57 protein-coding genes and 1 tRNA gene (1 of these 58 cut by a window edge) are annotated in these 56,545 nt (G+C 73.1%); 13 read left to right on the top strand and 45 right to left on the bottom strand.

The annotated features are described in order from the left end of the window. Positions 1-1,277, bottom strand: partial view of a RecQ family ATP-dependent DNA helicase gene (locus CXY01_RS13125; protein ID WP_146927895.1) — the 5' portion only. 817 nt of this gene lie to the left of the window's left edge; the window shows 1,277 of its 2,094 coding nt (coding positions 1-1,277); the start codon lies at positions 1,275-1,277; the stop codon falls past the left edge of the window. A 77-nt stretch (positions 1,278-1,354) separates the two neighbouring features. After that, positions 1,355-1,436: transfer RNA gene (locus CXY01_RS13120), tRNA-Tyr, on the bottom strand. A gap of 150 nt (positions 1,437-1,586) precedes the next feature. Between CXY01_RS13120 and CXY01_RS13115 the strand changes: the two genes are divergently transcribed. Then, positions 1,587-2,093, top strand: a complete 507-nt coding sequence (locus CXY01_RS13115) for a YajQ family cyclic di-GMP-binding protein (protein WP_146927894.1) — start codon at positions 1,587-1,589, stop codon at positions 2,091-2,093. A 76-nt stretch (positions 2,094-2,169) separates the two neighbouring features. Here CXY01_RS13115 and htpX read toward each other — a convergent pair whose 3' ends face one another. Beyond that, positions 2,170-3,051 carry a zinc metalloprotease HtpX gene (gene htpX / locus CXY01_RS13110; protein ID WP_146927893.1) on the bottom strand — a complete coding sequence of 294 codons (882 nt, stop codon included), beginning with the start codon at positions 3,049-3,051 and terminating at the stop codon, positions 2,170-2,172. A 107-nt stretch (positions 3,052-3,158) separates the two neighbouring features. Between htpX and CXY01_RS13105 the strand changes: the two genes are divergently transcribed. From CXY01_RS13105 to CXY01_RS13095, 3 genes are read left to right on the top strand one after another with little or no spacing between them, the layout of a single operon-like run. Then, positions 3,159-3,998, top strand: a complete 840-nt coding sequence (locus CXY01_RS13105) for an ABC transporter substrate-binding protein (RefSeq protein WP_146927892.1) — start codon at positions 3,159-3,161, stop codon at positions 3,996-3,998. Between the two features lie 7 nt (positions 3,999-4,005). Continuing rightward, positions 4,006-4,872 carry an amino acid ABC transporter permease gene (locus CXY01_RS13100; protein WP_146927891.1) on the top strand — a complete coding sequence of 289 codons (867 nt, stop codon included), beginning with the start codon at positions 4,006-4,008 and terminating at the stop codon, positions 4,870-4,872. Further along, positions 4,869-5,654 (top strand): amino acid ABC transporter ATP-binding protein, encoded by a 786-nt coding sequence (locus CXY01_RS13095; protein WP_146927890.1) that lies wholly within the window; start codon positions 4,869-4,871, stop codon positions 5,652-5,654. Before CXY01_RS13100 ends, CXY01_RS13095 begins: the two co-directional genes overlap by 4 nt. 115 nt (positions 5,655-5,769) lie before the next feature. Here the strand turns inward: CXY01_RS13095 and CXY01_RS13090 are convergent, their stop codons facing one another. Both CXY01_RS13090 and CXY01_RS13085 read right to left on the bottom strand, forming a co-directional pair. Beyond that, positions 5,770-7,143 carry an FAD-dependent oxidoreductase gene (locus CXY01_RS13090; protein ID WP_146927889.1) on the bottom strand — a complete coding sequence of 458 codons (1,374 nt, stop codon included), beginning with the start codon at positions 7,141-7,143 and terminating at the stop codon, positions 5,770-5,772. Between the two features lie 274 nt (positions 7,144-7,417). Continuing rightward, positions 7,418-9,205 (bottom strand): carbohydrate-binding module family 20 domain-containing protein, encoded by a 1,788-nt coding sequence (locus tag CXY01_RS13085; RefSeq protein WP_246125327.1) that lies wholly within the window; start codon positions 9,203-9,205, stop codon positions 7,418-7,420. 302 nt (positions 9,206-9,507) lie between these two features. Between CXY01_RS13085 and rarD the strand changes: the two genes are divergently transcribed. Next, positions 9,508-10,464: an EamA family transporter RarD gene (gene rarD, locus CXY01_RS13080; RefSeq protein ID WP_146927888.1), complete on the top strand. Its 957-nt coding sequence runs from the start codon at positions 9,508-9,510 to the stop codon at positions 10,462-10,464. Here rarD and CXY01_RS13075 read toward each other — a convergent pair. The 23 genes from CXY01_RS13075 to CXY01_RS12965 all read right to left on the bottom strand — a co-directional run bounded on the left by CXY01_RS13075 (position 10,451) and on the right by CXY01_RS12965 (position 34,563). Continuing rightward, positions 10,451-11,170: a PP2C family protein-serine/threonine phosphatase gene (locus CXY01_RS13075; protein WP_246125325.1), complete on the bottom strand. Its 720-nt coding sequence runs from the start codon at positions 11,168-11,170 to the stop codon at positions 10,451-10,453. The genes rarD and CXY01_RS13075 overlap by 14 nt on opposite strands. 190 nt (positions 11,171-11,360) lie before the next feature. Next, positions 11,361-12,368: a polyprenyl synthetase family protein gene (locus CXY01_RS13070; protein WP_146927886.1), complete on the bottom strand. Its 1,008-nt coding sequence runs from the start codon at positions 12,366-12,368 to the stop codon at positions 11,361-11,363. A gap of 62 nt (positions 12,369-12,430) precedes the next feature. After that, complete coding sequence (nuoN, locus tag CXY01_RS13065) at positions 12,431-14,143, bottom strand: NADH-quinone oxidoreductase subunit NuoN (protein ID WP_146927885.1); 1,713 nt, start codon at positions 14,141-14,143, stop codon at positions 12,431-12,433. Beyond that, entirely contained in the window at positions 14,140-15,675 is a 1,536-nt protein-coding gene (locus tag CXY01_RS13060; protein ID WP_146927884.1) for an NADH-quinone oxidoreductase subunit M, read from the bottom strand. The genes nuoN and CXY01_RS13060 overlap by 4 nt, the downstream gene beginning before the upstream one ends. Positions 15,676-15,689: 14 nt before the next feature. Beyond that, the gene (gene nuoL, locus CXY01_RS13055) at positions 15,690-17,687 is read right to left on the bottom strand and encodes an NADH-quinone oxidoreductase subunit L (RefSeq protein ID WP_146927883.1); all 1,998 of its coding nucleotides are present in this window, start codon (positions 17,685-17,687) and stop codon (positions 15,690-15,692) included. Positions 17,688-17,695: 8 nt separating this feature from the next. Then, positions 17,696-17,995, bottom strand: a complete 300-nt coding sequence (gene nuoK, locus CXY01_RS13050) for an NADH-quinone oxidoreductase subunit NuoK (RefSeq protein WP_055912062.1) — start codon at positions 17,993-17,995, stop codon at positions 17,696-17,698. Next, complete coding sequence (locus tag CXY01_RS13045; RefSeq protein ID WP_146927882.1) at positions 17,992-18,924, bottom strand: NADH-quinone oxidoreductase subunit J; 933 nt, start codon at positions 18,922-18,924, stop codon at positions 17,992-17,994. The genes nuoK and CXY01_RS13045 overlap by 4 nt, the downstream gene beginning before the upstream one ends. Continuing rightward, positions 18,921-19,598: an NADH-quinone oxidoreductase subunit NuoI gene (gene nuoI, locus CXY01_RS13040; protein WP_246125366.1), complete on the bottom strand. Its 678-nt coding sequence runs from the start codon at positions 19,596-19,598 to the stop codon at positions 18,921-18,923. Before nuoI ends, CXY01_RS13045 begins: the two co-directional genes overlap by 4 nt. Positions 19,599-19,731: 133 nt before the next feature. Next, a complete protein-coding gene (gene nuoH, locus CXY01_RS13035; protein WP_146927880.1) occupies positions 19,732-21,078 on the bottom strand; it encodes an NADH-quinone oxidoreductase subunit NuoH in 1,347 nt (448 codons plus the stop codon). Then, positions 21,075-23,654, bottom strand: coding sequence for an NADH-quinone oxidoreductase subunit G (locus CXY01_RS13030; RefSeq protein WP_146927879.1), 2,580 nt, complete (start codon positions 23,652-23,654; stop codon positions 21,075-21,077). Before CXY01_RS13030 ends, nuoH begins: the two co-directional genes overlap by 4 nt. Next, positions 23,651-24,982, bottom strand: coding sequence for an NADH-quinone oxidoreductase subunit NuoF (nuoF, locus tag CXY01_RS13025; protein ID WP_146927878.1), 1,332 nt, complete (start codon positions 24,980-24,982; stop codon positions 23,651-23,653). Before nuoF ends, CXY01_RS13030 begins: the two co-directional genes overlap by 4 nt. Continuing rightward, complete coding sequence (gene nuoE / locus CXY01_RS13020) at positions 24,982-25,833, bottom strand: NADH-quinone oxidoreductase subunit NuoE (RefSeq protein WP_146927877.1); 852 nt, start codon at positions 25,831-25,833, stop codon at positions 24,982-24,984. The genes nuoF and nuoE overlap by 1 nt, the downstream gene beginning before the upstream one ends. After that, on the bottom strand, positions 25,830-27,179 hold the full coding sequence (locus CXY01_RS13015) for an NADH-quinone oxidoreductase subunit D (protein ID WP_146927876.1): 1,350 nt from the start codon (positions 27,177-27,179) through the stop codon (positions 25,830-25,832). Before CXY01_RS13015 ends, nuoE begins: the two co-directional genes overlap by 4 nt. Then, entirely contained in the window at positions 27,176-27,964 is a 789-nt protein-coding gene (locus CXY01_RS13010) for an NADH-quinone oxidoreductase subunit C (RefSeq protein WP_146927875.1), read from the bottom strand. The genes CXY01_RS13015 and CXY01_RS13010 overlap by 4 nt, the downstream gene beginning before the upstream one ends. Further along, a complete protein-coding gene (locus CXY01_RS13005) occupies positions 27,961-28,512 on the bottom strand; it encodes a NuoB/complex I 20 kDa subunit family protein (protein ID WP_146927874.1) in 552 nt (183 codons plus the stop codon). Before CXY01_RS13005 ends, CXY01_RS13010 begins: the two co-directional genes overlap by 4 nt. Before the next feature lie 36 nt (positions 28,513-28,548). After that, the gene (locus tag CXY01_RS13000; protein ID WP_146927873.1) at positions 28,549-28,911 is read right to left on the bottom strand and encodes an NADH-quinone oxidoreductase subunit A; all 363 of its coding nucleotides are present in this window, start codon (positions 28,909-28,911) and stop codon (positions 28,549-28,551) included. Between the two features lie 32 nt (positions 28,912-28,943). Then, the gene (locus CXY01_RS12995; protein ID WP_146928078.1) at positions 28,944-30,209 is read right to left on the bottom strand and encodes a geranylgeranyl reductase family protein; all 1,266 of its coding nucleotides are present in this window, start codon (positions 30,207-30,209) and stop codon (positions 28,944-28,946) included. A gap of 237 nt (positions 30,210-30,446) precedes the next feature. Next, on the bottom strand, positions 30,447-31,160 hold the full coding sequence (locus CXY01_RS12990; protein ID WP_146927872.1) for a hypothetical protein: 714 nt from the start codon (positions 31,158-31,160) through the stop codon (positions 30,447-30,449). After that, complete coding sequence (locus CXY01_RS12985) at positions 31,157-31,972, bottom strand: signal peptidase I (protein ID WP_146927871.1); 816 nt, start codon at positions 31,970-31,972, stop codon at positions 31,157-31,159. The genes CXY01_RS12990 and CXY01_RS12985 overlap by 4 nt, the downstream gene beginning before the upstream one ends. Then, positions 31,969-32,508: a hypothetical protein gene (locus tag CXY01_RS12980; protein WP_146927870.1), complete on the bottom strand. Its 540-nt coding sequence runs from the start codon at positions 32,506-32,508 to the stop codon at positions 31,969-31,971. The genes CXY01_RS12985 and CXY01_RS12980 overlap by 4 nt, the downstream gene beginning before the upstream one ends. A gap of 17 nt (positions 32,509-32,525) precedes the next feature. After that, on the bottom strand, positions 32,526-33,062 hold the full coding sequence (locus CXY01_RS12975; protein ID WP_146927869.1) for a hypothetical protein: 537 nt from the start codon (positions 33,060-33,062) through the stop codon (positions 32,526-32,528). A 28-nt stretch (positions 33,063-33,090) separates the two neighbouring features. Beyond that, positions 33,091-33,660, bottom strand: coding sequence for an alternate-type signal peptide domain-containing protein (locus tag CXY01_RS12970; RefSeq protein ID WP_186813403.1), 570 nt, complete (start codon positions 33,658-33,660; stop codon positions 33,091-33,093). A gap of 207 nt (positions 33,661-33,867) precedes the next feature. Next, complete coding sequence (locus tag CXY01_RS12965) at positions 33,868-34,563, bottom strand: demethylmenaquinone methyltransferase (protein ID WP_146927867.1); 696 nt, start codon at positions 34,561-34,563, stop codon at positions 33,868-33,870. A gap of 72 nt (positions 34,564-34,635) precedes the next feature. On the opposite strand from CXY01_RS12965, the gene CXY01_RS12960 reads away from it, so the two are divergent. Then, positions 34,636-35,988, top strand: coding sequence for an isochorismate synthase (locus CXY01_RS12960; RefSeq protein ID WP_146927866.1), 1,353 nt, complete (start codon positions 34,636-34,638; stop codon positions 35,986-35,988). A 175-nt stretch (positions 35,989-36,163) separates the two neighbouring features. On the opposite strand, the gene CXY01_RS12955 is transcribed toward CXY01_RS12960, so the two are convergent. The 5 genes from CXY01_RS12955 to CXY01_RS12935 form a co-directional block, all read right to left on the bottom strand. Then, positions 36,164-37,792, bottom strand: a complete 1,629-nt coding sequence (locus tag CXY01_RS12955) for a S1C family serine protease (protein ID WP_146927865.1) — start codon at positions 37,790-37,792, stop codon at positions 36,164-36,166. Positions 37,793-37,888: 96 nt separating this feature from the next. Then, positions 37,889-39,724, bottom strand: a complete 1,836-nt coding sequence (gene menD, locus CXY01_RS12950; protein WP_146927864.1) for a 2-succinyl-5-enolpyruvyl-6-hydroxy-3-cyclohexene-1-carboxylic-acid synthase — start codon at positions 39,722-39,724, stop codon at positions 37,889-37,891. Beyond that, on the bottom strand, positions 39,721-40,680 hold the full coding sequence (locus tag CXY01_RS12945) for an o-succinylbenzoate synthase (protein WP_146927863.1): 960 nt from the start codon (positions 40,678-40,680) through the stop codon (positions 39,721-39,723). The genes menD and CXY01_RS12945 overlap by 4 nt, the downstream gene beginning before the upstream one ends. 20 nt (positions 40,681-40,700) lie before the next feature. Beyond that, positions 40,701-41,258 carry a TetR/AcrR family transcriptional regulator gene (locus CXY01_RS12940; protein ID WP_146927862.1) on the bottom strand — a complete coding sequence of 186 codons (558 nt, stop codon included), beginning with the start codon at positions 41,256-41,258 and terminating at the stop codon, positions 40,701-40,703. 14 nt (positions 41,259-41,272) lie between these two features. Beyond that, positions 41,273-41,596 (bottom strand): DMT family transporter, encoded by a 324-nt coding sequence (locus tag CXY01_RS12935; RefSeq protein ID WP_146927861.1) that lies wholly within the window; start codon positions 41,594-41,596, stop codon positions 41,273-41,275. 105 nt (positions 41,597-41,701) lie between these two features. Here CXY01_RS12935 and CXY01_RS12930 point away from each other — a divergent pair, with 105 nt between their 5' ends. Further along, complete coding sequence (locus CXY01_RS12930; RefSeq protein ID WP_146927860.1) at positions 41,702-42,670, top strand: 1,4-dihydroxy-2-naphthoyl-CoA synthase; 969 nt, start codon at positions 41,702-41,704, stop codon at positions 42,668-42,670. On the opposite strand, the gene CXY01_RS20880 is transcribed toward CXY01_RS12930, so the two are convergent. The 3 genes from CXY01_RS20880 to CXY01_RS12920 all read right to left on the bottom strand — a co-directional run bounded on the left by CXY01_RS20880 (position 42,667) and on the right by CXY01_RS12920 (position 45,219). Next, positions 42,667-42,834 (bottom strand): hypothetical protein, encoded by a 168-nt coding sequence (locus CXY01_RS20880; RefSeq protein WP_186813402.1) that lies wholly within the window; start codon positions 42,832-42,834, stop codon positions 42,667-42,669. The genes CXY01_RS12930 and CXY01_RS20880 overlap by 4 nt on opposite strands. Before the next feature lie 128 nt (positions 42,835-42,962). Next, complete coding sequence (locus tag CXY01_RS12925) at positions 42,963-44,042, bottom strand: DUF3048 domain-containing protein (protein ID WP_146927859.1); 1,080 nt, start codon at positions 44,040-44,042, stop codon at positions 42,963-42,965. Between the two features lie 76 nt (positions 44,043-44,118). Next, positions 44,119-45,219 carry a DUF3048 domain-containing protein gene (locus tag CXY01_RS12920; protein ID WP_246125323.1) on the bottom strand — a complete coding sequence of 367 codons (1,101 nt, stop codon included), beginning with the start codon at positions 45,217-45,219 and terminating at the stop codon, positions 44,119-44,121. Between the two features lie 93 nt (positions 45,220-45,312). Between CXY01_RS12920 and menE the strand changes: the two genes are divergently transcribed. Both menE and CXY01_RS12910 read left to right on the top strand, forming a co-directional pair. Beyond that, complete coding sequence (gene menE / locus CXY01_RS12915) at positions 45,313-46,455, top strand: o-succinylbenzoate--CoA ligase (RefSeq protein ID WP_246125321.1); 1,143 nt, start codon at positions 45,313-45,315, stop codon at positions 46,453-46,455. Further along, positions 46,452-47,324, top strand: a complete 873-nt coding sequence (locus tag CXY01_RS12910; protein ID WP_146927857.1) for a 1,4-dihydroxy-2-naphthoate polyprenyltransferase — start codon at positions 46,452-46,454, stop codon at positions 47,322-47,324. The genes menE and CXY01_RS12910 overlap by 4 nt, the downstream gene beginning before the upstream one ends. On the opposite strand, the gene CXY01_RS12905 is transcribed toward CXY01_RS12910, so the two are convergent. Then, complete coding sequence (locus CXY01_RS12905; protein WP_146927856.1) at positions 47,321-47,608, bottom strand: DUF4229 domain-containing protein; 288 nt, start codon at positions 47,606-47,608, stop codon at positions 47,321-47,323. The two genes, CXY01_RS12910 and CXY01_RS12905, sit on opposite strands and share 4 nt — an antisense overlap. A gap of 57 nt (positions 47,609-47,665) precedes the next feature. Between CXY01_RS12905 and CXY01_RS12900 the strand changes: the two genes are divergently transcribed. Next, positions 47,666-47,983, top strand: coding sequence for a PLD nuclease N-terminal domain-containing protein (locus tag CXY01_RS12900; RefSeq protein ID WP_146927855.1), 318 nt, complete (start codon positions 47,666-47,668; stop codon positions 47,981-47,983). Between the two features lie 18 nt (positions 47,984-48,001). Here the strand turns inward: CXY01_RS12900 and ccsB are convergent, their stop codons facing one another. Genes ccsB through CXY01_RS12870 form a run of 6 tightly spaced genes read right to left on the bottom strand, consistent with a single transcriptional unit; the run spans position 48,002 to position 53,297 of the window. Next, the gene (gene ccsB, locus CXY01_RS12895; RefSeq protein WP_146927854.1) at positions 48,002-49,018 is read right to left on the bottom strand and encodes a c-type cytochrome biogenesis protein CcsB; all 1,017 of its coding nucleotides are present in this window, start codon (positions 49,016-49,018) and stop codon (positions 48,002-48,004) included. Then, positions 49,015-50,712 (bottom strand): cytochrome c biogenesis protein ResB, encoded by a 1,698-nt coding sequence (resB, locus tag CXY01_RS12890; RefSeq protein ID WP_146927853.1) that lies wholly within the window; start codon positions 50,710-50,712, stop codon positions 49,015-49,017. Before resB ends, ccsB begins: the two co-directional genes overlap by 4 nt. Beyond that, positions 50,709-51,512, bottom strand: coding sequence for a cytochrome c biogenesis CcdA family protein (locus CXY01_RS12885; protein WP_246125319.1), 804 nt, complete (start codon positions 51,510-51,512; stop codon positions 50,709-50,711). Before CXY01_RS12885 ends, resB begins: the two co-directional genes overlap by 4 nt. Further along, a complete protein-coding gene (locus CXY01_RS12880; RefSeq protein WP_246125317.1) occupies positions 51,509-52,096 on the bottom strand; it encodes a TlpA family protein disulfide reductase in 588 nt (195 codons plus the stop codon). The genes CXY01_RS12885 and CXY01_RS12880 overlap by 4 nt, the downstream gene beginning before the upstream one ends. A 1-nt stretch (position 52,097) precedes the next feature. Continuing rightward, the gene (locus CXY01_RS12875) at positions 52,098-52,754 is read right to left on the bottom strand and encodes a histidine phosphatase family protein (protein ID WP_146927851.1); all 657 of its coding nucleotides are present in this window, start codon (positions 52,752-52,754) and stop codon (positions 52,098-52,100) included. A 48-nt stretch (positions 52,755-52,802) separates the two neighbouring features. Beyond that, positions 52,803-53,297, bottom strand: coding sequence for a MarR family winged helix-turn-helix transcriptional regulator (locus CXY01_RS12870; protein WP_146927850.1), 495 nt, complete (start codon positions 53,295-53,297; stop codon positions 52,803-52,805). Positions 53,298-53,403: 106 nt separating this feature from the next. Here CXY01_RS12870 and CXY01_RS12865 point away from each other — a divergent pair, with 106 nt between their 5' ends. Beyond that, complete coding sequence (locus CXY01_RS12865) at positions 53,404-53,961, top strand: YceI family protein (protein ID WP_146927849.1); 558 nt, start codon at positions 53,404-53,406, stop codon at positions 53,959-53,961. A 57-nt stretch (positions 53,962-54,018) separates the two neighbouring features. On the opposite strand, the gene CXY01_RS12860 is transcribed toward CXY01_RS12865, so the two are convergent. Beyond that, positions 54,019-54,726: a redox-sensing transcriptional repressor Rex gene (locus CXY01_RS12860; RefSeq protein ID WP_146927848.1), complete on the bottom strand. Its 708-nt coding sequence runs from the start codon at positions 54,724-54,726 to the stop codon at positions 54,019-54,021. 59 nt (positions 54,727-54,785) lie between these two features. Then, positions 54,786-55,055, bottom strand: coding sequence for a glutaredoxin family protein (locus CXY01_RS12855; protein ID WP_146927847.1), 270 nt, complete (start codon positions 55,053-55,055; stop codon positions 54,786-54,788). Between the two features lie 101 nt (positions 55,056-55,156). Between CXY01_RS12855 and CXY01_RS12850 the strand changes: the two genes are divergently transcribed. Together CXY01_RS12850 and CXY01_RS12845 are read left to right on the top strand one after the other, a co-directional pair. Further along, positions 55,157-55,981, top strand: coding sequence for an HAD family hydrolase (locus CXY01_RS12850; protein WP_246125362.1), 825 nt, complete (start codon positions 55,157-55,159; stop codon positions 55,979-55,981). Beyond that, positions 55,978-56,499 (top strand): GNAT family N-acetyltransferase, encoded by a 522-nt coding sequence (locus CXY01_RS12845; RefSeq protein WP_146927845.1) that lies wholly within the window; start codon positions 55,978-55,980, stop codon positions 56,497-56,499. The genes CXY01_RS12850 and CXY01_RS12845 overlap by 4 nt, the downstream gene beginning before the upstream one ends. Positions 56,500-56,545: the final 46 nt, after the last annotated feature.

Here is a 56,545-nt window from a genome sequence, read left to right as displayed (position 1 = left end):
TGCCCGGTGGCCACCCAGCCGCCCTGCACCCGCCGCACGGCACCGTCGACGTCGAGCACCTTGAGCAGCAGCTCCAGCGGCGTGCGCCGGATGTCGACGCGGGCCTCGAGCGCGGGCGTCGACAGCGGCCGGTCCGACAGCTCGGCGATCACGCGCTGCGCCCGGTCCTCGTCGGGCATCGACGCCGTCGCGAAGTACTGCCAGATGTCCCGGTCCTCGGGCCCGGGCAGCAGCAGCACGTCGGCGCTGGCGGTCGCGCGGCCGGCGCGGCCGACCTGCTGGTAGTACGACACCGGCGACGAGGGCGCCCCCAGGTGCAGCACGAAGCCCAGGTCCGGCTTGTCGAAGCCCATGCCCAGCGCGCTCGTCGCGACCAGGGCCTTGACCCGGTTGGCCTTGAGCGCCGCCTCGGACTCCTCCCGCTCGGCGGGGTCCGTCTGGCCGGTGTACGCGCGCACGTCGTGCCCGGCCTCGCGCAGGAGCCGTGCGGTGTCCTGGGCGGCGGCCACCGTGAGCGTGTAGATGATGCCGGAGCCCGGCAGGTCCCCCAGGTGGCTGAGCAGCCAGCCCAGCCGCGCCCGGGCGGTCGGCAGCCGCAGCACCCCGAGCCGCAGCGACGCGCGGGCGAGCGGCCCGCGGATGGTCAGGACCTCCTCGGCGTCGCCCGTGCCCAGCTGCTCGGCGACGTCCGCCACGACGCGGCTGTTGGCGGTCGCCGTCGTCGCCAGCACCGGCACGCCCGCCGGCATCGACGCGATGAGGTCGCGCAGGCGCCGGTAGTCGGGACGGAAGTCATGGCCCCAGTCGCTGATGCAGTGCGCCTCGTCGACGACCAGCAGGCCGAGGCGCCGCACGAGCGCGGGCAGCTGGTTCTCCCGGAACGCGGGGTTGTTCAGGCGCTCCGGGGAGACCAGCAGCACGTCGACCTCGTCGGCACCCAGCCGCTCCAGCAGCTCGTCCCACTCGTGGGCGTTGGTCGAGTTGATCGCCACGGCACGGACCCCCGCGCGCTCGGCGGCGGCGACCTGGTCCCGCATCAGCGCCAGCAGCGGGGACACCAGCACGGTCGGCCCGGCGCCGCGCTGCCGCAGCAGCATCGTCGCGACGAAGTAGACCGCCGACTTGCCCCACCCGGTGCGCTGCACGACGAGCGCGCGGCGGTGGTCGTCGACGAGCGTCTCGATCGCCTCGAACTGGCCGTCGTGGAAGTCGGCGTCGGGGTTGCCGACGAGCAGGCGCAGCACGGCGAGTGCTGACTCACGGGTGGTCTCGGGCACGCGCCCACCCTGCCAGCCCTCGCCCACACCAACGACACGACCCCGGACCGCATCGGTCCGGGGTCGTGGTCACAACGTGGCGGGTGAGGGATTCGAACCCCCGTAGGCGTTGCCAGCTGATTTACAGTCAGCCCCCTTTGGCCACTCGGGTAACCCGCCGGGGATGCCCACCGTACGAGCAGTCGCCTCAGGGGCGAACGCGCGTGCAGCGTGCGGGTGGAAGGATAGCAAGACCCGGGCGGTGCTAGCGAAACAGGGCACGCCCCCGAGCGACCAGCCCGCGTCACCGCGGGCAGCAGGAGGAGAACCATGGCGAGCGAAGCATCGTTCGACGTCGTCAGCAAGGTCGACCGCCAGGAGGTGGACAACGCCCTCAACCAGGCCAGCAAGGAGATCGCGCAGCGGTACGACTTCAAGGGCGTGGGCGCGTCGATCGCGTGGAGCGGCGAGAAGATCCTCATGATCGCCAACTCGTCCGAGCGCGTCCTCGCGGTCCTCGACGTGTTCCAGACCAAGCTGATCCGGCGCGGCATCTCGCTGAAGTCGCTCGACACGGGCGGCGACGACGGTCCCGAGCCCAAGCCGTCCGGCAAGGAGTACCGCCTCGAGGCGCTCATCAAGGAGGGCCTGAGCAGCGAGACCGCCAAGAAGGTGGCCAAGATCATCCGCGACGAGGGGCCCAAGGGCATCAAGACCCAGATCCAGGGCGACGAGCTGCGCGTGACCGGCAAGAGCCGCGACGACCTGCAGAGCGTGATCGCGCTGCTCAAGGGCGCCGACGTCGACGCCGACCTGCAGTTCACCAACTACCGCTGACGCGGCACGGGGCAGCGGTCGTCACGACGCAGGCCGCTGCCTCCTGCCCCCGGTCGACGGAGCGGTGCGGTCGACCTCAGTAGCGCCGGATGCCGTCCTGGGGGCCGGCCTGTGCCTCCAGGCGCGCGATGCGGTCCGCCATCGGCGGGTGCGTCGAGAACAGCCGGGCCATGCCGGCGCCGCGGAACGGGTTCGCGATCATCAGGTGCGAGACGTCGACGAGCTCGCGGTTCTGCGGCAGCGGCCGGGCCCGGGTGCCCTGCTCCAGCTTGCGCAGCGCGGAGGCCAGCGCGAGCGGGTCGCCGGTGAGCCGGGCGCCGTCCTCGTCCGCATCGAACTCGCGGGTGCGCGTGATGGCGAGCTGCACCATCATCGCGGCGATCGGCGCGAGGAACGCCAGGAGCAGGCCGGCGAGGGGGTTGCCGCGGTCGCGGTCGCTCCCGCCGCCGAAGAACAGCGCGAACTGCGCGAGCGAGGTGATCACGCCGGCCACCGCCGCGGCCACCGACGACGTGAGGATGTCCCGGTTGTAGACGTGCATGAGCTCGTGCCCGAGGACGCCCCGGAGCTCGCGCTCGTCGAGGATCTGCAGGATGCCGTCGGTGCAGCAGACCGCGGCGTTCTTCGGGTTCCGGCCGGTGGCGAAGGCGTTGGGCGCGGCCGTCGGCGAGATGTAGAGGCGCGGCATCGGCTGGCGGGCCGCGGTGGAGAGCTCACGCACGATCCGGTACATCGCCGGCTGCTCGATCTCGCTGACCGGGCGGGCCTTCATGGCGCGGATCGCGATCTTGTCGGAGTTCCAGTAGCTGTACGCCGTCGCGACGAGGCCGATCACCGTGAACAGCAGGAGGAACTTGGGGGTGCCGCGGCCGAGCAGCCACCCGATGCCGAGGAGGACGGCCCACAGCACGCCGAACAGTGCTGCCGTCTTCACGCCGTTGAAGTGCCGGTGACCCATGGTTGCTCTCTCTCCTGACTCCTGTGCACCGGTGGAACGCTCGCCGAGGGGACGAGGTTCCCTCGTATCCTGTGCCCGACGCCCCCACGACACCCCCGGAGCACGCCGTGCGCACAGCCCGCTGGACCACTCTCGCCGCCGTCGCCGCCCTGGCGCTGGCGGCCTGTGCCCCCACCGACGACGCGGGCTCGTCCGACGACGCGACCGACGGCGCGCTGTCCACGGTGAAGGACGGGGTCCTGACCATCGCGACCTCCGACCCGGCCTACGAGCCGTGGGTCGTCGACAACGACCCGTCCAGCGGCAAGGGCTTCGAGTCGGCCGTCGCGTACGCGGTCGCGGACGAGCTGGGCTTCGACGAGGACCACGTCGAGTGGACCGTCGCCAGCTTCGACCAGATCATCGCGCCGGGCGCCAAGGACTTCGACGTCGCGATCAACCAGGTGTCGATCAGCGACGAGCGCAAGGCGAACCTCGACTTCTCGTCGCCGTACTACACGACCACCCAGGCCGTCGTGACGCTCGAGGGGTCGGCCGGCGCCGCGGCCACGACGCTCGCCGACCTGAAGGGCCTGAAGATCGGTGCGATGGTCGGCACGACGAGCCTCACCGCGGCCCAGGACACCATCGACCCGACCACCCCGGTGTCCCCGTTCAACGACAACGACCAGGTCAAGCAGGCCCTGACCGCCGGCCTCGTCGACGCGATCGTCGTCGACCTGCCCACCGCGCTCTACATCACGGCCGCGGAGCTCGACGGCGGCATCCTCCTGGGTCAGCTGCCGGACAGCGCCGGCGGCGACGAGTTCGGGCTGGTGCTCGACAAGGGCAGCGCCCTGACCGGACCGGTGACGGACGCCGTGGACGCCCTGCGCGAGGACGGCACGCTGGGCGACCTGGAGGCCGAGTGGCTCACCGACGCCGCAGGTGCACCGGTCCTGCAGTGAGCATCCTGTGAGCTGGACCCCCTCCGAGCGCCAGCAGGAGCGGGACGCCTACCGGCGCAGCCGTGCCCGCCGGTCCACCGCCGTCGCGGTCGTGTCGACCGTGGCGCTGGTCGCGGTCGCCGTCCTCGCGCTCACCTCCTCCCCCGGCTGGCCACGGGTCCGGGCCTCGTTCTTCGACTGGGAGGTCGCGCAGGAGTCGTTCCCCGCGATCCTCGAGGGCCTCTGGCTGAACATCCGGGTCATGGCCGTCAGCGCGGTCCTCATCGTCGTCGTCGCGATGGCCCTCGCCCTCGCGCGCACCCTGCGCGGCCCGGTGTTCTTCCCCGTCCGGGCGCTGGCCACCGGGTACGTCGACGTGTTCCGCGGGCTGCCCCTGATCCTGGTGCTGCTGCTCGTCGGGTTCGGGCTGCCGGGTCTGCGGCTGCAGGGGATCCCGACGTCCGCCGTGGCGCTGGGCACGCTCGCGCTCGTGCTGACGTACTCCGCGTACGTGGCCGAGGTGTTCCGCGCCGGCATCGAGTCGGTGCACCCGTCGCAGGTGGCCGCGGCGCGCTCGCTCGGGCTGACCAGGGCTCAGGCCATGCGCCACGTGGTGCTCCCCCAGGCCGTCCGTCGCGTGGTGCCGCCGCTGCTGAACGACCTCGTCGCCCTGTCCAAGGACTCCGGGCTCATCTCGATCCTCGGCGCCATCGACGCCGTCCGCGCCGCGCAGATCGAGACCGCCCGGTACGCCAACTTCACGCCCTACGTCGTCGCCGGGGTGCTCTTCGTGGCGCTGACCATCCCCCTGACCCGGTTCACCGACGTGCTGGCCCGGCGCTCGGGATGGGTCGGCGCGCAGAGCTCGCTGGCCGGCGGCGGGGCGCTGCGATGAGCCCGGGCCGGCTGCGGGACCCGGGCCTGCAGCACCCACCGACGCTCGACCCGCCGCTGCTGTCCGTGCGCGGGGTCCGCAAGGCCTTCGGCGACCACGTAGTGCTCGACGGCCTGTCGCTCGACGTCCGTTCCCACCAGGTCGTCGTGCTCATCGGCGCGTCCGGCTCGGGCAAGTCGACCCTGCTGCGCTGCATCGACCTGCTCGAGGACGTCGACGACGGCGTCATCGAGCTCGAGGGGCAGGACATCACCGACCCCCGGCTGGACGCCAACGCGGTCCGGGCCCGGATCGGCATGGTGTTCCAGGCGTACAACCTGTTCCCGCACCTGCGCGTGATCGACAACGTGACCCTGGCGCCCCGGCTGGTGCACGGGACGCCGCCCGAGCAGGCCCGTGCGGACGCGCTCGCGGTGCTGGAACGGGTCGGGCTGGCCGCGAAGGCCCAGGCCTTCCCCGACGAGCTGTCCGGCGGTCAGCAGCAGCGCGTCGCGATCGCCCGCGCGCTGGTCGCCAAGCCCGCCGTCATGCTCCTCGACGAGGTCACCAGCGCCCTGGACCCCGAGCTCGTCGGTGAGGTCCTCTCGCTGCTGACCGAGCTCAAGTCGACCGGCCTGACGATGGTCGTCGCCACCCACGAGATGGGCTTCGCGCGCGAGGTCGCCGACGAGGTGTGCTTCCTGCACGAGGGCCGGGTGCACGAGCGCGGCACGCCCGCGCAGGTGTTGGAGAACCCCCGCGAGGAGCGCACCCGCGAGTTCCTCCGCCGCATCACGGGCTGACCCCTCCACCCGGCCAGCAACGGCCGAGCGTGCGCGCCGGACCGCCTGCAGAGACAGCGACGTCCGAGGACGTGGTCGCCGGAGCGATCACGTCCTCGGACGTTGCGGAGAGCGGCTAGGAGCGGCCTAGCGAGATGGACACCATCTCGTCACGCGGGACGAGCTTCACGCGCTCGCGGCCGTGCGGCTGGCCCAGCGAGCGCTCGTACGCGTCCAGGAGCTCCCAGCCCTGCCACGTGATGACCTCGACGCCGCGCCCGTGCAGGAACTCCGTGACGGCCTCGGGCTCACGGTCGGTGGCGGTGTAGAACGCCTCGCCGGCCTCGGCCACGTCCTCGCCGAGGTGGCGGATGGTCTCGGACGCGTCCGACTTGGTGTGCCCGATGAGGCCGACGGGACCGCGCTTGATCCAGCCCGTGGCGTAGACGCCCGGCAGCTGGTCGCCGTCGACGTCGACCACGCGACCCTCGCGGTTCGGGATGACACCGGCGACGTCGTCGAACGGGATGTCCACCAGCGGCGAGCCGAAGTAGCCGACCGCGCGGTACACGGCTTGCACGGGCCAGTCGTGCGTCTGCCCGGTGCCGGTGACGTTGCCGTCGCCGTTCAGCGCGGTGCGCTCGGTGCGGACGCCGACCACGTGGCCGTCCTCGCCGAGGATCTCGACGGGCTTGTGCAGGAAGTGCAGGTGGATGCGCCGGCTCGCGGTGTTCTCCTCCGGCTCCTTCAGCGTCCAGTCGGTGAGGGTCTTGACCACCTGCTTGGTCTGGTTCGACGAGTGGATGGCCGCCATGGAGCCCTCGTCGAAGTCGAAGTCCTCGGGGTAGACGATGACGTCGACGTCGGGGACGTGCCCCAGCTCGCGCAGCTCGAGCGGCGAGAACTTGACCTGCGCCGGGCCGCGGCGCGCGAACAGGTGCACGTCCGTGACCGGTGAGGCCTTGAGGATGTCGTAGACGTTGGCGGGCACCTCGGTGGGCAGCAGGTCGTCGGCGTGCTTGGCCAGGATGCGGGCCACGTCCAGCGCGACGTTGCCGGCGCCGAGGACGGCGACGTGCTGGGCGTCCAGCGGCCACGTGCGGGGGACGTCCGGGTGGCCGTCGTACCAGGACACGAAGTCGGCCGCGCCGTAGGAGCCCTCCAGGTCGATGCCCGGAACCGGCAGCGCGGCGTCGCGGATGGAGCCCGTGGAGAAGATGACGGCGTCGTAGAACTGGCGCAGGTCGTCCAGCTTGAGGTCGGTGCCGTAGTCGACGTTGGCGAGCAGGCGGATGTCGCCGCGCTCCAGCACCTTCTGGAGGGCGACGATGATCTGCTTGATGCGCGGGTGGTCGGGCGCGACGCCGTAGCGGACGAGGCCGAACGGCGCGGGCAGGCGCTCGAAGAGGTCGATGCTGACGTCGAGGTCGGTCTTCGACAGGATGTCGGCGGCGTAGATGCCGGCCGGGCCTGCGCCGACGACGGCCACTCGCAGAGTCGGGGTGCTCACGGGACGCGGGTGCCTTCCGATCAGGGGAGCCCTGCGGGCTGGTGCATCGCGCCGGGTCCCGGCTCGGGCCAGGGACCACCGACGGCACCGTGCAGGACTGTGCTCGGAGCCAGTGTAGGACCGGCGGTGAGGCGAACCTTCCTTGCGCGCCAGCATCTGGACAGACGTGAGACGGCCGGGGGGTGGCGCCGCACACCTCCACGCGCTCGACGCCACCCCGGCCCACGGGGTCCTGGGCGCCGCCCCCGACGGAGGGGACGGCGCTCGGACCGGTCTAGCTGCGCCAGGTGTCGGTCAGGGTCAGCACCCCGCCGGCCGGCACCGTCGCGGTCCGGTTGGCCCCGGACTCCCAGGTCACCGAGCCGTTCGACTCCTTGCGCACGTACTTGTACTGGACGACGGTCCCGGCGGGCAGCGTGACGGCAGCCCGCCAGACCGGGTAGGTGGCCGACGACAGCGCGACGGCGCTCGCCGGGTTCCAGCTGCCCAGCTCGGCGCGGTCACCGACCACGTAGACGTTCTGGCCCCACGACGTCGTCGCGCTCACCCCGAACGAGACCTGCGAGGCGCCCGTCGGGGTCGGGGTCGGGGTCGGCGTGGGGGTCGGAGTGCTCGTGCCACCCGCGAGCTGGCCCACGTGCACGGCCACGGAGCCGTTGGCCGGGACGGTGAAGGTCGCCGACCCTCCCGAGGCGACGGTCACGGTCGTGCCCGAGCAGCCGCCGCTCGTCGTCGCGCCGCTGATGACGTCGCAGTACCGCCCGGCGGGCAGGGACGTCTGGAACGTGCGCTGCAGGGCCGAGCCGTTCCGGTTGATCGCGACGTACCCGAGCGACCCGCGCCCGTACGCCAGCCGGCCGCCGTCGCTCCAGACGTTCGTCAGGGGTGCGGTGCCGACCGCGTTGCGGAAGCCGACCATGTGCGCGGTCTCGTTCCAGCGGTGCGCGCACGTCCAGGTGCCCTGCCCGCAGACGGCTTCGTTCACCTTGCCGTTGCCCTGCTGCGGCGCCCCGGCGTCGTTGTTGCTGAAGGTGTACCCGGAGTAGACGGTCGGCCAGCCGTACGGGTAGCTCAGCGCGAACACGTTCGCCAGGCGGTAGTCCGAGCCGTTCTTGTAGCTGAGCGTCTCGCCGTTGCGCTCGGTGTCGTGGTTGTCGACGAACACCGCGGCCCGGTCGGTCGGCAGCAGCCAGGACTGGTCCTTGAGGCCGCCCAGCGACGACAGGTTCCCGCTCTGGAACACCGACTTGAGGTGGCGGGAGTAGTTGAACTCGTTGGAGTCGCCGGAGCCGAAGTACTCGGCGGGCTGGATGGGCTCGCCGCCGCCCGCGATCACCTCGTGCTCGATGTAGACGCTCTGGTCGGTGAGCTTGCCCCTGATGGCTTCGAGGTCTCCCGCGGCGATGTGCTTGGAGGCGTCGACCCGGAAGCCTCGGACGCCCAGCGAGATCAGGTCGTTGAGGTAGGCGGCGATCTCGGAGCGCACGTAGTCGCTGCCCGTGTCGAGGTCCTGCAGGCCGACCAGCCGGCAGTTCTGCACCTGGTAGCGGTCGTTGTAGCTGCTGATGTTGGTCTTGCAGGCGTGGAAGTCCTGCGGGCCGTAGCCGCCCTCGGGTCCGGGGTAGCGCTCCTCGGAGTAGGCGGTGCCCGCCCAGCCGGTGCCCGCACCGGTCTGGCCGGACATGTGGTTGACCACGACGTCCGTGATGACGGAGACGCCGGCCGCGCGGCACGTGTCGATCATCGCCTTGTACTCGGCGCGGGTGCCCAGCTTGGAGGCCACCTTGTAGCTGACGGGCTGGTAGGAGGTCCACCACTGGCCGGCGAGCACGACGTGCTCGTTGGGCGGGGACGTCTGGACGTAGCCGTACCCGGCAGGGCCCAGCTGCGTGGTGCACTCCTGCGCGATCGAGTTCCACGTCCACTGGAACAGGTTGGCGGCGGGCCGCATGGTCGCCGGGGCGGCCGTCGCGGGCTGGGCGGCCGTGAGCCCGGCCAGCGCCAGGACGGCGGCGAGCAGGGTGCCGAGCGCGGCTCGGCGGGGGCGGATCGGTGTCGACACGTAGGCACTCCTCGAGGTGGGGCCCGGCGTCGTCGTCGGGCCGCTCGCGGTCACCGCATCGTCGCGATGACCGGCCTGCATCCGCACGACGCGCACCGGGAGGTGCCGGCACGCGGCAACGCGGTGGGACCGGCGAACCGGGCCCGGGAGGAGGTGTGCCGACCGCCGGGATCGCCGGCGGAGGGCGCGCTGCACCGACGCCGCACGGCCCTGCAACAGACCGTGCAACGGCGGTGAAACTTGCTGCAACCGGACACTAGGGGAGGTCCCCCTGGTCGTCAACCGGGACCTAGGCTCGTCCCGTGCCCGACTCCCCCACCACCGCCCGCCCGGTCTCGGCACCCCTGGACCCGCTTGGTCTCGCGACGGGCGTCGGCGCGTACGTCCTGTGGGGCGTCCTGCCCCTGTACTTCCCCCTGCTGCAGCCGGCCGGCGCGGTCGAGATCATCGCGCACCGCGTCGTCTGGTCGCTGCTGTTCTGCCTCGTCCTGCTGGCGGCGACCCGGACGTGGGGCGCGTTCGTCACCGCGCTGCGCAACCGGCGCACCGTGACGGTCCTCGCGGTCGCTGCGGTGCTGCTCGCGATCAACTGGCTCGTCTTCGTGTTCGGCATCCTCACGGACCGCGTCGTCGACGCCGCCCTCGGGTACTACATCAACCCGCTGGTCACCGTCACGCTCGCCGTCGTCGTCCTGCGCGAGCGGCTGCGCCCCGTGCAGTGGGTGGCACTCGGGTTCGGCGCCGCCGCCGTCGTGGTCATCACCGCCGGCTACGGGCAGCTGCCCTGGATCGCCCTCGTGCTGGCCGTGACCTTCGGGTTCTACGGACTCATCAAGAACCGGGTCGGTCGGACGGTCGGAGCCGTCCCGGGACTCGCCGTCGAGACCCTCGTCCTGGCACCCGTGGCCCTCGGCTACCTGGTCTGGATGAGCGCCGTCGGTCAGGGCACGTTCGAGACCGAGGGTGCCGCGCACGCGCTGATCCTCGCCTCGTCCGGCATCGTGACCGCCATCCCGCTCCTGCTGTTCAACTCCGCCGCCCGCCGGCTGCCGCTGTCCATGCTCGGGCTGCTCCAGTACATCGCCCCGACGCTGCAGCTCCTCATCGGCGTCCTGGTCCTGCACGAGCAGATGCCCGCCGCGCGCTGGTGGGGCTTCGCGCTCGTGTGGACGGCCCTGGCCATCCTGACCGTCGACGGCGTCCGGACCAGCAGGGCGCAGCGGCTCAGCCGCCGCACCTCCGCGCTCAGCGCGGGCTGAGCGTCGCGTCGAGGACGATCGCCGTCACGTTGTCGTGCCCGCCGGCGGCGAGAGCGGCCGCGACAAGCCGGTCGGCCGCGGGCTGCGCCTCGTCCTGCGCGCGCAGCTCGGCCTGGATGCGCGCGTCGGACAGCTCGTCCGTCAACCCGTCCGAGCACACCAGCATGCGGTCCCCCGGGCTCACCGGCAGCAGCCAGACGTCCGGCTCCACGTCGGACGCCCCGCCGCCCAGCACGCGCGTCACCACGTTGCGGCGTGGGTGGTGCGGCGCGTCCGCCGCCGCGACCAGACCGCGCTCGACCAGCTCCGCCACCTCCGAGTGGTCCCGCGTGACCTGCTCGAGCACCCCACCGGCCATCCGGTAGGTCCGCGAGTCCCCGACGTTCAACACCAGCCAGCACGGCGTCTCGCCGTGCGACGTCACGACGACGCCCGTCACCGTGGTGCCCGGTCGGCGGCCGGTGGTCGACGGGAGGTCCCGCACCGCCGCGTGCGCCTTCCGGACGAACGACCGCACGTCCGCCGGGGTGGGCGTCCCAGCACCGAGCCCCCGTAGCGCGTCGATGGCCGTGCGGCTGGCGACCTCGCCCGCCTCGTGGCCGCCCATGCCGTCCGCGACGAGGTAGAGGCCGTCGTCGACCGAGACGCTGTCCTCGTTGCGCGCTCGCTGGGCCTTCTCCGTGGCGACGCCGACACGGAGGCTCACGCGGGAGTCGGTCATCGCGTGGGGCTCCGGTGCGTCATCGGCGTCCTTCGGGTGCGCCGGGCAGGGGCCGCCCGGCGTGAGTCGACGGTCAGCATAGCCAGTCCGCCGGTTCCGGGCGTGGTGGGCACCGGTGGGGACGAATCGTCGTCGGCAGCGCTCGGCGGACCTCTCCGCCGACCGGTCCGCGTGGTCAGGCGGCGCGGTCCACGAGCGCGTCGGCGAACGAGATCAGCGCGTCCTTCACCGGTCCCGCCGGGAGCGGGTCCAGCTCGCGCACGGCGGCCTGCGCGAGCGCGACGGCGCGTGCGCGCGTGTCAGCGACCACGGGGTGCACCCGCAGGGCCGCGACCGCGGCCGCCAGGTCGTCGTCGGCCGACAGGTCCCCGTCGAGCAGGGCGACCAGGCGGCGGTCCTCCTCCGACGAGCCGTCCTGCGCCGCGCGGGCGCGCAGGAGGAGCGCCGGCATCGTCGGCACCCGTTCGCGCAGGTCGGTGCCGGGGGTCTTGCCGGTCACGTCGCCGTCCGAGGTCAGGTCGATGACGTCGTCGGCCAGCTGGAACGCGACGCCGATCTTCTCCCCGAAGCCGGTCACCGTCGCGACGACGTCCGGCCGGCAGCCCGCGAACATCGCCCCGAACCGGGCCGACGTGGCGATCAGCGACGCCGTCTTGTCCGCCAGGACCTGCAGGTAGTGCTCCACCCGGTCGTCCTCCGGGCGAGGCCCGACCGTCTCGTGCAGCTGGCCCAGGCAGAGCCGCTCGAACGTGGCGGCCTGGATCCGGACCGCGTCGGGCCCCAGGCCCGCGACCGTCGCCGACGCACGGGCGAACAGCAGGTCGCCCGTGAGGATGGCGACGGAGTTGCCCCAGACCTCGTGGGCGGCGGGAGCACCGCGGCGCAGCGGCGCGGAGTCCATGACGTCGTCGTGGTACAGCGTGGCCAGGTGGGTCAGCTCGACGACGACGGCGGCGTCGACGACCTCCCGGCGGGACCCGTCCCCCAGCTCGGCCGCGAGCAGGGTGAGCAGCGGACGCAGCCGCTTGCCGCCCGCGTTGACCAGGTGCCGCGACGCGTCGTCGGCCAGCGGGTCCACGTTGGTCACGGCGTCGCGCAGCCGCTCCTCGACGAGTGCGAGACGGGCAGCCAGCCGGTCGGCCAGGTCAGGGTCGGCCAGCGGGAAGGCCGTCGACGAAGTCACGGCTAGAACCTATCCCGGCGCAGCGATCCTGCCGGACAGCACGACGGCACGGCGTCACAGCGTCATGCCAGGAACGTCGCCACGCTCGCGATGAGGTCGAGCACCGGCGACGGGAAGACGCCGAGGACGATCGTCACGAGGGCGCAGAACGCGATCGCGACCACGGCGAGCCCCTCGGTCCCGACCACGGTCGTCGTGACGGTCGAGCGCGTCTGCACGACCGGCTCGGCCTCGACGGCGACCGTCGAGTCCGCGCCCAGGGCGAAGCCCTCCGCCGACGGGGCCAGCGCCGTCACCGCGGTCCCGGTCTCCTCGGCGCCGGCAGGCTCCGTGAAGAACATCAGCACGATGATCCGCACGTAGAAGAACACCGCGACGGACGAGGCCAGCACGCCGATGAGGGCCAGCGGCCACGCGCCCCCCTCGACCGCGGCCGAGAAGACGGAGAACTTCCCCGCGAAGCCGGCGGTCAGCGGGATGCCCGCGAACGACAGCAGGAACAGCGCGAAGGTCAGTGCGAGCAGCGGGTGGGTCCGGCCCAGCCCCGCCCACTGGGACAGGTGCGTGGCCTCGCCCAGGATGGGGCTGTCACCCTCGGACCCGCCGGCCCCGCCGACCATCCCGGCACGCTCCCGCACGAGCCAGACGATGCCGAACGCCCCGACGGTCGCCGCGCCGTAGACCAGCAGGTAGAAGAGCACCGCGACGATGCCGGCCTCGTTCAGGGCGATGATGCCGGTGAGGATGAACCCGGCGTGCGCGATCGAGGAGTAGCCGAGGACGCGCTTCATGTCCGTCTGGACGAGCGCCGCGACCGTGCCGACGACCATCGTGAGGATGGCGACCGTCCACAGCAGCACGCCCAGGTCCCAGGCCAGACCCGGCAGCATCGTGTAGACGACGCGGAGCAGCGCGCCGAACGCGGCGACCTTGGTGCACGCCGCCATGAACCCGGTGATCGGGGTGGGGGCGCCCTGGTAGACGTCGGGCGTCCAGGTGTGGAACGGCACCGCGCCGACCTTGAACAGCAGTCCGGACAGGATGAGCACCGAGCCGACGAGCAGGAGGCTGTCCAGCCCACCCGGCACCTGCGTGGCCTCCGAGATCTCCGAGTACCGCAGCGAGCCCGAGTAGCCGTAGACCAGGGCGATGCCGAAGAGCAGCAGCGCGGAGGAGAACGCGCCGAGCAGGAAGTACTTCATCGACGCCTCCTGCGAGAGCAGGCGTCGGCGCCGGGCCATGCCGGTGAGCAGGTACAGCGGCAGCGAGAGGACCTCGAGCGCGACGAAGAGCGTCAGCAGGTCGCCCGTGGCCGGGAAGATCAGCATGCCGCCGGTGGCGAAGAGCACCAGCGGGTAGATCTCCGTCTGCTGCACCCCCTTCCGGCGCGCGGCCTCCTCGTAGTCCGAGCCGGGAACGGCGGCGGCGTTCGGCGCGAACGCGTCCTCGCCGGTCTCCGTGCGGTCGGCGATGATCAGCAGCGAGACCAGGGCCAGCAGCGCGATGGTGGCCTGCAGGACGAGCGTGGGGCCGTCGACGAGCAGCGAACCGCCGAGCACGACCGTGCCGCCGGTCTCCTCGACACCGCTCCACAGCAGCGCGACGGCGATGACGGCGCCGGCCAGCGCGGCGAGCGCGATGGCGAGCTGCACCGTGCGGCGGACGCGGGCCGGGACGAACGCCTCGACGAGCACGCCGACGACGGCGGCCAGCAGGACGATCACGACCGGGCTCAGCGCGGCCCAGTCGACCGTCGGTGCGACGAAGTCGGTCACTGGTCGCTCCCTTCCTCTGTGGCGGCGGTGGCGGGCACGTCCTGCACGCCGACCTGCTCGAGCGAGACGCTCGCCGGCGGGCGGACCAGGTCGAGCGCGGGGCCGGGGACGAACCCGAAGACGACCATCAGGCCGAGCAGCGGGGCGATCACCCACTTCTCGCGCGAGACCGCGTCGGGCATGCCGGCGAGCCCGTGCTTGTCCGGACCGGTGAACATGCGCTGGTAGGTCCACAGCACGTAGACGGCTGCGAGCACCACACCCAGGCTGGCGACGATCGACGCCGCGGGGTGCCGCGCGAACGTGCCGACGAGCACCAGGAACTCGCTGATGAACGTCGACAGGCCTGGCAGCGACAGGGCCGAGAGGCCGGCCACCAGGAACGTCCCCGCGAGCACCGGGACGATCTTCTGCAGCCCGCCGAAGTCGGCGATCTGCTGCGACCCCCGGCGGGCGACCAGGAACCCGGCGATGAGGAACAGCGCGGCGGTGGAGAGCCCGTGGTTGACCATGTAGAACGACGAGCCGGCGATGGACGTCGACGTGAACGCGAAGATGCCCAGCACGATGAACCCGAAGTGCGACACCGAGGTGTACGCGATGAGGCGCATGAGGTCCTTCTGCCCGATGGCGAGCAGCGCGCCGTACAGGATCGAGATGACGGCCAGCACGATGATCACCGGCGCCGCCCAGCGGGACGCGTCCGGGAACAGCGGCAGGCACAGCGTGAGCATCCCGAACGTGCCGACCTTGTCGAGCACGCCGACCAGCAGCGTCGAGGTGCCCGCGGGGGCCTGCTGCGCGGCGTCCGGCAGCCAGGTGTGCACCGGGAACATCGGCGCCTTGATGGCGAACGCCAGGAAGAACGCGCAGAACATGAGCTTCTCGGCCGTCGGGTCCAGTGTCAGGCCCGTGAGGTTCTCCGTGAGGAAGCCCTGCGGTCCGCCCGGCCCCTGCAGGTACAGGGCGATGACGGCGACCAGCATGATGAGGCCGCCGGTGAGCGAGTACAGCAGGAACTTCACGGCCGCGTACCGCCGCTGCGCCCCGCCGAACAGCCCGATCATGAAGTAGACCGGGATGAGCATGGCCTCGAACAGGACGTAGAAGAAGAACACGTCCCGCGCGGCGAACACGGCCACGATGAACGCCTCGAGCAGCAGCACGAGCGCGAGGTACCGGCGCAGCTGGTCGGTGGCCACCGTGAGGCTGCCCTGCTCGCGCCAGGCGGCCAGGACCACCAGGGGGACGATCAGCACCGACATGAGCACGAGGATCAGGCCGACACCGTCGACGCCGACCGCGTAGGACACCCCGAAGGCGGGGATCCAGCCGTGCACCTCGGACAGCTGGACGGCGCCCGAGTCGGCGACGTCGAACGCCGTGAGCGCCGCGACGCCCAGCGCCAGCTCGAGCAGGGAGACGCCGAGGGCGACGGCCCGGGCGCGTCCGGCGGGGACCACCCACAGCGCCACCGCACCCAGCAGGGGCAGGACGATGAGGGCGGTCAGCCAGGGGAAGGAGGACGACATCACTCAGTGCTCCTTCAGCTCTGCACGAGCAGGACGACGACGACGAGGACGACCAGACCGAGCAGCATCGAGGCGGCGTAGGACCGGACGTACCCGGTCTGCACGCGCCGCACCCATCCGCCCAGCAGGACCGTGGACAACCCGACACCGGTGACGGTGCCGTCGATCGCGGTCCGGTCGGCGTACACGAGCGACCGGGTCAGTGCCTGACCGGGCTCCACCAGGGCGATGTCGTTGACGGAGTCCTGGTAGAGGTCGACGCGGGCTGCGCGGGTGAGCGCGGTGCCGACGGGCGGCACGACGGGCACCTGCGAGATCGCGTACCGGCGCCACGCGAGGACCACGCCGGCGATCACGAGCGCCAGGGTCAGGACGGTGATCACCCAGACCGGCAGCACCGGCTCGTGGTGCTCCGGGTGGCCGAGCACGGGCGCCAGCCAGTCGACGAACCGGTCGCCGAGGGCGAGGAACGCACCGAGCCCGACCGAGCCCACGGCCAGCACGATCATGGGCCAGGTCATGAGCCTCGGGGACTCGTGGGGGTGCTGCGCCGAGCCGTCGCGCTTGGTGGACCAGCGGCGCTCGCCCTCGAAGGTCATGAAGAACAGCCGCGACATGTAGAACGCGGTGATCCCGGCGGCGAGCATCGTGATGGTGCCGAAGACCCAGGCGCGCCACGGCGCACCGTCGACCGGGACGAACGCGGCCTCGATGATCTTGTCCTTGCTCCAGAACCCGGAGAACGGCGGGATCCCGATGATCGCCAGCCAACCGGCCATGAACGTCAGCCACGTGATCGTCATGTACCGCGCCAGGCCTCCGAACCGGCGCATGTTCACCTGGTCGTCCATGCCGTGCATGACCGACCCCGCGCCGAGGAACATGCCGGCCTTGAAGAAGCCGTGCGTGATCAGGTGGAAGATCGCGAACGCGTACCCGACCGGGCCGAGCCCGGCGGCCAGGATCATGTAGCCGATCTGCGACATCGTCGAGGCGGCCAGCGCCTTCTTGATGTCGTCCTTCGCGCAGCCGACGATCGCCCCGAACAGCAGGGTGATCGCGCCGACGATGACGACGACCAGCTGGGCCGTCGGGGCGGCGTCGAACAGCGGCGCCGACCGGACGATCAGGTAGACGCCCGCCGTGACCATGGTCGCGGCGTGGATGAGTGCCGACACCGGCGTCGGGCCGGCCATCGCGTCGCCGAGCCAGGACTGCAGCGGGAACTGCGCCGACTTGCCGCACGCGGCGAGCAGGAGCATCAGGCCGATCGCCGTGAGCGTCCCCTGGCCGGCGCTGCCGTCCACGCCGCTCAGCACGGTCCCGAAGTCCACCGCCCCGAAGGTGGCGAACATGATGCCGAGCGCGATGATCAGACCCAGGTCGCCGATGCGGTTGGCGACGAACGCCTTCTTCGCCGCGACCGCGTACTCGGTGTTGTAGTTCCAGAACCCGATGAGCAGGTACGACGCCAGACCGACGCCCTCCCAGCCGACGAACAGCAGCAGGTAGCTGTCGGCCAGCACGAGGATGAGCATCGCCGCGACGAAGAGGTTCAGGTACGCGAAGAAGCGGCGGCGGTCCACGTCGTGGTCCATGTACGCCACGGCGTACACGTGGATGAGCGTGCCGACGAACGTCACCAGCAGGACGAACGTCATCGACAGCGGGTCCAGCCGCATCCCGGCGTCCAGCTGGAAGGCACCGGCGTCGATCCAGGTCCCGAGGGACACGTCGATGACGCGGGAGTCCTCGGGGCGCTGGAGCATCGTGACGAACACGATCGCGGCGACCACGAAGGAGGCCGCCGACGCCAGGACGCCGAGCCAGTGCCCCCACCGGTCGGAGCGGCGCCCGGCCAGCAGCAGCACGGCAGCGCTGAGCAGCGGCAGGCCGACGAGCAGCGGCGCGACGAGCAGGACACCGGCGCGCACGGTCTCGCTCGCGGGCGCGATCGTGTCCGCGCTCAGACCAGTGGGCAGGCTCGCCACCAGAGTTGTCAGGGTGTGCACGTCGCCCCTCAGCTCTTCAACAGGTTGATGTCGTCGACCGAGGCCGAGCGGCGGGTGCGGAAGATGGCCACGATGATCGCGAGCCCGACGACGACCTCGGCGGCCGCGACGACCATCACGAAGAACGCGAGCACCTGCCCCGTCAGGTCACCGTGGATCCGGGCGAACGTCACGAGCATGAGGTTCGTGGCGTTGAGCATGAGCTCGACCCCCATGAACACGATGATCGCGTTCCTGCGCAGCAGGACGGTCGTCGCGCCGATCGAGAAGAGGATCGTCGAGAGGACCAGGTAGTGGGTCAGGCTCACTTGCCGTCCTCCTGTCCGATGACGCCCGCGGGGCCGGTCGACGGACCGTCCTGGCCGGAGTCGCTCACTGCGGCACCGAGGTCGGGAGCGTTCACCGCGGCGCCCTCGGGCGCGGCCTTCGGCGGCGGGTTGCCCCGCACCTGCGACACCCCGGCGAGGACCCGCTGGGTCCGCGCCGCGAACTCCTCCGCGTCCGCCTCCTGCCCGCGGACGCGCAGCACGCGCGGCACGGAGCTCTCGAGCGGCTGGCCGTCCGGGCCGAGCGCCGGGACGTCCATCGCGTTGTGCCGGGCGTACACACCCGGCGCCGGCAGCGGCGTCAGGGTGGCACCGGCCGCGACGCGGGCGTCCGCACGCTCCTTCTGCCCGACGCGCGGGGTGAGGCGCTGGCGGTGCGTGAGCACCAGGGCCCCGAGCGCGGCCGTGACCAGCAGGGCGCCGACGACCTCGAAGGCGAACACGTACTGGCCGAAGATGATGTGCGCGACGCCGGTGGGGTTGTCGTCGACCGCGGCACCGGTCAGCCCGACGGGCGGGCCGTACGTGGCGCGACCGACCACGCCGACGAGGACCACCCCGAGCCCGATGCCGGCCAGCAGCCCGATCCAGCGCTGCCCGCGGATGGTCTCCACCAGGGAGTCCGAGCTGTCGACGCCGACCAGCATGAGGACGAAGAGGAACAGCATCATCACGGCGCCGGTGTAGACGACCACCTGCACGACCCCGAGGAACACCGCGTCCTGCGCGACGTAGAGGAACGCCAGCGAGATCATCACCACGATCACGGCGAGCGCGGCGTGCACGGCCTTCTTGGCGAACAGCAGCCCGAGCGCGGCGAGCACCATGACCGGGCCCAGCGTCCAGAACAGCACCGCCTCGGCGGTCGTCGTCTCCCCCGACTCGAGGAGGGCAGCGGGGAGCGCGCTCATCGAGCGCCCTGCTTGGTCGCGGCCGCCACGGTGCGCGCCATCTCCGCCGCTGTCTCGCCGGGCACGTTCGCCGCGTCGAGGCCGGCGCCGCCGGGCAGCGTCGGGTCGTCGGGGCGGTGCTCCTTGACCCACGCGACCTGCGCGGGCGTCGCACCCGTGACCTCGCCGCGGTAGTAGTCGGTGTCCGTCGTGCCCTCGACCATCGGGTGCGGCGCCTGCAGCATCCCGCTGCGCAGCGGGGCGAGCAGGTCCTGCTTCTCCCAGATCATCCCGGCACGCGTGGGACCGGCCAGCTCGTACTCGTTGGTCATGGTCAGCGCACGCGTCGGGCACGCTTCGATGCACAGGCCGCAGAAGATGCAGCGCAGGTAGTTGATCTGGTAGACGCTGCCGTACCGCTCCCCCGGCGAACGCTGGTTGTCCGGGGTGTTGTCCGCGCCCTCGACGTAGATCGCGTCCGCGGGGCACGCCCAGGCGCACAGCTCGCAGCCGATGCACTTCTCCAGGCCGTCGGCGTACCGGTTCAGCTGGTGACGCCCGTGGTACCGGGGCTTGGCCGGCACCTTCTCCGACGGGTACTGCTCGGTGACCGTCGGCCGGAACATGTTCGACAGCGTGACGCCGAACCCGCCGACGGGAGCGAGGAACTCCGAGACCGCTCCGCGCGGCTCGATGAGCGAGGTGTAGCCCTCCGGCTCGACCGCGCCGACCTCGCCCGTGCGGGGGCGCGGCGCGACGGCCTTGCCCTGTGCGGGCTTCTGGGCAGCGGGCTTCTGCGCAGTCGGCTTGCGGACGGGCTTGCGCTGGTCAGCCACCGTGCACCTCCTGGGTGACCTGGGGGGTCGTCGAGCTCTCGCCGTCCGCTGCCGCAGCGGCTGCCCGCTGCTTGCGCGGGGACGGCGGGAGCACCTGTCCGGGCAGCGGCGGCACGGGGTAGCCACCGGCGTAGGGGTCGTACTCCTGCGGACCGGGTGGTCGCTGGGGCGGGACGGGCTGCTTCTTCTCCGGGATCAGGAACGAGATGAGGAGCCCGACCACCACGATGCCGGCGAGCACGAACAGCACCGAGCGCAGCTCCAGGCCGGAGAACTGCCGCACGCCCTGCACGACGCCCACGGCGACCACCCAGACCAGGGCGGCCGGGATGAGCACCTTCCAGCCGATCTTCATGAACTGGTCGTACCGGAACCGCAGGACGGACCCGCGGATCCACACGAACACGAACATCAGCGTCCAGAGCTTGGCCAGGAACCACAGGACCGGCCACCAGCCCTCGTTGAACATGCCGTCGTTGATCGCGGAGATGGGCCACGGGGCCCGCCAGCCGCCGAGGAACAGCGTCGTGGCGACGGCGGAGACGTTGAGCATGTTGATGTACTCGGCGAGGAAGAACCACGCGAACTTCATCGACGAGTACTCGGTCATGTACCCGGACACCAGCTCGCCCTCGGCCTCCGGGAGGTCGAACGGCAGGCGGTTGGTCTCCCCGACCATCGAGATGATGTAGATGACGAACGCCGGCAGCAGGGGCAGGAACCACCACACCGCGGTCTGCGACGTGACGATCTGCGACGTCGACATCGAGCCGGCCAGGATGAAGACGCTGACGAGCGACAGGCCCATCGCCAGCTCGTAGGAGATGACCTGCGCGGTGGAGCGCACGGCGCCGAGCAGCGGGTACGTGGACCCGGACGACCAGCCGCCGAGCACGATGCCGTACACGCCGACCGACGCGCAGGCCAGGATGTAGAGGACCGCCACGGGGAAGTCCGTGAGCTGGACCGGGGTGTTCACGCCGAACATGCTGACGTTGGGCCCGAACGGGATGACCGCGAACGTCAGCAGCGCGCAGAACACCGCGATCATCGGCGCGACGATGTAGACCAGCTTGTCCGCGGCCTTGACCGTCATGTCCTCCTTGACCAGGAGCTTCATGGCGTCGGCGAGCGACTGGAGCAGCCCGAAGGGTCCGTGCACGTTCGGGCCGGGCCGCACCTGCATGCGGGCGACGACCTTGCGCTCGAACCAGATGGCGATGAGCACGCTCGTCAGCAGGAACACGACGATGGCCACGGCCTTGATCAGCCAGATCCACCAGGTGTCGTTGCTGAAGTCCGCGGTCACGGGAGCGACCGCCTCGGTGAGGATCCTCATGAGCGGGCCTCCACAGTGCGCGGACCGGGAGCGAGGCGCACGACGGCGCCCGCGTCGACGTGCAGGGCATCACGGACACCGGCGCCCGCGGCGTTCGTCGGCAACCAGACCACGTGGTCCGGCATCTCGGTGACGACGGCCGGCAGCGTCAGTGTCCCCGCGTCGGTGGAGACGCTCAGGCCGGCGCCGTCCTGCACCCCGACCGCCGCGGCGGTGCCGGCGGAGATGCGGGCGACGGGCCGCTTGGCCGTCCCGGCGAGGAACTGCTCGCCGGACTGCAGGCGGCCGCCGTCGAGCAGCAGGTGCCAGGTGGCCAGCACGGCCGACCCCGGAGCCACCACCGGCGGCTCGGAGGCCGGGACGTCCGGTGCGCCGACCCGGGCACCGTCCCAGCCGCCCAGCTGGTCGAGCTCGGCGTGCACGGCCTCCAGGGTCTGCAGGCCCAGCTCGACCCCGAGCGCGTCCGCGAGCCGGTCGAGCACCCGGTGGTCGGCCATCGCGTGGGAGGACAGGGCCTGCGGGAAGGGCCGCGGGCGACCCTCCCAGGTGACGAAGGTGCCCGACTTCTCCGTGGGCGGGGCGACGGGCAGGACGACGTCCGCCCGGTCCGTGACCTCGGACTGCCGGACCTCGAGCGAGACCAGGAACGGGACCCGGTCGAGCGCCTCCCGGGCGAGCGCCGGGTCGGGCAGGTCCGCGAGCTCGAGGCCGCCGACGACGAGGCCGCCGAGCAGGCCGGCGTGCGCGGCGGCGAGGATCTCGGAGGTCGAGCGGCCCGTCTCCGAGGGGACGTGGTCGATCCCCCAGGCCGCTGCCAGGTCGACGCGGGCGGCGGAGTCCGCCACCGGCCGACCGCCCGGCAGCAGCGACGGGAGCAGACCCGCCTCGACGGCCGAGCGCTCACCCACGCGGCGCGGGACCCAGGCGAGCCGGGCGCCGGTGCGCTGCGCGAGCCGCACGGCGGCCGAGAAGCCGCCGGGCACGCCCGCCAGACGCTCGCCGACGAGCACGAGCGCACCGGCGGAGCCGAGCAGCTCGGCCGTCGCAGCGAGCGAGGGGTCGGTGCCGATGCCGTCGAGGACCTCCGCCTCGGTCCCGGGCGCCGCGGGCAGCAGCGTGCCCGACAGCCGCTCGAGCCCGCGGCTCGCCAGCGCGGCGACCGACAGGACCCGGACCTTGCGGTGCACGACCGCGTCGCGCAGGCGCAGGAACGCGATGCCCGCCTCCTCCTCGGCCTCAAGGCCGACGAGGAGCACCGCGGGTGCCCGGTCGAGGTCCGCGAACGTGACGTCGAGCGTCCGGCCGGCGACGTGGTGACCGAGGAAGGCCTCCTCCTCCGCCGAGTGCGGACGGGCCCGGCCGTCGACGTCGTTGGTGCCGAGCGCGACCCGGGCGAACTTGCCGTAGGCGTAGGCGTCCTCGAGCGTGAGGCGACCCCCGGGCAGGACGGCGACGCCGACCGCGGTGTCCCGCGGGTCGTCCGGCTGCTGCGCGGCCTGCAGGCCCGCGGCCGCGACGTCGAGCGCCTCGACCCAGCTGGCCGGCTCGAGCTCACCGGCCGCGTTGCGGACCAGCGGCGTCGTGATCCGGTCCGGCGCGGACTGCCACGTGAACGCGAAGCGGTCCTTGTCGGTGATCCACTCCTGGTTGACCGTCGGGTCCTCCCCCGCCAGCCGGCGCAGCACGACGCCGCGGCGGTGGTCGATGCGGATGGCCGACCCCTGCGCGTCGTGCTCGGCGACGCCCGGCGTGGAGACCAGGTCGAACGGCCGCGACCGGAACCGGTACGCCGCGCTGGTCAGCGCGCCCACCGGGCAGATCTGGACGGTGTTGCCGGAGAAGTACGACGCGAACGGCCGGCCGGACGTGTCCTCGGCCGACGCGCCCAGCGGGGCGTCCCCGACGAAGCCGAGCACCGAGGTGTCGAACGTGCCGATCTGCTGGTTGGCGCCGCGCTTCTGCAGGTCGATGAACACGTCGCCCGCGATCTCCTCCGAGAACCGGGTGCAGCGCTGGCACAGGATGCAGCGCTCCCGGTCCAGCAGGATCTGCGTCGAGATGGCGATCGGCTTGGGGAACGTGCGCTTCACGTCGACGAACCGGGTGCTCGCGCGGCCGTTGCTCATCGCCTGGTTCTGCAGGGGGCACTCGCCGCCCTTGTCGCACACCGGGCAGTCGAGCGGGTGGTTGATCAGCAGCAGCTCCATGACGCCGTGCTGGGCCTTGTCGGCCTCGGGCGACGTGTGCTGCGTCTTGACCTGCATGCCCGGGGTGGCCTCGAGGGTGCAGCTGGCCTGCGGCTTCGGCATCTTGGCCAGCTTGCCGTCACGGCCGGGCGCCCAGACCTCGACCAGGCACTGGCGGCAGGCGCCGGCCGGGGCGAGCAGGGGGTGGTCGCAGAACCGCGGGATCTGGATGCCCAGCTGCTCGGCGGCGCGGATGACCAGGGTGCCCTTGGGCACCTCGGTCTCGATGCCGTCGACGGTGAAGCTGACCGTCTCGCCCGCCGGCTCCACCGGGGCGACCGGTGCGGCGGGGACCAGGGACGTCGTCGGCCCGGAGGACAGGATCGTCATGCGTGCACCCCAACGAGAGTGTGCTTCGGCGTGTAGGAGAACAAGCTGCTGTGCTCCGGGGGGAACAGGACGTCCGCCGGCGTGTGCGTCCCGGCGACGAACTCGTCGCGGAAGTACTGCACGGCCGACGTGATCGGGCTGGTGGCGCCGTCGCCGAGCGCGCAGAACGCCTTGCCGAGGATGTTGTCGCACAGGTCCAGCAGCAGGTCGATGTCGGCGAGCGTGCCCTGCCCCGCCTCGATCCGCTGCAGCACCTGCGTCAGCCAGTAGGTGCCCTCGCGGCACGGCGTGCACTTGCCGCAGGACTCGTGCTTGTAGAACTCGGTCCACCGCGTCACCGCGCGCACCACCGACGTGGTCTCGTCGAAGATCTGCAGCGCCCGCGTCCCCAGCATCGAGCCCGCCGCACCGACCGACTCGTAGTCGAGCGGGACGTCGAGGTGCTCGGCCGTGAAGATCGGCGTCGACGACCCCCCGGGCGTCCAGAACTTCAGCTGGTGACCCTCACGGATGCCACCGGCCATCTCCAGCAGCTCGCGCAGCGTGATGCCCAGGGGCGCCTCGTACTGGCCCGGCCGCGTGACGTGACCGGACAGCGAGAACAGCCCGTAGCCCGACGAGCGCTCCGTGCCCATGGACTTGAACCAGTCCGAGCCGCCCTGCACGATGCTCGGCACCGACGCGATCGACTCGACGTTGTTCACCACGGTCGGCCGCGCGTACAGCCCGGCGACCGCGGGGAACGGGGGCTTGAGCCGCGGCTGGCCGCGCAGCCCCTCGAGCGAGTCGAGCAGTGCCGTCTCCTCGCCGCAGATGTACGCGCCCGCACCCGAGTGCAGCGTGATCTCCAGGTCGAAGCCCGAGCCGAGGATGTCGGTGCCCAGGTAGCCGGCGGCGCGCGCCTCCTCGATGGCGTGCAGGAGGCGGCGGTACACGTGCAGGATCTCGCCGCGCACGTACAGGAAGGCGTGGTGGCAGCCGATCGCGTAGCTCGTGATGATCATGCCCTCGATGAGCAGCTGCGGGCTGGCCATCATCAGCGGGGTGTCCTTGCAGGTCCCCGGCTCGGACTCGTCCGCGTTGACGACGAGGTAGCGCGGTCCGCCGTCGGGTGCGGGCAGGAAGCCCCACTTCATCCCCGTCGGGAAGCCCGCTCCCCCGCGGCCGCGCAGGCCCGAGTCCTTGACCATCGTGACGACGTCGCCGGCCTGCATGCCGAGCGCGCGACGCAGGCCGCGGTAGCCACCGGCGTCCTCGTACGTCGCGAGCGACCACGAGCGGTCGGCGTCCCAGGTGTCCGTGAGGACCGGGGTGAGGGTCGTCGCCATCACGACTCCTTCGCGTCGTCGGTGGACTGCTTCTGCTGCTCCGCGGCCGGTGAGACGTCGGCCGGCGTCGTGGCCGGGCGCTCGGCGCTGGACTGCTCGTCGCCGACCCTGGGCTCGGTGGCTGCGGCGGGAGCGGCCGACGTCGTGCCCTGCGGGAACTCCGGTGCGGTCCAGCCCTCGGCGCGCGCCAGCTCGACACCGCGCAGCGTCGGCACACCGGCGCCGACGCCCTCGTCGGCCCGCCCGTCGCCGAAGCCGGCCAGCACGCGGGACATCTCGGTGAAGGTGCAGACGCTGCTCGCGCCGCGCGTCGGGACGACGGGCCTGCCGGCGGCCAGGTCGTCGGCCAGCTGCCGAGCGCTGTCGGGCGTCTGGTTGTCGAAGAACTCCCAGTTGACCATCACGACCGGCGCGTAGTCGCAGGCCGCGTTGCACTCGATCCGCTCGAGCGTGATCGCGCCGTCGTCGGTCGTCTCGTCGTGGCCGACGCCGAGGTGGTCGGACAGGTCCTCCCAGATGGCGTCGCCGCCCATGATCGCGCAGAGCGTGTTGGTGCAGACGCCGACCGTGTACGTGCCGTTCGGGTGCCTCTTGTACTGCGTGTAGAACGTCGCGACCGCGGAGACCTCGGCCGTGGACAGCCCCAGGTGGGCCGCGCAGAACGCGATCCCTCGCGGGCTGACGTAGCCGTCCTCGGACTGCACGAGGTGCAGCATCGGCAGCAGGGCCGAGCGCGCCTGCGGGTAGCGGGCGACGATCACGTCGGAGTCCGCGGTCAGCCGTGCGTGCGTCTCGGCGTCGTACGACGTGCTGTGCCGCTGGCCGGGGCCCCGGCCCGTCTCGATGCTCATCGGTCCACCCCTCCCAGCACCGGGTCGAGGGACGCGACGGCGACGACGACGTCGGCCACCTGCCCGCCCTCGCACATGATCGACGTGGCCTGCAGGTTGTTGAACGACGGGTCCCGGAAGTGCGCCCGGTACGGCCGCGTCCCCCCGTCGGAGACCAGGTGCACGCCCAGCTCGCCGCGCGGGTGCTCGACGGTCTGGAACACCTGGCCGGCCGGGACGCGGAAGCCCTCGGTGACCAGCTTGAAGTGGTGGATCAGGGCCTCCATCGAGGTGCCCATGATCTCGCGGATGTGGTCGAGGGAGTTGCCCATGCCGTCCGAGCCGATGGCCATCTGCGCAGGCCAGGCGACCTTCTTGTCCGCGACCATGACCGGGCCGGGGCCCATCTTCTGGAGGCGGTCCAGGGTCTGCTCGACGATCCTCATCGACTGGTAGCACTCCTCGACGCGCAGCACGAGGCGTCCCCAGGAGTCGGCCGTCTCGGCGGTCGGCACCTCGAAGTCGTACGTCTCGTAGCCGCAGTACGGGTTGGCCTTGCGGACGTCGTAGGGCAGGCCCGCCGAGCGGAGCACCGGTCCGGTGACGCCGAGCGCCATGCACCCCGACAGCCCCAGGTAGCCGACGTCCTTGAGGCGCAGGTGCAGGATCGGGTTGGCCATCATGAGGTCCTCGAGCTGCTTGAAGTAGCCCCGGACCAGCACCAGCGCCTCACGGATCGTGTCGATCGCGCCGGGCGGGATGTCCTGGGCGACGCCGCCCGGACGGATGTACGCGTGGTTCATGCGCAGGCCGGAGATCAGCTCGAAGATCTTGAGGATCTCCTCGCGGGCCGTGAAGCCCACGGTCATGATCGTCGTCGCGCCCAGCTCGTTCCCGCCCGTGGCCAGGCAGACCAGGTGCGAGGTGATCCGGTTGAGCTCCATCATCAGCACCCGGATGACCGTCGCCCGCTCGGGGACGTCGTCGGTGATGCCGAGCAGCTTCTCGACCGCGAGGCAGTACGCGGCCTCCTGGAACAGGGGCGCCACGTAGTCCATGCGCGTGCAGAAGGTCACGCCCTGGGTCCAGGTGCGGAACTCCATGTTCTTCTCGATGCCGGTGTGCAGGTAGCCGATGCCCGCGCGGGCCTCGGTCACCGTCTCGCCGTCGATCTCGAGCATGAGCCGGAGCACCCCGTGGGTCGACGGGTGCTGCGGGCCCATGTTGACGACGATGCGCTCCTCGCCGAGGCGGGCGGCCTCCTCGGCGATGTCCGACCAGTCGCCGCCGGACGCCTCGAACGACGGGACGCCCTCGGCGTCGGCGTCGACGACGTGGGCCGTGCTGTGAGGGGTCTGGGTGGTCATCGGTACGACCTCCGCTGGTCCGGGGGCGGGATGGTGGCGCCCTTGTACTCGACCGGGATACCGCCGAGGGGGTAGTCCTTGCGCTGCGGGTGGCCCGGCCAGTCGTCGGGCATCTCGATGCGTGCCAGGGCGGGGTGACCGTCGAAGATCATCCCGAAGAAGTCGTACGTCTCCCGCTCGTGCCAGTCGTTGGCCGGGTACACCGAGACGGTCGACGGCAGGTGGGGGTCCGAGTCCGGGACCGCGACCTCGAGCCGCAGCCGGCGCGAGTGGGTCACCGAGACCAGGTGGTACACGGCGTGCAGCTCACGGCCGGCGTCGTGCGGGTAGTGCACGCCCGACACCCCGAGGCTGAGCTCGAACCGCAGGTCCTGGTCGTCGCGCAGCACCTGCGCCACCTCGACCAGGTGCTCGCGCGCGACGTGCAGCGTGAGCTCCTCGCGGTCCACGACCACGGACTCGACCGCCGCCGCGTAGGTGGTGCCGGACTCGTCCAGCACGTCGACCAGGATGTCGACGACCTCGTCGAACCAGCCGCCGTACGGCCGCTCGCTGGGACCCGGCAGCGCGATCGCCGTGACGAGGCCGCCGTAGCCGGAGGTGTCGCCGGTGCCGCTGGCGCCGAACATGCCGCGGCGCACGTCGACGACCTCGATCTGCGCCCGGCCCTCGGCGGGCACGTTCTGCGAGCCCGCCTCGAGCGCCGCCTCGCTGGTGGGCTGCGCGGCCGTCGTCGCGTCACCCGGCTTGACCGCCTCGGCGGCGTCCGTCTTCTCGTCGGTCACTTCAGCAGCCCCGTCATCTGCGACGTCGGCGTCGCGGCCAGCGCGGCGGCCTCGGCAGCGGCAGCCGCGGCCTTGCGGTTGGCGCCCAGCGGCTCGTTCTCGATCTGCTCGTGCAGCGCCAGGATCGCGTTGATCAGCATCTCCGGACGCGGCGGGCAGCCAGGCAGGTAGATGTCGACCGGGACGATGTGGTCGACGCCCTGCACGATCGCGTAGTTGTTGAACATGCCGCCGGAGCTGGCGCAGACGCCCATCGACAGCACCCACTTGGGCTCGGACATCTGGTCGTAGACCTGCCGCACCACGGGGGCCATCTTCTGGCTCACCCGGCCGGCGACGATCATCAGGTCCGCCTGGCGCGGCGACGCGCGGAAGACCTCCATGCCGAACCGCGAGATGTCGAACCGGCTAGCGCCGGCCGCCATCATCTCGATCGCGCAGCAGGCCAGACCGAACGTGACCGGCCACAGCGACGCCTTGCGGAAGTACCCGACGAGGTCCTCGACCGTCGTCAGCAGGAACCCGGACGGTGCCTCTTCGATGCCCATCTCAGCTCTCCTTCGTCCACGCCAGGCTGGTGCTCGTCAGTCCCACTCGAACCCGCCGCGCTTCCACTCGTAGACGAACGGGACGGTGATCAGCACGAGGAACGCCATCATCGCGACGAGGCCGAAGAGGGCCAGGTCCGCGAAGCTCACGGCCCACGGGTAGAGGAACACCACCTCGATGTCGAAGATGATGAAGGTCATCGCGACCAGGTAGTACTTGATCGGGAACCGGCCGCCGCCTATGGCGTGCGGGGTGGGCTCGATGCCGCACTCGTACGCCTCGAGCTTGGCGCGGTTGTACCGCTTGGGTCCCAGGATCACGCTCGAGCCGACGCCGCCGAGGGCGAGGACGGCGGCGATGCCCATGAGGAAGAGCAGCGGGACGTACGGGTTGTCCATCGCGCGTCACTCCACTTCGTTGTGGTCGGGGGTCATGCTGCGGGGGCGATCCGGGCCAGGCCGGCGATGACCCTGTCCACCAGGTCGCCGCCCCTCGGCTCGTAGCAGTCGGACAGGAGCTTGAGCACGAACTTCATGACGAGCGGCCGTGGCAGCCCGTAGCGGGTGCACACCCGCATGACCTCCGGGTGCTCGATCAGCCGGACGAAGACCCGGCCGAGCGTGTAGTAGCCGCCCAGGTCGTCCTTCATGCGGCGCTCGTACGTGGCGAAGGCCCGCTCGCGTCCGGCGGCGGTGCCGCGCGCGAGCCCCTGCGAGATCGCGTCGGCGGCGACGCGTCCTGCCTGCAGGCCGTAGGCGATCCCCTCGCCGTTGAACGGGCTGATCATCCCCGCGGAGTCGCCCGCGAGCAGCAGGCCGTTGCCGTAGAGCGGTCCGCGGTTGAAGCCCATCGGCAGCGCGGCACCCTTGACGGGCCCGACCTGGTTGTCCGGCGTGAACTCCCACTCGTCCGGGACGTGGCGCATCCAGGTGGCGAACAGCTTCTTGTAGTCGACCTTCGTCGGCGCCGCCGTCGAGGCCACCGAGCCGAGCCCGACGTTCGCGGTCCCGTCGCCCAGGGAGAAGATCCAGCCGTACCCCGGCATGAGGTTGCCGTCGTCGTCGCGGAGCTCGAGGTGGCTCTCCATCCACGGGTCGTCGTGCCGCGGGGTCTGGAAGTAGGTGCGGACCGCGACCCCCATGGGGCGGTCCATCCGCTTCTCCAGCCCCATCCCCGTGGCGAGCCGCGCCGAGACCCCGTCGGCCGCGATGACCACCGGTGCGCGGTACGTGACGGTCTCGCCCTCGACCTTGGCCTGCACGCCGACCACCCGGCCCGAGCGCTCGTCGTGCACCGGTCCCGTGACGGTGGTGCGCTCCTGCAGCTTGGCGCCGGCCGCCCGTGCGTGCTCCGCGAGCGTGTGGTCCAGGGACATCCGCGACTTCGCGAGCCCGTACGACGGGTAGCTGGAGAGCTCCGGCCACGGGAGCTCGAGCCGGTGACCGCCCCCGATGACCCGCAGGCCCACGTTGCGGATCCAGCCGTCCTGCTCGCGGACGGGCAGCCCCATCCGCACCAGCTCGGCGACGGCGCGGGGGGTCAGACCGTCCCCGCAGACCTTGTCCCGGGGGAACTCGGACTTCTCGAGGAGCAGCACGTCCAGGCCCGCGGAGGCACAGTGAAAGGCGGCGGCAGACCCCGCTGGGCCTGCGCCCACGACGATGACGTCTGCGTCATCGTGCGTAGCTCCCACCACCACTGACCCCACTTGTGACGTTGTTCACGTACTGCTCCCGGCGAGTGTAACGAGCGCCACATGGGCTGTCTGCGAAGGCACTCCTAACCTCGCCGCAGCAGGTGCGGGACGTGGCGTGATCACCCGGTCGACCGCGAGCCGGTTCCGCCCGCGAAGGGCGGTCGCCGCCCATTGTTCACCCCGGACGCGCAGTCGGACAGTCGTCCACGCGGCGGTACGTAGGAGCACGCCGGGACGTCAGTCCTCGGACCGCCGCACGCGCCGGCGGGCGGCCAGCAGGAGGAACCCGCCTGCGACCGCGGAGAGGGCGAGCGCCAGCGCCCCGCCGACCTCCGAGCCCGTCCGCGCGAGACCGCCGCGCCACGGCCGCGCCCCGGTCGCGGGCGCCCCGCCCGGCTCCGGGCTCGGGCTCGCGCTCGGGCTCGCGCTCGGGGTCGCACTCGGGGTCGCACTCGGGGTCGCGCTCGGCGAGGGCTGCGGACCGACCGCCGTCTGGGTGAGGACGACGGCGTCGAGGACCGTCGCCGTGCTCATCCGGCTCGTGTTCGTGGACGCAGGGTCGAAGACCAGCACGAGGGGGATGCGGAGCGCCGCCCCGGGCGCCAGGTCGGGTCCCCACCACCGGGCTCCCCCCGCCGTGGGTGCACCGTCGATGGTCAGGGACAGGTCGCCGGCCAGCGTCCCGGGGACCGCGCCGAGCGCGTCGGCGACGTCCAGGGCGACCTGGGCGCGGTCGCCCGAGGCGTTGCGGACCCAGAGGTCGGAGCGCAGCACGTCGCCGGGGACGATCTGGCCGGCGTCGCCGAAGATGTCGTCGGCGAGGACGGTCGACCACGAGAGGCCGTCGAGGGAGAGCTGGAGCTCGTCAGCCGCAAACGCCGGCGCGCACATGCCGACCGCGAGCAGCGCGGCGACGCCGACGGACGCGACGACCCGTCCGACCGCGCTCACGGTCGTGCACCCGCCGAGCGTCTCGCCGTCGCGAGGCCGCCGAGCGCGAGTGCGGCGACCAGCACCGTGCACACCACCACGACGCCGGTGGTGATCCTGGGACCACGGCGGGCCGCGAGGGGCCGGGCGACGGGCGCGAGCACCACGGCGCTCGGCGGTGCGGGGGCGACCTCGGCCGCCTCCACGACGTCGCCCGGTGCCGGTACCGGCTCGGGCGCCTGCACGTCGGTGGCGGCAGCACTCCGGCGGCGGAACCGGTCTCGCACGCCGCTGCCCACGAGGAAGATCCCGTACAGGATGAGCGCGCCCGCGACCCCCTTGAGCAGCCAGCCGGGTCGGTTCGCCCCGACCCAGGTGTTCAGGTAGCCGAGGTACGGGACGTGGTAGACCACGACGCCGCGCACCTGCACCGCGAGGATCGGGTCGTCGTCGACGTTGTTGGCGTCGCCGCGGGTGACGAAGGTCCGCTCGCCCTCCGACGTGGTCCCCACGCCGACCACCCGGTGGGTCACCACCTCGGGCTCGTTGGAGCGGAGCTGGTAGGTGATGACGTCGCCGAGGGAGATGTCGTCGGGCGACTGCGGCCGGGTGACGACCAGGTCCCCCGGCGGCATGGTCGGACGCATGCTGCCGGTCAGGACGGTGTACGGCGTCGCGCCGAGCAGCAGGGGGATGACGATCAGCGCGAGCGCCACCACCACCACCACGAGGAGGGCCAGGCTGGACAGCACCGCACCCGCCCAGCGCGCGACGGAGCGCGGCGTGCGGGCGGCTGGCGTCGCCTCGGCGTCGCGCTCGGCGACCGCGGTCATGCCGGGCACCGCATGTTCAGCCAGAAGATCAGCGCCCGGACGGCCTGCGCCTTCACCGAGCCGCTCGCCGGTGACGTCCACACCGCGCCGCCGGGGAAGGTGACGGTCGCCGTCACGGTCACGGTGTGGGGCCGGGTGCTGTCACCGAAGTTCGATGGGTAGACCAGCATCGAGGTCGCGGTGCTCGGGGACGGCGTCAGCGTCCGGGTGGTGCCGGTGTCGGGCACGGCCGTCACCGTGTAGGTCACGGTCGACCCCGCGGGGACGACCGGGGGTGCCCAGGAGATGGTCGCCGGTGAGTTCGACCCGTCGGACGCGTCGGGGTCCGTCGTGACGCAGGTCGGCGTGCCCGGCCGGATGTCGATCGTGCCGGCCGTCGCGTTGACGGACCGCGCGTCGGTCCACCACGCCCATGCCGTCCCGGAGCCCACCATGACGAGCGCGAGGAGCACACCGAGGACGCCGGTCGCACGACGGACGGCACGACCGGCGGGCGCGGTCGCCCGGCCGTCGGCACGTTCGTCCAGCGAGCTCATCGGTCCGTCCTGTCGGGTCAGTTGGTGGAGCGGTTCTCGAGCGTGACCGGCACCGTCACGACCACGGCACCGCCCTGCACCGTGCCAGGGGCGTTCGCCGCGAGCTGTACCGCGACGCAGTGCTGCACGACCGACCCGAGGGCCTGGACCGCGCTCGCTGCGCCGAGGGTGAGGGGCGTCCCGCCGCAGGTGGTGCCCGAGAAGGTCCCCGCCGTGTACGGCGTGACGGTCAGCCGCGTGGCCAACGCCGTGCTCGCCGTCGTCGCGGCCCCGGACACGGCCACCGTGGGGGTGCCGACCGTGTAGACCCAGCGCCCGTTCGTCCCGGCGGTGCGTGCCACCTGGACGACGCCCACCCGGGTCTCGCCCGGGTACATCCCCGCGAGGTTCAGCGGCGTGGACCAGGTCACCGTGCCGGCGAACGTCCCGCCCGCCACCGAGCCGGCCGCCGCCGTCGTCGCGCGCGACCACGCGGCGTACGCCGTCGTGCTCCCCACCAGGAGGAGCACGACGGCGACGCACGCGACCAGCGCGGGACGCAGGCGGGACGGCATCAGCTCGGGCGACCGGGAGGCGTCGGGATCAGGTGGTGGGCTGCGTCTGCTTCAGCACGAGCGAGACGCCGTTGAGCGTCGCCGTGCTGTTCTGGCCCGTGTTGCCCGTGGTGGCCGGGTCGAAGATGACCGTCGTCACCACGCGGCCGGTCGCGTTGACCGTGCCGGTGCCGGGCGTGATCGTGAACGGGCTGCCCGAGCCGGTGACGGCCGGGTTGGCGTCCATCGTCGTGACCGACGAGGCGGTGAGGCCGGACCAGACGCCGGTGTTGGCCACCGAGGAGATGGTCAGCGTCGCCACCAGGCGGTTACCGCTCGCGGTGACCGTGACGGGCTGCGTGTAGATGACGCAGTCGCCGGGGACGAGCTTGCCGCCCGCGGGGAAGTCGACGGTGCTCGGGGTGCAGGTCGTCGCGTTGGTCGCGGTGCCCCACTTCGCCGTCGCGCCGGTGTTGCTCACCAGGTCGAACTGCCCGGAGGAGACCGAGCCGGGGGCCGCGGTGCTCGTGAGCTGCCACGCCGCCATCGTGCCGGCGCCGCCCAGCAGCAGTGCCACTCCGGCGCCCACTGCGATGGCGCCCTTCGTCGTCTTGCGCATGATCCATGCCTCCCGTAGCCGTTGCCGGCTACACCACCGGCAGTGGTGATCTTCGAGACTTGAACACGCGTCCATAAGGGGGGCCGAGGTGTCATCACCCCCTGACCCTCGTCACACGGGGGCTACCACCCTGGACAGATGAGGAGACCGCACCGCGAATCGCCCAAATCGCGTGGGACCGCTCCCACGAGGGCGAGCGCCCGCCCGTTAGGCCGAACGGGTGGCTCTGTGCAGCGCGACGATGCCGCCGGACAGGTTGCGGTAGGCGACGTGCTCCCAGCCGGCGTGCTTGATGCGCAGGCCGAGGGCGTGCTGGTCCGGCCACTCCCGGATGGACTCCGCCAGGTAGACGTAGGCCTCGGGCTCCTTGGAGACCGCGCGCGCGACGGGCGGCAGCGCCCGCATGAGGTAGTTCTGGTAGACCGCCCGGAACGGCGCGAAGGAGGGCCGGGAGAACTCGCAGACGACGAGCCGCCCGCCCGGCCTGGTCACGCGCAGCAGCTCGTCGAGGGCCGCGTCCACGTCCTTGACGTTGCGGAGCCCGAACGACATCGTCACCGCGTCGAACGACGCGTCGGCGAACGGCAGGTGCAGCGCGTCGCCCGCGACGAACGCGAGGTCGGGGCGGCGCCGCTTGCCGACGTCCAGCATCCCGACGGACAGGTCGCACGCGACCACCCGGACGCCGGAGTCCGCCATCGGCTCGGCCGACGTCCCGGTGCCGGCCGCGAGGTCGAGGACCGTCTCGCCGGGCTGGGCGTCGAGCGCCTTGAGCGTCGCCTTGCGCCACGCACGGTCCTGACCGAGCGAGATGACGTCGTTGGTCCGGTCGTAGCGGTGGGCCACGGCGTCGAACATGGCGGCGACGTCCTGGGGGTCCTTGTCGAGGGAGGCACGGGACATGTGTCCATCGTCGCAGGTCCGCAGGGCCTCTTCGACAGGGCGGAGCCGGTGGCGAGGCCTACGCTGGAACCGATGAGCACGCAGACCTCCGCCCCCGCGGACGCCGTCCCGCAGCCGCTCCTCGTCCGGACGGTCGCGCTCGACGGCCTGGGCGACGCCGGCGCACCGGACCCGCACGACCTCCTCGACCTGCTGCCGACGGAGCGTCCGCTCGCCTGGGTCCGTCGCGGTGACGGCCTGGTCGCCTGGGGCGAGACGCTGCGCGTGGAGGTCTCGGGCGCCGGCCGGTTCGCCGACGCCGAGCGGGCCTGGCAGGACGTGCTGGCCCGCGCGATCGTCCGCGACGAGGTGCAGCTGCCCGGCACCGGTCCGGTCGCGTTCGGCTCCTTCGCGTTCGACGACCGGTCCGCCGCGGGTGGCGTGATCGTCGTCCCCAAGGTCGTGGTGGGGCGCCGCGGCGGGCGGACCTGGCTCACGACCATCACCACGGGAGCCCGGCTGCACGCCGCCCCGGAGCTCGGGGACGTCGTCGGCCCCCGCGTGCCGCCCGTCGACCCGGGCACCGTCGTCTACGCCGACGGTGCCGTCAGCGCCGACGGCTGGAAAGAGGTCGTGGCCCGCGGCATCGCCGCGATCAGGGCCGGCGACGTGGACAAGGTGGTCCTCGCGCGCGACGTGCACGCCCGCGCCGAGCACCCCGTCGACGTGCGGTGGGCCCTGGAGCGGCTGGCGACCGAGTACCCGTCGTGCTGGACGTTCAGCGTCGACGGGCTGGTCGGCGCGACGCCCGAGCTGCTGGTGCGGTCCGAGAAGGGCCTGGTCACCTCGCGCGTGCTCGCGGGGACCATCCGGCGCACCGGCGACGACGCGGCCGACCTGGCCCGCGCGGCGATCCTCGCGCACTCCTCGAAGGACCTGGAGGAGCACGAGTACGCCGTGACGTCGGTGGCGCACGCGCTGGAGCCGTTCTGCTCGTCGACGAACGTGCCCGACGTCCCGTTCGTGCTGCACCTGCCCAACGTGCTGCACCTCGCGTCCGACGTGACGGGCGTGCTGCGCGCACCGGGCGGCGACGCCGGGCGGGCCGAGCACCCGTCCTCGCTCGCGCTGGCCGCCGCGCTGCACCCGACGGCGGCCGTCTGCGGCACCCCGACGGTCGCGGCGCGCGAGCTCATCCGGAGCATCGAGGGCATGGACCGCGCCCGGTACGCCGGGCCGGTCGGCTGGTTCGGGGCCGACGGCGACGGCGAGTGGGGCATCGCCCTGCGGTCCGCGGCGATCGACCCCGTGGACCCACGGCGCGTCCGGCTGTTCGCCGGGTGCGGCGTCGTCGCCGCGTCCGACCCGCCGGCCGAGCTGGCGGAGTCCGAGGCCAAGCTGGTCCCCATGCGGTACGCGCTCGGCCGGGACACCAGCCGCAGCTGACGTCCCGGCCGAGGCCGTGTCCCGGCCCGCAGGGGCGGCGGTCGGGACGGCGTGCGGTCCCGGTGGGACCGCGGGGCGCGGCTCGCGGTGCGAGCCGCTGGTGCAGCCGGCGGCCGGGGTCCGTGGGGGGACGGTGACCCGGCGGCCGCCGGCTGTCAGGGGGTGACGACCGGGCTCAGCCCTGGCCGCCCTGCTGCTGGAACCACTCCCACAGCTGCTCCGGGGTCATCCCGTCCGGGATGCCCGAGCCGCCCTGCTGGTCCTCGGGAGCCTGCTCGCCCTGCTGCTCCTGCGGAGCCTGCTGGACGTTCTCCGGCCGCACCGCGAGCGTGACGTCGACCTCGACGGTCTTGCCGTCGCGGACCACGGTCAGGGTGCTCTTCTCGCCGGACGCGAGCGACCGGACGTAGGCGGTGAGGGACTCGGCGCCGCCGACGGCCTTGCCGTCGATCGCGACGATCGCGTCCTTCGCCTGCAGCTTCGCCTTCGCGGCCGGCGACCCCTCGGTGATGTTCTCCACGACCGCGCCGCGGCGCGTGACGCCGTCGGCCGTCGCGGTGCCGTCGGACAGGCCGACGCCGAGGAACGCGTGCTCCGCCGTGCCGTCCTCGACCAGCTGAGAGGCGATGTTCTTTACCAGGTCGACCGGGATGGCGAAGCCGAGGCCGATGGAGCCCGACTCGCTGGACAGCGTGGCGATCGACGAGTTGATGCCGATGACCTTGCCCGTCGCGTCGAACAGCGGACCACCCGAGTTGCCCGGGTTGACCGCCGCGTCGATCTGGATCGCGTTGGTGACCGTGGCCTCGTTGCTGGCGTCGCCCGCGGTCGACACGGGGCGGTCGATCGCGGAGACGATGCCCGTGGTGACCGTGTTCGCCAGGCCGAGCGGGTTGCCGACGGCCATGACCGGCTGGCCGACGATGACCTTGGACGAGTCGCCCAGGGCCGACGGCTTGAGGTCGTCGGGGGCGTCCTTGAGCTTGATGACCGCGAGGTCCGTCGTCGGGTCGAGACCGACGACCGTCGCGTCGAACAGGCGGCCGTCCGTCAGGGTGACCTGGACGTCGCCGTCCGCGCCGGCGACGACGTGGTTGTTGGTGACGATGTGGCCCTCGTCGTCGATGATGACGCCCGAGCCCTGCGCACCGCCGCCGTTGCCGTCGCTCACCTGGATGGCGACGACCGACTGCTGGACCGCCTTGGCGACGGCCTCCCAGTTCGGGTCGTCCGACGTCGACTCCGCGACGGGCACGGTGTCGTTGCTCGTCTGGCCGATGGTGGCCAGCGACGCGGGCCGGTCGACCGAGCCGTCGCCGTCGGACAGCGCGTGGGTGAGGCCGGCGGTGGCGACCGCGGCGACGATCGCCGCCGCGGCGGCGGCGGAGGTCACCGGCAGCCACAGGTTGCGCCGACGCTGCGTCGGGACGCCGCCCTGCGGTGCGGGCGCGGGCTGGGCCGGGTACCCGACGGGCTGGCCGGCGTAGGCGGCGGCAGGCTGCTGCGCCGTGGCCGGGTCCTGGGCGGAGGCGCGCTGGGCGGCCTCCCACTGGGCGCGACGGACGGCCTCGAACTGGTCCATGTGCGCCTGCTGCTGAGCGGCGGCGGCACGCTGGGCGGCCTCGTACGCGGCACGCTGGTCGGCGGGCGCGGCGGGGTGCGGCGGCGTGAACGGGTTGGTCGGGTGCGCCGGCGTGGTCGGCAGCGGCTGCGTCGCGCCGAGGGGCGGCAGCGGCTGGGTGGGGTGCGTCTGGGGGTTCTGGTCGGCTGCGTCGTTCGCGCCGTTCTCAGGGGTGGTCGTCATCGGTGTGCCCTCCTTGGTCGAGGTACATCACACCGAACCGGGCTGGAACCAGGCTTCGCAGAACCTGGGAATTCGCTGCGAGTTTCGCGTGCGACCTCAGCCGGGCAGCGCGGCGGCGACCGCGGCCCCGACCTCCGCCGTGATGCGCTCGCCCAGCGCGCGACGGCCGAGGCGGTCCACTCGGACCTCGACGACGCTCAGCCCCGGTCCCGGGACCGCGAGCGCGGGCAGCAGGCCGTCGACGTCGCTGACCCGCGTGTGCCGGACGCCGTAGCCCGCGCACAGGGCTGCGAGGTCCGCGCCGTGCGGCGTGCCGAACACCCGCTCGAAGACGTCCGCCCGGTCGGGCTCCCCCGGTTCGAGCGTGGCGAAGATCGAGCCGCCGTCGTCGTTGGCCACCACCAGCTGCAGGTGCACCTGCGCCTCGAGCGGGCCGCGCAGCAGGCCGCCGACGTCGTGCAGGAACGTCAGGTCACCGAGCAGCGCGCGGACGCGGCGGTCCGGCATCCCGAGGGCCGCACCGACGGCGGTCGAGACCGTCCCGTCGATGCCGGCGAGACCGCGGTTCGCCAGCACCACCGGCGGGGCGTCCCAGCGCGCCACCAGGTCGAGGTCCCGCACCGGGTTCGAGGAGCCGACCACCAGCGCGTCGCCGACTCCGGTCACCTGGGCGACGACCCGGGCGAGCGCCGGGCCGGTGACCCGGGTGCCGCTGCGCGAGCGTCGGCCGGCGTCCAGCCCGTCGAGCACCTCGTCGATCGCGGCCCCCGCGGCCTTGTCGGCGGTCCGCCACGCGTCGAGCCACCCGGCGGGGGCGGGCATCCGGCCCTGCCGCATGCGCGCGGGCGGGTCGAGCAGGACGTCGGTCGCGTTGCGCGCGGCGTCGGGCCAGTCCCGGCCGCGGGGGGCGATCACGACGACCTCGACGTCCGGCCGGCCGAGCAGGCGCTGCACGGGCCGGGACAGGGTGGGACGCCCGAGGACGACGACGCGGCGCACCGCTCCGCCCAGCTGCGGGTGGTCGAGCAGCAGCCGGTACGCCGCGATGGCGTGCGTGCCGCCGCGTGCGCCGGACGACGGCTCCGCCAGCAGGGGCCACCCGTTGACCTCCGCCAGCCGGCGCGCGCCCGGGCCGGCCCCGTCCCCGGCGACCAGCACCGTGGCCACGCCGCCCCGCCGCGCCGGAGCCGCGGCGTCGACCGTCGGCAGCGCGCCCGTGGTGGCCGCGGGTGCGACGTGCCGCGCCTGCACCAGCGTGAGCCCGACCGTCGACGGCTCCGGCCACGGCGCACCGCTCGGCACGAGCGGCTCCCGGAACGCCAGGTCGAGGTGCACCGGGCCGGGGTCGCCGGTGCGGGCACCCGTCGCGGCGGCCACGGCGCGCGAGAGGGTGCGGCGCACGCCGCGGGCCTCGTCGGGCAGCCCGACGGGCGCGGGGACGTCGACCGTGAGCCGGACCGCGCCGGCGAAGATGCCGACCTGCTCCGTGGTCTGGTTGGCGCCCGTGCCACGCAGCTCGTGCGGGCGGTCGGCGGTGAGCAGGAGCAGGGGCAGCCCGCTGTGGTGGGCCTCGAGGACCGCTGGGTGCAGGTTGGCGACGGCGGTCCCCGACGTGGTGACCACCGCGACCGGTCGGAGGGCGCGCTGCTCGTCGCCGGGGCCGTGGGCGGACGCGCGCACCAGGCCCACGGCGAGGAACGCGGCCGCACGCTCGTCGACGCGCACGTGCAGGCGCAGGCGGGGCGCCCCGGCGGGGCGCTGGTCGTCGGGACGGGCGGCGTCCGCGAGCGCGTACGCGAGGGGTGCGCTGCGGGAGCCGGGAGCGAGCACGACGTCCTCGACGCCGAGCGCGGCCAGGGTCTGGACGAGCACCCGGGCTGCCGTCGTCGCCGGGTCGGGGTCGAGGGGCGGCGGCGTCACGCCCGCCATCATGCCCGAGCCTCCACGGCGGCGAGCCGGGCGGCCCAGCGGCCGGTGAGCTCCTGCGGTGCCCGGGCCGCTGCGAGCAGCTCCGGGTCGGGGTCCGGCCGTCGGACGTCGAGCGCTCCGTCGACGGGTCGGAACGGGTGGGTGACCAGGTCGGCGCGGAAGAGCTGTGCGGTGGCCAGGCCGCACGCGTACGGCAGCTCGGGCAGCGCGGCCGCGAGCGCCACCCCTGCCGCCAGGCCCACCGACGACTCGAGCGCCGAGGAGACGACGACCGGCAGCCCGATGCGCTCCGCCAGCTCCAGGCACGCGCGCACGCCGCCGAGGGGCTGGACCTTGAGCACCACGACGTCCGCGGCGTGCGCACGCGCGACGGCCAGGGGGTCCTCCGCCCGGCGGATCGACTCGTCGGCCGCGATGGGCACGTGCGTGCGCCGGCGCAGCGCCGCGAGGTCGTCCACGCCGGGGACCGGCTGCTCCGCGTACTCGAGCCCGCCCGCGGCCCGGTCGAGCGCGACCAGCCGGCTGACGGCGGTGTCGAGGTCCCACGCGGCGTTCGCGTCGACCCGGATGGCCCCGTCGGGTCCGAGCGCGTCGCGGACCGCTTCGAGGCGGGCGAGCTCGTCGGCGAGGGACTGCCCCGGCTCCGCCACCTTGACCTTCGCCGTCCGGCAGCCGCCCGAGTCGCGCACGATGCGGTGGGCCGTCGCGGCGTCGACGGCGGGGACCGTGACGTTGACGGGGACGTGCGTCCGCACCGGCGCCGGCCAGCCCTCGTCGGCGGCCTCCCGCGCGGCCCGCCACCACGCGAGCGACTCGGCGGCGTCGTAGTCCCAGAACGGGCTGAACTCGCCCCACCCGGCCGCTCCGCGCACCAGCAGCCCGTCGCGGACCGTCAGCCCGCGGAACCGGTTGCGGAGCGGCAGGGACCAGACGTGCAGGTCAGCGGGGTTGCGCGGCACCTCGCCAGCGTACGGCCGACTCAGCGGCCCCACGCGTCGACCAGCAGACGGCGGGCGGTCTCCCGCACCGGCCGGCGCTCCGTCAGGGCCGTGACGACCGCACCGTCGATGACGGCCGTGGTGACCGCGGCCGACGTGGGCGCGCCGACGCGCTGGACCAGGTCGGCCAGGACCGCGTCGACCACCCCGCGTCCCGCCGCGAACGCCGTGGCCAGCGCCGGCTGCCGGCCGGCACCCAGCAGGTGCTCGTAGTAGCTGCGCACCTGCGCGTCGTCCCCGGCGGGCAGCACCGCGTCCAGGAGCACGTGCGCGGCCGCGGACGGGTCCTGCTGGACCGTGACCGGTGGCGCCGCCGCGAGCACGGCGCGCGCGTGCTGCGCCCATCCCTGGGCGAGGGCGTCCCCCGCCGCCGCGGCCAGGTCGTCGAGGGAGGCGAAGTAGTACGTCGTCGCCGACAGCGACGCACCGGCCTCGGCGGCCACGCGGCGGTGCGTGAGCGCGCCGGGGCCGTCGCGCAGGGTGAGCGTGGCGGCGGCGTGCGCGAGCTCGTCCCGACGGCGCGCACCCTTCGCGCGCACCCCCCGCTCCCCCGTCAATGCGCGCTCGACGACAGGTTCAGCCCGACGACGCCCGCGATGATCAGGACGAGCGAGACGATCTTCAGCACCGAGACGGTCTCGTGGAAGAGGACGATCGCGAGGACGGCCGTCAGCGCCGCCCCGATGCCGACCCAGACGCCGTAGGCGACGCCCACGGGCAGCGTCTTGAGGGCCCAGGCGAGGCCGCCCATCGACGCGACGAGCAGCACGACGAACGACACGCTGGGCCACAGCCTGGTGAAGCCGTCGGACGCCTTGAGGCTCAAGGCCCAGCCGGCCTCGAGCATGCCGGACAGGATCAGGACCGCCCAGGCCATGGTGCACCTGCTTTCCCACGTGCGCGCCGGGTGGCAGACCCCGCCGTCCCGCACACGTTCTGGTACGAGCGTACCAGAACGGGCTCGCGTGGTTAGGCTTCCGCCGTGACCTCGCACCTGCCGGCCCCCGTCTCCGACACGTTCGACCCCACGCGCTGGCGCACGGTCGACGGCTTCGAGGACCTCACCGACCTGACGTACCACCGCGGGTTCGCCCGGCCGGACCCCGAGCAGGTGGCCGCCGGTGCCGGGGCCCGCGACCTGCCGGTGGTGCGCGTCGCGTTCGACCGGCCCGAGGTGCGCAACGCGTTCCGCCCGCACACCGTCGACGAGCTCTACCGGGTCCTCGACCACGCGCGCACCACCTCCGACGTCGGCACGGTGCTGCTCACCGGCAACGGCCCCAGCCCCAAGGACGGCGTCTGGGCGTTCTGCTCGGGCGGCGACCAGCGCATCCGCGGCCGGTCCGGGTACCAGTACGCGTCGGGCGACACCGCGCAGGACGTCGACCCGGCACGCGCAGGTCGCCTGCACATCCTCGAGGTCCAGCGGCTCATCCGGACGATGCCAAAGGTCGTCGTCGCGCTGGTCAACGGCTGGGCGGCCGGCGGGGGCCACTCCCTGCACGTCGTCGCCGACCTCAGCATCGCCAGCCGCGAGCACGCCCGCTTCATGCAGACCGACGCCAACGTGGGCTCGTTCGACGGCGGCTACGGCTCCGCCCTGCTCGCGCGGCAGGTGGGGCAGAAGCGGGCCCGCGAGATCTTCTTCCTGGCCCGCGAGTACTCGGCGGAGCAGGCGCTCGCGTGGGGCGCGGTCAACGACGTGGTCGACCACGCGCAGATCGAGGAGGCCGGGCTGGAGTACGCGCGGATCATCGCGACCAAGTCGCCGCAGGCCGTCCGCATGCTGAAGTTCGCGTTCAACCTGGCCGACGACGGGCTGGCCGGTCAGCAGGTCTTCGCCGGCGAGGCGACCCGGCTGGCGTACATGACCGACGAGGCCGTCGAGGGACGCGACGCGTTCCTGGAGCGCCGCGAGCCCGACTGGTCGGGCTTCCCGTACGCGTACTAGCTGCTGCTGGACAGGGCCCAGCCGGCGAGGTCGACGACCGAGCCGAGGATGCCGGCGGCGCCGACGAGCAGCGCGACCAGCACGACGGCGGAGGCGACGACGGCACCGAGGGACCGGACGTCGTGCTCGGCGGGTGCGGGGTGGTGGTGCGGGAGAGCTGTCATGCGTCCAGCGTCGCGCGCGCACCTCGTCCGGACATCGGCCTGCAGGCCGGTCCAGGTCGAGACCAGGGGTGACCAACCGGCCGACGAGATCATCCCCTGGTCGGACAACCGATCCGGGACGGGCCGGCTCAGCCGATGGTCAGGGACCCGCTCCCCGCGGGCACGAGCTCGACCCACGTGTTCCCCGGCGCCAGGTCCGCGGGCGTGCCGTCGGCCGTGAACAGCCGCATCGGCGCGCTCTCGGAGTCCTTCTGCCAGCGGACCGCGACGGTCTTGCCACCCGTCGCCACCACGCCGTCACCCGATCCGACCAGCGTGTAGGTGGGCACGGGGGCGCCGCCCTGGGCGCCGAAGCCGGTGTTCGGGTGCTCGGCGGTGATCGACACGACGTTGACCGCGGACAGCTGCGCACCGCTGCGGGCCGTCGCCGGCGTCGCACCCTCCGCGCGCAACCAGGTGCCGGACGCGGCGTCCCACGTCCACGTCGGGCTGGACGCCGGCGAGAGCCGGAACGCCAGCGTCGTCGCGGGCGTCCCGCCCACGACCGCCGCCGCCCGGTCCGCGCTGCGGGCGAACGTGAACTGCTCCCCCGGGGGCGCCTGGTGGTCGGCGTCCGCCAGCCCCCAGAACGTCTCCGGGGTCCCGTAGACGTTGTGCGGCGCAGCCCGGTCCCGCACCCGGTACATGCCCGGGGCGCCTGCGTCGTGGCTGATCATCTGGACGCCGCTCGCGGCGACGAGGTCGAGGATGCCCGGCTGGCCGCCCGAGAACGCCAGGAGACCGTGCATCGGCGCCAGGATCACGGGGTCCATCGGCCGCACCGACCGGATGGGCCCGACCTCGGCGGGGACCTGCGAGTGGAACACGGCGACGAACCGGGAGACGTCGAACTCGACGATGGTCTCCCAGACCACGTCCGCCTGGTCCAGACCCGTCTGCGGGCGGGCGACGGCGGTGTTCTCGATCTTCACCGCGAGCGACGGCCGCGCGGCGGGCTCGCCGGCCACGCCCGTCAGCGGCCAGGTCGGCGGGACGACGGGCGCCGGCGGCGCCGCCTTGTCCGGCGCGATCGACGGACCCTTGGTCACCGGGGCGGGCGGCTCCTGCGGCCCCTCCTGGGGGGACCCGCACCCGGCGACGGCCAGAGCCAGCCCGGCGAGCACCGCGGCGAGCGCGCTGCGGGTCCCTCGTCGTGTCGTCATCGTCATGGTGCTCCCCTGTCGTCCGCCTGGCACCGGACCAGGCTGTCATGCCACCGCTCCCACGCCGGGGAGCCTGGCCGAGTCAGCTGATGGTGACCGAGCCGGAGTCCACCGGGACCAGCTCGACCCACGTGGTGCCCGGCGCGAGCGTGAGGACGCCGCCGTCGGCGGTGGTGAGGGTCAGGACGCCGTCCGTCCCCGTCTTCGCCCACGTCCCCGTGACCGTCTTCCCGCCGCTCGACACCGTCGCCTCGCCCGAGCCCTCGAGCACGGTCTCGGGGACCGGGTTGCCCGCGGGGTCGGTGGTGCCCGAGCTGCGCACGAGCACCTTCAGGGTGACCACGTTCGTCGCGGCGATCCGGGCGCCGGAGCGCAGCATCGCCGGTGCGGACCCCTCGGCGCGGAGCCACGTCCCGCTCGCGGCGTCCCACGTCCACGTCGGCCTCGAGTAGCCCGACAGGTGCACGGCGACGGTCGACGACGGGCCGCCCGCGACGACGGCGCTGGCCCGCTCCGCGGACCTGGCCATGACGAACTGCGTGACCGGCGCGGCGGAGTGCTCGCCGTCGGCCTGGTCCCAGAACGTCTGCGGCGTGCCGTACACGTTGTGCGGCGCCTTGCCGACCCCGGACTTGCGGTAGAAGCCGCCGGCTCCGGCGTCCATGCTGATCGTCTGCAGGCCCGCGTTCTTCAGGTCCTGGACGAACCCCTGCTGGCCACCCGAGAACGCGATCAGCCCGTGCAGCGGCGCCGCGATCGCGGGGTCCATCGGACGGACGGACCGGATCGGGCCGACCTCGGCCGGCACCTGCGACTGGTAGACCGCGACGAACCGGCTGATCCCGCCCTCGACCACCTGCTCCCACACGACGTCGGCCTGGTCCAGGCCGGTCTGCGGGCGGGCCTCCCCGGAGTTCTCCACCTTGATCGCGAGCGCGGGTCGCACGGCGACGTCCGCGGCGGCGACGCCGGTGAGCGGCCAGCGCGGCGGCACCACCGGCGCGGGCGGGGCGACCTTGGCCGCCTCGATGGCGGGCGCCTGGGTCACCGGGGCGACCGGCGAGGAGTCGGTCGGCGACCCGCTGCACGCGCCGAGGACGAGGACGAGGACGGCACCGGTGGCCAGCGCGACGATCGCGGTGGATCGCCGACGGGCGCGCGGGACGGTGAGAACAGGCGACACGGTGCTCCTTCTGGTATGAACCGCGCGACACTCTACGGCGTGACGGTGTGCCCCCCGGGCCGGCACGCGCCGGGACGGACCTACGCTGAGCGGGTGATCCGACCCCTGCGTGACGTCCCCGCGCGGCCGGACCTCCTGCTCCCGGCGCTCGCGGCGGCGCTGACCGGTGCCGGACCGGCGGTCGCACCGGGGCCGGCCGGCCCGGTGCCCGGCGACGTGGGCGACGACGTCGCCGCGGTCGTGCGGACCTCGGGCTCCACGGGCGAGCCCCGCGGGGTGCTGCTCTCGGCCACCGCCCTGCGCGCGTCGGCGGCTGCGACGCACGACCGGCTCGGCGGTCCGGGGCACTGGCTCCTCGCGCTCCCCACCGACCACGTCGCCGGCCTGCAGGTGCTCGTCCGCTCGGTGCTGGCGGGCACCGCGCCCACCGTGGTCGCGCCCGGTCCGTTCCGGGCGGCGACGTTCGTCGCGGCGGTCGGCGCGATGCCCGCGGACGGCCCGCGCTACACCTCGCTGGTCCCCACGCAGCTCGTGCGGCTCCTCGCCGACGATGCCGCGACCGATGCGCTGCGCTCCTTCGGCTCGGTCCTGCTGGGCGGTGCGGCCAGCGCGCCGGACCTGCTCGCCCGCGCCCGCGACGCCGGCGTCGAGGTGGTGACCACGTACGGCATGACCGAGACGTGCGGCGGCTGCGTCTACGACGGGACGCCGCTGCACGGGGTCTCGGTCCGGCTCGACGACGAGGGGCGCATCCTGCTGGCCGGCCCCGTCCTCGCGGACGGGTACCTGGGCCGCCCGGACCTCGACGCGGACGCGTTCGTGCAGGTGGACGGGGTCCGGTACCTGCGGACCAGCGACCTCGGTTCGTGGTCCGACGGCGTGCTGCGGGTGCTCGGGCGCGCCGACGACGTCCTGCTCAGCGGGGGCGCCAACGTGCCGCCCGGACCCGTCGAGGCCGTCGTCGCCGCGCTGCCGGGCGTCGCCGAGGTCTGCGTCGTCGGCGTGCCGGACGCCGAGTGGGGGCAGGCCGTCGTGGCGGTCGTCGTCGGGCGTGCCGGTACCCCGGCGCCCACGCTGCACGAGGTCCGCGCCGCCGTCACCGACCGCCTAGGAGCCGCGCACGCCCCGCGCCACCTCGTGGTCACGGACTCGCTCCCCGTGCGCGGCCCGGGCAAGATCGACCGTCGGGCCGCCACGCAGCTCGCCACCCGTCACCTCGAGAGGAACCCCACGTGACGACTGCCAGCGACTGGGTGCAGGGTGCCCGACCGCGGACCCTGCCCGCCGCCGCCGCCCCCGTGCTGGTCGGCACCGGGGCGGCCGCCCAGCTGGGCGAGGCCCACCTCGGGCGCGCGGCGCTCGCACTCGGGGTCGCGCTCGCGCTGCAGGTGGGCGTCAACTACGCGAACGACTACTCCGACGGCATCCGCGGCACCGACGTCGACCGCGTCGGACCCCTGCGGCTGACCGCGTCGGGCACCGCCAGCCCGGGCACCGTCAAGGCCGCGGCGTTCGCCGCCTTCGGCGTCGCCGCCCTGCTCGGCGTGGCCCTGGTCGCCACGACCGGTCAGTGGTGGCTGCTCGCCGTCGGTGCGCTCGCCATCGTCGCGGCCTGGGGCTACACCGGCGGCAAGAACCCCTACGGGTACCGCGGGCTGGGCGAGGTCGGCGTGTTCCTGTTCTTCGGCCTCGTCGCCGTGCTCGGCACCACCTACACGCAGGCCGGCCGGCTGTCGTGGCCCGCGTGGGTCGGCGCGGTCTGCATCGGCATGCTCGCGTGCGCGCTGCTCATGGCCAACAACCTGCGCGACGTACCCACGGACGCGCTCGTCGGCAAGCGGACCCTGGCCGTCCGGCTGGGCGAACGGTGGTCCCGTCGCGCCTACGCCGTCCTGGTCGTCGGTCCGGTGCTGCTCGGCGGGATCGGCTGCGCCTTCGCGTCGCCGTGGACGTTGTTCGTCCTGCTGCTCCTGGCGCCGGCGGTGCTGCTCTCCGTCACCGTGCTGCTCGGCGCCCGAGGGCGGGCGCTGGTGCCGGTCCTGGCGGGGACCGGGCTGCTCGAGCTGGCGTTCGGGGTCCTGCTGGGGCTCGGGCTCGCCCTCTAGCTGTCGCGGGCGGCCTCGTCGGCCGCGTCCTCGACGTCCGCGTCCTCCTGCGCACGCCTGCCCAGCACCGTCCGGTCGCCGGCCGCCCGGCGCCGCTCCGCGCGCTCGGCCAGCTGCCGTGCGGCCGCGTCCCGCGGGCCGGCGAGCAGCACGTAGGACAGCCCCCAGGCGAGGAACGCGGCGGCGACGGCGACCAGCCAGGTGCGCAGCCCGGCCCACCAGAGCAGGCCGAGGCAGGCACCGAAGAGCGCGAGGCGCAGGACCGAGTAGACGACGAAAGGCACGGTCCCAGGGTAGGCGCTGGGGGCGTCACACCGATCCCGGGCGTCTAGTCTGACGAGGTGAGGAACCTGGCCGTCCTGCTGATCATCGGACTGACCGTCTACTGCGTGATCGACGTCATCCGGAGCACCACCCACGAGCGCCTCGGTGTGCACCCGGCGCTGTGGGTCCTGCTGATCGTCTTCGTGCCGCTCCTCGGTCCCCTCGCGTGGCTCGCGGTGCGCTGGTCGCGCCGGACCGCCGCCGGTCCGGACAGCCCCAGCGCGCCCCGCCGCGCGACCGGCCCCGACGACGACCCGGACTTCCTGTCCCGGCTCGACGACGACCGGCGACGGGCCGACCCGGGCGCCTCCGACGACGCACCGCCGGCGGCCTGAGCCCCGACCGAGCGGCGGTCAGATCCCCGAGTACGAGTGCTTGCCGGTGACCACGAGGTTGACGACCGTGAAGTTGGCGAGCACGACGGCGTAGCCGACGAACACGAAGTACGACGCCCGGCGCCCGCTCCAGCCGCGCGTGGTGCGTGCGTGCAGGTAGGCCGCGTAGACGACCCACGCGACGAACGTGCCGACCTCCTTGGGGTCCCAGCCCCAGTACCGCCCCCACGCGTGCTCGGCCCAGATCGCGCCGCCGATGAGCGTGAACGTCCAGAGCACGAAGGCGATGGCGTTCAGGCGGAAGGACAGGGCCTCGAGCTCGCGGGAGCCGGGCACCTGCTCGAGCCAGCCGAAGCGCGGTCCGCCCACCCAGCGCCGGAACCGGTCCGAGCGACCGGGGGTGCCGACGGTCACCGCGGGGCCGTCCACGAGCGCCTCCTCGCGGAAGCTGCGCAGGACCTGCAGCACCGCGGCGGCAAACGCGACCGTGAAGATGCCGGTGGCGATGATCGCGACGCCGACGTGCAGGATCAGCCAGTAGCTCTGCAGGGCGGGCTGCACCTGGTCGGCCTGGATGTAGAAGGCGTTGAGCGCGAGGACGAGGGCCAGCACGGAGATGCCCATGACGACGACGCCGACGAACGCGATGACGCGGCGGCGCTGCACGACGGCCAGCACGAGGACGGCGACGAACACGCCGACGATCGTGAACTCGTACATGTTGGCGGTGGGCCAGCGGCCCGCCGCGATGCCGCGCAGCACGATGCCGGCGAACAGCAGGACGAGCCCCAGCAGCGTGGTGGACCGGGCGATCCCCTCGGCGCGTGCCGACCGCCCGGGGGCGCTCTGGTCCTCGGAGCCGGCGACCGCGGTGGCGGGTCGCGTGCTGCCGGAACCGACGAGCGCGGCCTCGGGGACGCGCTTCTGCGCCCGCTCGGCGATGCGCGCCAGGTCGATGCTGTAGGCGACGAGCGCGATGGTGAACGCGGTCGCGGCGCCCCAGACGAGCAAGGTGCTCAGGTCACCGGTGGTCATGGCGAGGCCTCTCCTGAGGTGGGGCCGCGGGGAGCGACCGGGGGTCTGTCGGCAGAACGGGCGAGCACCTGGGCGAGCACCCGGTCGAGCTCGGGCTGCAGGCCGACGTCGTCGCCGCGGGCCAACCCGGCCGCGGTGACCACTGTACGACCGTCGTCACCCTCGGCGCCGGGGGCGAGGCGGAGCCAGAGCCGCCGGCGCGGCGCGAAGAGCGAGGTGGCCAGACCGGCGAACGCGAGCAGCGCGAACACGAGGACGAACGGCAGGGCGGGGTCGTGCCGCAGGTCGAGCGCGACGTACCGGGTCAGCTCGTTGAACGTCAAGGTGCCCATCCCCTCGGGCAGGTCGACGGTCTCGCCCGGCCGCACGACGAGAGTGACGGGCTTGTCGTCCTCGTCCATCAGCTGCGTCATCCGGGACTCGTCGAGCTCGTAGACGTTCTGCGGGACGCCGGTGTCGAGGCCGAGGTTGCCCTGCCAGACGGCGAGCACGAGGGCCGGGTCGTCGGGCTGCGGGTTCACGGAGGCGTAGGCGGGCCCGAACGACGTCTCGCGCACGTCCACGGTGGGCAGCAGGTAGCCGACGAGGCCGATCTGCTCCTGGTCGCCGGACACGTCGGGCACCTTGACGACGCCGCGCGAGGTGTAGACCTCGTCCTGCGGCAGGAACGGCGTGGGACCGGAGAACGCGACCTGGCCGGAGGCGTCGCGCACGGTGATGTCCGGCGCGTACCCGTTGCCCTGCAGGTAGACCTTGGCGCCGCCCGCGTCGAGGGGGTGGTTGACCTTGATGGTCTCCTCGACCGGCTCCTCGCCGGGGTTGGTCAGGGTGACGTGCGCGGTGAAGTCACGGGACTGCAGGGTCACCGGGTCGAAGCGGGACTCGAACTCGTCGAGCCGCAGCGTGAACGGCACGAGGCTCGACGGCGTGAACGCGGTGCCCTGCTCGAAGGTGTCGTAGTCCACCTGCGCGTTCGCGAACCCGCGCCCCTGCACGACGATCGCCTGGCCGCGGTAGTGCAGCACCTGGCCGGTGGCGACGGAGATGAGCAGCCCGACGAGGGCGAGGTGGAAGACGAGGTTGCCCGTCTCGCGCAGGTACCCGCGCTCCGCGGACACCGAGAGGGTGCCGTTACCCTCGTCGCGCGTGTCGACCCGGTACGTCGGGACGAACGGGAGCCAGCGCCAGCCGGCGCGCAGCACGGTGGTGGCGTGGTCCGCGACCTGCGACGGCGGCGCGTCGACCACGCCCGACCCCTGCGCGGGGAACCGCGTGAACCGGCGGGGAGCGCGCGGCGGTCGGCCGCGGACCCCTGCGAGGTGCACCTTGGTGCGCGGCAGGATGCAGCCGACCAGCGACACGAACAGCAGGATGTAGATCGCCGAGAACCAGACGGAGGAGTACACGTCGAAGAACCCGAGCCGGTCCAGCCACGGGCCCGTCGTCGGGTGGTCGGCGATGTAGGTGGCCACCTTGGCGGTGTCCTGCGCGCGCTGCGGCCAGACGGTCCCCGGCACGGCGGCGACGGCGAGCAGCATGAGCAGCAGCAGGGCGACCCGCATGCTGGTGAGCTGCCGCCAGGCCCAGCGGAGCCAGCCGACGAGCCCGAGCGTGGGCAGGGTGGGGGGCGCTGCCGGAGCCTCGGTCGGCTCCATGAAGACGTCGGAGAGGCCCTCGGGCCGGTGCACGCTCATACGACCGGCACGAACGGGTCGCCGCCGACGAGGACACCCTGCAGCCACGAGGACCAGGTCCCCCACACGCCCGTGACCAGCGCGATGCCGAGGATCACCAGCATCGCGCCGCCGAACCGCATGATCGCCAGTCGGTGCCGGCGCAGGAAGCCGAGCGCTCCGGCGCTGCGGTCGACGAAGAGCGCCACCAGGAGGAACGGCAGCCCGAGCCCGAGGCAGAACGCGACGGCCAGGAGGGCGCCGCGACCGGCCGAGCCGCCGTCGAGGGAGAGCGTGAGGATCGCGGCGAGCGTCGGGCCGATGCACGGCACCCAGCCCAGCCCGAAGGTGACACCCAGCAGGGGTGCACCCCACAGCCCGGCGCGGGGCGCCAGGTGCACGCGCTTCTCGTTCTGCAGGAACGGGATCAGGCCGAGGAAGCCCAGGCCGAGCACGATGACGACCACCCCGAGCACGCGCGTGATCGGGTCCTGGTACTCGACCAGCAGGCCGCCGAGGGAGCCCGCCAGGACCGCGAGCGCGACGAACACGGCGGTGAACCCGGCGACGAACAGGGCGACGCCGAGGAGGACGCGGCTGCGCGCGGGAGCGGTCCGGACGAGCGTGTCGCCCTCCGAGAAGACGGTCTGGGCAGACCCGGTCATCCCGCCGAGGTAGCCGACGTAGGCGGGCACGAGCGGCAGCACGCACGGCGACGCGAACGAGACGAGCCCGGCGATCAGCGCCACCGGGATCGCCAGGAGCAGCGACCCCGAGACGACGGTCTGGCCGAAGGCGTCGCCCGCGTCGGCGAGCATCATGACGGAGGCGTCTCGAGGAGCAGGTCGTCGACGATCGACCGGAGCGTCGAGGGGTCGGCGAGCCCGAGGATGCGCGCGGCGACCATCCCGGACCGGTCGAGCACGATCGTCGTCGGCACGGCGTTGACCGGGACGGTGCCCTGCAGGGCGGCGATCGCGGCGCCGTCGGTGTCCGCGAGGCTCGGGTAGGGCACCTCGAACTGGCGCTCGAAGGCCTGCGCGGTGCCGGCGTCGTCGGTCCGGTTGATGCCGAGCACCTGCACGCCGTCGTCCGCGTAGTCGGTGGACAGCGCGGCGAGGTCGGGGGCCTCGGCACGGCACGGAGGGCAGTTGGCGTACCAGGTGTTCAGCACGACGACCTCGCCGCGCCAGGCGGCCACGTCCTGCGCGGTGCCCGCGAAGTCGGTGCCGGACAGCTCGAGCGGGCCCGAGCGGTCGCCCGCGGCCCACGTCGTGGTGCTGCCGTCGCCGGACTGGTAGCCCTGGTCCTGCACGTCCTGCGGGGTCGTCGACGCGCTCTCGGGTGCGCAGCCGGCGAGGAGGAGGACGCCGAGCGAGGCGATTGCGAGGACGCGTCGGCGCACGTCAGGCCCCCGCAACCGTGGACGCGCCGGGCAGCAGCACCGCGGCGGGCTCGCTGTAGCCGACGCCGACCAGGGTGTCGCCGTCGTAGCGCAGGCTGGTCAGCGACGCGACCGAGCACTGCCGCTTGCGCGGGTCGTGCCACAGGTGCCGGTTCTCGAGCGCCAGGCGCGTGACCCAGACGGGCAGCTGGTGGCTGACCAGCACGGCCTCGTGCCCGCGGGCGAGCTCGCGCGCGGACTCGACGGCCGCGAGCATGCGGTCGACCTGCTCCTTGTACGCCTCGCCCCAGGACGGCCGGAACGGGTTGCGCAGGTACGGCCAGTGCTCGGGGTGGCGCAGCGAGCCGTCGCCGACCCCGAACGTCTTGCCCTCGAAGTGGTTCCCCGCCTCGATGATCCGCTCGTCGGTGCGGACCTCCAGGTCGAACGCCGCCGCGATGGGCGCGGCGGTCTCCTGCGCGCGCTGCAGCGGCGAGGCGATCACGGCGACGACGTCGCGACGCGCGCCGGCCCCCGACCCGGCCAGGTGGTCCGCCACCATGTGCGCCATGGCCAGACCACGCTCCGAGAGCCGGTAGCCGGGCAGCCGTCCGTAGAGCACGGCGTCGGGGTTGTGCACCTCGCCGTGCCGCATCAGGTGGATCGTGGTCGCGACCATGGGCTCAGTCTCGCAAACACTCCTGTGCGCCACGGACACGGGAGCGGGTCACTCGACGTGACACGCGCCACCCGTGAGGTGCTGGCGGACGGTCTCCATGGCGTCGCCGAGCGCGGCGAACTGCTCGGGCGTGAGCACGTCGACCAGGTGGTCGCGCACGGACTGAACATGGCTGGGGGCGGCGGCCACGAGGACCTGCCAGCCCTTCTCGGTCATGGTGCAGTTCACGCCGCGGGCGTCCTCGACGCAGGGCAGCCGGGCGACGAGGCCCTGCTCCTCCATGCGGCGGATGGTGTGCGTGAGCCGGCTGCGGGAGTGCGCCAGGTTGTCGGCCAGCTGGGCCATCCGCAGCGTGCGGTCGGGTGCCTCGGAGAGCCGGACGAGGACCTCGTACTCGTGCGTGGACAGCCCGGTCTGCTGCTCCAGCTCGTGCTCGAGCGCGGCGAACAGGCGTGCCGCCCCGCCGCGGAAGGAGCGCCAGTGGACCTGCTGCTCGGCGGTCAGCCATTCCACCGTCTGCACGGCGGGTGTGTCAGTGGTCACAGCGTGGCCTCCGTCCTTCGGTCAGGGGTTGCGGGTCTGCGTCGAGTGTAGTACAACTTTGAACTAACAGTTTGGTTGACAGTTCAACAACCACGGAGGACAGACCATGAGCACCGCCACCGCCACGCTTCCCACCGGACTCACCACGGGCACCTGGGCCATCGACGCCTCGCACACCGAGGCGGCCTTCACCGTCCGGCACGCCGGCATCTCCAAGGTCCGCGGCACCATCGGCGTCACCGAGGGCGTCGTCACGGTCGGCGAGGACCTGGCGAGCACGTCCGTCTCCGTCACGCTGGACCCGGCCGCCGTCAGCACCGGTGACGCCAACCGCGACGGCCACCTCAAGAGCGGCGACTTCTTCGACGTCGAGACGTTCGGCCAGTGGACGTTCGTCTCCACCGAGATCCGCGAGGCGGGCAAGGACTACGTCATCGCCGGCGACCTCACCATCCACGGCGTCACGCAGCGCGTCGAGCTCGAGACCGAGTTCAACGGCACCGCGGTCGACCCGTTCGGCAACCAGCGCGCGGGCTTCGAGTCCACCGTGACGATCTCCCGCAAGGACTTCGGGCTCACCTGGAACGCGGCCCTCGAGGCCGGCGGCGTCCTGGTGTCCGACAAGGTCGTCATCGCGCTCGACGTCTCGATCATCAAGGGCTGACACCGCCCTCCGCACGACGACGGCCGGGTCCCTCGCGGACCCGGCCGTTCGCATGCCTCAGGCGCCGGTGCCGGTACGCCGGCGGTCGTGGAACGCGAGGATCTGCAGCTCGGAGGCCACGTCCACCGCCCGCAGGTCGACGTGCGCAGGGACCCGCAGCGCGCGCGGCGCGAACGTGAGGATGCCGACCACACCCGCCGCGACGAGCTCGTCGCACACGTCCTGCGCGACGGCCGCGGGCGTCGCGATGATGCCGATGGTCGCGTCGGCCCCGCTGACCACGTCGTGCAACGAGGCCGGCGGCTGCACCATGAGCCCCCCGACGGTGGTCCCCACCAGCGCGGGGTCGGCGTCGACCAGGCCGACGACCGCGAACCCGCGCTCGGCGAACACGGAGTAGCTGGCCAGCGCGTGCCCGAGGTTGCCGATGCCGACGATGACGACCCGCCGCTGCGTCGTCAGGCCCAGCACCACCGAGATCTGCTCCGACAGGTGCAGGACGTCGTACCCCACCCCGCGCCGGCCGTACGAGCCGAGGAACGACAGGTCCTTGCGCAGCTGCGCCGAGGTGACGCCCGCACCCGCGGCGAGCTCCTCCGACGACGTGGTGACCACCCCGTCGGCCGTCAGCCCGTTCAGCACCCGCAGGTACCCCGGCAGGCGCGCGACGGTGGCGGTGGGGACGTCGCGCGCGCCGGCCCGCCCGGTCGCACCCGGCTCCGTCGCCCTGGCGTGCGTCCGCGGTACCCCTCGCTGCGTGTCCACATCGACCCCCACCGTGACCGACGGGCACCGAGCAGGCCCGGGCGCCCGTGCCCTGCTGGTCAGGCTAGGGGGCGGGGACCGGCCGCGGTAAGGGTTCGGCGCAGCCTGTTCGGGTCGATCCGCCAGTAGCCCTGCTGCACCCCGTCGACCTCGACGACGGGGACCAGCTCGCCCAGCTCCGCGACGAGGTCCCGGCCGTCGGCGGTCCCGGCGTCGATGTCGACCTCCCGCCAGGCGTCCCCGGTCTCGGCGCACACCGTCCGCACCACCTCCCGCGCCTCGTCGCACAGATGGCAGCCGGCCCGGCCGTAGAGCACCACACGCGTCATGAGGCCCACCGTCTCACGCTCGCGTGACACCGCGGCGCGCGCACCGTCGTTACAGTGACCGGGTGCGTCAGGCGTCCGGGAACCCCAGCGTCCCCGCTCCCGTGCTGCGGGACCCGGGGTCAGGCCCGGACGGTCCCGCGGTCGGCGCGTTCTTCGACGTCGACAACACGATCATCCGCGGCGCCAGCGCGTTCCACCTGGGTGTGGGCCTCTACCGGCGCGGCTTCTTCCGACGGCGCGACCTGGTCGAGTTCGGGTTCCACCAGTTCCGGTACCTGACGTTCGGCGAGAACAAGCAGCAGATCGACGAGGTGCGCAGCCGGGCGCTGTCGATCATGAAGGGGCACTCGGTGGCCGAGGTCACCGCGATCGCGGAGGACGTCTACGACGAGGTGCTCTGCCTGCGCATCTACCCGGGCACGCAGCGGCTGCTCGACGAGCACATCGCCGCCGGCCACTCCGTGTGGCTGGTCACGGCGACGCCCGTGGAGATCGGCTCGCTGATCGCCCGGCGCCTCGGGGTCACCGGGTCGCTGGGCACGATCGCGGAGCACGAGGACGGCTTCTACACGGGTCGGCTGGTGGGCGACATGCTGCACGGGCAGGCCAAGGCGGACGCCGTGCGGGCGATCGCCGAGCAGGAGGGCATCGACCTGGCGACGTCGTACGCGTACGGCGACTCCACCAACGACGTCGCGATCCTGTCCGAGGTCGGCTTCCCCTGCGCGATCAACCCCGACCGCCGCCTGCGCCGGTACGCCGCCGAGGTGGGCTGGCCGGTGCGCGAGTTCCGCAACCGCCGGCGCAACGCCCGCCGCGGCACCACGGTGGCCAGCCTGGCCGGGCTGGCCTGGGCCGGCGGGCTCGTCGCGCGGTCCCTGCTGCGGTCGTGGCGCGGTCCCGGCGGCGGCGAGGACGTCCTGTGACGGTCCGGCCCGCCGCGCACGACGAGCTCGACGCGCTCGCCCGGCTCGCGGCCCTGACCTTCCCGCTCGCCTGCCCGCCCGGCTCCACCGCGCAGGACCAGCAGGAGTTCATCGACACGGTCCTGTCGGTCGAGCGGTTCGCCGAGTACCTGGACGACCCCCTGCGGGACGTGCTGGTCGCCGGTGACGGCGAGCTCGTCGGGTACACGATGCTCGTCGCCGGCGAGCCCGCGGACCCGGACGTGCAGGCGGCCCTGCACCTGCGCCCGACCGTCGAGCTGTCCAAGTGCTACGTGCACCCCGACCACCACGGTGCGGGCATCGCGAACGCCCTCATGGCGGCGTCGTTGGACGCGGCCCGGAGCCGTGGGGCGCACGGGATGTGGCTCGGCGTGAACCAGCAGAACGCGCGGGCGCAGGCGTTCTACGTGCGGTCCGGGTTCGCGATCGTCGGCACGAAGCACTTCACCGTCGGCACCCGGGTGGAGGACGACTACGTCCTGGAGCGCCCGCTCTAGGCGTCCTGCTCCCGGGCCGTCGCGGCGGGCCCCGGCTCGGCGGGCC

Origin of the sequence: Cellulomonas xylanilytica, from assembly GCF_007989805.1 — a bacterium.
Taxonomy (GTDB): Bacteria; Actinomycetota; Actinomycetes; order Actinomycetales; family Cellulomonadaceae; genus Cellulomonas; species Cellulomonas xylanilytica.
The sequence above is the reverse complement of the archived record's forward strand: the minus strand, read 5'-3'. Positions and strand labels throughout refer to the sequence as shown.

Coding starts and splice junctions, on each gene's coding strand:
- CXY01_RS12985 (WP_146927871.1), bottom strand. CDS start 31,972: ATGACCGCGGTCGCCGAGCGCGACGCCGAGGCGACGCCAGCCGCCCGC.
- CXY01_RS12865 (WP_146927849.1), top strand. CDS start 53,404: ATGAGCACCGCCACCGCCACGCTTCCCACCGGACTCACCACGGGCACC.
- CXY01_RS12925 (WP_146927859.1), bottom strand. CDS start 44,042: ATGACGATGACGACACGACGAGGGACCCGCAGCGCGCTCGCCGCGGTG.
- resB (WP_146927853.1), bottom strand. CDS start 50,712: ATGAGCGTGCACCGGCCCGAGGGCCTCTCCGACGTCTTCATGGAGCCG.
- CXY01_RS13060 (WP_146927884.1), bottom strand. CDS start 15,675: ATGTCGTCCTCCTTCCCCTGGCTGACCGCCCTCATCGTCCTGCCCCTG.
- CXY01_RS13015 (WP_146927876.1), bottom strand. CDS start 27,179: ATGACCACCCAGACCCCTCACAGCACGGCCCACGTCGTCGACGCCGAC.
- nuoH (WP_146927880.1), bottom strand. CDS start 21,078: ATGAGGATCCTCACCGAGGCGGTCGCTCCCGTGACCGCGGACTTCAGC.
- CXY01_RS20880 (WP_186813402.1), bottom strand. CDS start 42,834: ATGACAGCTCTCCCGCACCACCACCCCGCACCCGCCGAGCACGACGTC.
- menD (WP_146927864.1), bottom strand. CDS start 39,724: ATGATGGCGGGCGTGACGCCGCCGCCCCTCGACCCCGACCCGGCGACG.
- CXY01_RS12980 (WP_146927870.1), bottom strand. CDS start 32,508: ATGAGCTCGCTGGACGAACGTGCCGACGGCCGGGCGACCGCGCCCGCC.
- CXY01_RS13005 (WP_146927874.1), bottom strand. CDS start 28,512: ATGGGCATCGAAGAGGCACCGTCCGGGTTCCTGCTGACGACGGTCGAG.
- htpX (WP_146927893.1), bottom strand. CDS start 3,051: ATGGGTCACCGGCACTTCAACGGCGTGAAGACGGCAGCACTGTTCGGC.
- CXY01_RS13095 (WP_146927890.1), top strand. CDS start 4,869: ATGAGCCCGGGCCGGCTGCGGGACCCGGGCCTGCAGCACCCACCGACG.
- CXY01_RS13000 (WP_146927873.1), bottom strand. CDS start 28,911: ATGGACAACCCGTACGTCCCGCTGCTCTTCCTCATGGGCATCGCCGCC.
- CXY01_RS12855 (WP_146927847.1), bottom strand. CDS start 55,055: ATGACGCGTGTGGTGCTCTACGGCCGGGCCGGCTGCCATCTGTGCGAC.
- CXY01_RS12965 (WP_146927867.1), bottom strand. CDS start 34,563: ATGTCCCGTGCCTCCCTCGACAAGGACCCCCAGGACGTCGCCGCCATG.
- nuoF (WP_146927878.1), bottom strand. CDS start 24,982: ATGGCGACGACCCTCACCCCGGTCCTCACGGACACCTGGGACGCCGAC.
- CXY01_RS13030 (WP_146927879.1), bottom strand. CDS start 23,654: ATGACGATCCTGTCCTCCGGGCCGACGACGTCCCTGGTCCCCGCCGCA.
- CXY01_RS13045 (WP_146927882.1), bottom strand. CDS start 18,924: ATGAGCGCGCTCCCCGCTGCCCTCCTCGAGTCGGGGGAGACGACGACC.
- CXY01_RS12935 (WP_146927861.1), bottom strand. CDS start 41,596: ATGGCCTGGGCGGTCCTGATCCTGTCCGGCATGCTCGAGGCCGGCTGG.
- ccsB (WP_146927854.1), bottom strand. CDS start 49,018: ATGACCACCGGTGACCTGAGCACCTTGCTCGTCTGGGGCGCCGCGACC.
- CXY01_RS12975 (WP_146927869.1), bottom strand. CDS start 33,062: ATGCCGTCCCGCCTGCGTCCCGCGCTGGTCGCGTGCGTCGCCGTCGTG.
- CXY01_RS12885 (WP_246125319.1), bottom strand. CDS start 51,512: ATGATGCTCGCCGACGCGGGCGACGCCTTCGGCCAGACCGTCGTCTCG.
- CXY01_RS12960 (WP_146927866.1), top strand. CDS start 34,636: ATGAGCACGCAGACCTCCGCCCCCGCGGACGCCGTCCCGCAGCCGCTC.
- CXY01_RS12875 (WP_146927851.1), bottom strand. CDS start 52,754: ATGGTCGCGACCACGATCCACCTGATGCGGCACGGCGAGGTGCACAAC.
- nuoE (WP_146927877.1), bottom strand. CDS start 25,833: ATGAGCATCGAGACGGGCCGGGGCCCCGGCCAGCGGCACAGCACGTCG.
- CXY01_RS12970 (WP_186813403.1), bottom strand. CDS start 33,660: ATGCGCAAGACGACGAAGGGCGCCATCGCAGTGGGCGCCGGAGTGGCA.
- CXY01_RS12955 (WP_146927865.1), bottom strand. CDS start 37,792: ATGACGACCACCCCTGAGAACGGCGCGAACGACGCAGCCGACCAGAAC.
- CXY01_RS13115 (WP_146927894.1), top strand. CDS start 1,587: ATGGCGAGCGAAGCATCGTTCGACGTCGTCAGCAAGGTCGACCGCCAG.